The 57,671-nt window shown below is 37.8% G+C and carries 53 protein-coding genes and 1 riboswitch; of the genes, 7 read left to right on the forward strand and 46 right to left on the reverse strand.

The window, feature by feature from the left end; translation table 11 throughout:
* Window positions 1–129: 129 nt before the first annotated feature.
* The 26 genes from ACIQ7N_RS12440 to citZ all read right to left on the reverse strand — a co-directional run bounded on the left by ACIQ7N_RS12440 (window position 130) and on the right by citZ (window position 27,448).
* Window positions 130–393, reverse strand: a complete 264-nt coding sequence (locus tag ACIQ7N_RS12440; RefSeq protein ID WP_132357175.1) for a DUF1294 domain-containing protein — start codon at window positions 391–393, stop codon at window positions 130–132.
* A 139-nt stretch (window positions 394–532) separates the two neighbouring features.
* Window positions 533–892: a 50S ribosomal protein L20 gene (gene rplT / locus ACIQ7N_RS12445; RefSeq protein ID WP_004226314.1), complete on the reverse strand. Its 360-nt coding sequence runs from the start codon at window positions 890–892 to the stop codon at window positions 533–535.
* Window positions 893–953: 61 nt separating this feature from the next.
* On the reverse strand, window positions 954–1,154 hold the full coding sequence (gene rpmI / locus ACIQ7N_RS12450; protein ID WP_004226312.1) for a 50S ribosomal protein L35: 201 nt from the start codon (window positions 1,152–1,154) through the stop codon (window positions 954–956).
* Window positions 1,155–1,185: 31 nt separating this feature from the next.
* Window positions 1,186–1,689 (reverse strand): translation initiation factor IF-3, encoded by a 504-nt coding sequence (infC, locus tag ACIQ7N_RS12455; RefSeq protein ID WP_024363824.1) that lies wholly within the window; start codon window positions 1,687–1,689, stop codon window positions 1,186–1,188.
* Window positions 1,690–2,251: 562 nt separating this feature from the next.
* Window positions 2,252–4,183 (reverse strand): threonine--tRNA ligase, encoded by a 1,932-nt coding sequence (thrS, locus tag ACIQ7N_RS12460; protein ID WP_402932453.1) that lies wholly within the window; start codon window positions 4,181–4,183, stop codon window positions 2,252–2,254.
* A gap of 486 nt (window positions 4,184–4,669) precedes the next feature.
* Window positions 4,670–5,608 carry a primosomal protein DnaI gene (dnaI, locus tag ACIQ7N_RS12465; protein ID WP_248719229.1) on the reverse strand — a complete coding sequence of 313 codons (939 nt, stop codon included), beginning with the start codon at window positions 5,606–5,608 and terminating at the stop codon, window positions 4,670–4,672.
* A gap of 2 nt (window positions 5,609–5,610) precedes the next feature.
* Complete coding sequence (locus ACIQ7N_RS12470) at window positions 5,611–6,987, reverse strand: replication initiation and membrane attachment family protein (protein ID WP_402932456.1); 1,377 nt, start codon at window positions 6,985–6,987, stop codon at window positions 5,611–5,613.
* 18 nt (window positions 6,988–7,005) lie between these two features.
* Window positions 7,006–7,476: a transcriptional regulator NrdR gene (nrdR, locus tag ACIQ7N_RS12475; RefSeq protein ID WP_049667519.1), complete on the reverse strand. Its 471-nt coding sequence runs from the start codon at window positions 7,474–7,476 to the stop codon at window positions 7,006–7,008.
* 225 nt (window positions 7,477–7,701) lie between these two features.
* Complete coding sequence (locus ACIQ7N_RS12480; protein ID WP_248716862.1) at window positions 7,702–8,724, reverse strand: glyceraldehyde-3-phosphate dehydrogenase; 1,023 nt, start codon at window positions 8,722–8,724, stop codon at window positions 7,702–7,704.
* A gap of 527 nt (window positions 8,725–9,251) precedes the next feature.
* Window positions 9,252–9,860, reverse strand: a complete 609-nt coding sequence (gene coaE, locus ACIQ7N_RS12485; protein ID WP_402932461.1) for a dephospho-CoA kinase — start codon at window positions 9,858–9,860, stop codon at window positions 9,252–9,254.
* A gap of 13 nt (window positions 9,861–9,873) precedes the next feature.
* Window positions 9,874–10,746 (reverse strand): bifunctional DNA-formamidopyrimidine glycosylase/DNA-(apurinic or apyrimidinic site) lyase, encoded by an 873-nt coding sequence (gene mutM, locus ACIQ7N_RS12490; RefSeq protein WP_402932464.1) that lies wholly within the window; start codon window positions 10,744–10,746, stop codon window positions 9,874–9,876.
* Window positions 10,747–10,758: 12 nt separating this feature from the next.
* Window positions 10,759–13,386, reverse strand: a complete 2,628-nt coding sequence (gene polA, locus ACIQ7N_RS12495; RefSeq protein WP_402932467.1) for a DNA polymerase I — start codon at window positions 13,384–13,386, stop codon at window positions 10,759–10,761.
* Window positions 13,387–13,586: 200 nt separating this feature from the next.
* Entirely contained in the window at window positions 13,587–14,018 is a 432-nt protein-coding gene (locus ACIQ7N_RS12500) for a DNA polymerase I (RefSeq protein WP_132357183.1), read from the reverse strand.
* Window positions 14,019–14,626: 608 nt separating this feature from the next.
* Window positions 14,627–15,637, reverse strand: coding sequence for a protease modulator HflC (gene hflC / locus ACIQ7N_RS12505; protein ID WP_402932470.1), 1,011 nt, complete (start codon window positions 15,635–15,637; stop codon window positions 14,627–14,629).
* A complete protein-coding gene (gene hflK, locus ACIQ7N_RS12510) occupies window positions 15,637–16,641 on the reverse strand; it encodes an FtsH protease activity modulator HflK (protein ID WP_402932473.1) in 1,005 nt (334 codons plus the stop codon). The genes hflC and hflK overlap by 1 nt, the downstream gene beginning before the upstream one ends.
* Before the next feature lie 159 nt (window positions 16,642–16,800).
* Window positions 16,801–17,514, reverse strand: a complete 714-nt coding sequence (locus tag ACIQ7N_RS12515) for an LrgB family protein (protein WP_132357186.1) — start codon at window positions 17,512–17,514, stop codon at window positions 16,801–16,803.
* Window positions 17,511–17,879 (reverse strand): CidA/LrgA family holin-like protein, encoded by a 369-nt coding sequence (locus ACIQ7N_RS12520; RefSeq protein ID WP_079561583.1) that lies wholly within the window; start codon window positions 17,877–17,879, stop codon window positions 17,511–17,513. The genes ACIQ7N_RS12515 and ACIQ7N_RS12520 overlap by 4 nt, the downstream gene beginning before the upstream one ends.
* A gap of 309 nt (window positions 17,880–18,188) precedes the next feature.
* Entirely contained in the window at window positions 18,189–19,742 is a 1,554-nt protein-coding gene (gene pnpS, locus ACIQ7N_RS12525; RefSeq protein WP_402932476.1) for a two-component system histidine kinase PnpS, read from the reverse strand.
* The gene (locus ACIQ7N_RS12530; protein WP_274068551.1) at window positions 19,739–20,455 is read right to left on the reverse strand and encodes a response regulator transcription factor; all 717 of its coding nucleotides are present in this window, start codon (window positions 20,453–20,455) and stop codon (window positions 19,739–19,741) included. Before ACIQ7N_RS12530 ends, pnpS begins: the two co-directional genes overlap by 4 nt.
* Before the next feature lie 52 nt (window positions 20,456–20,507).
* On the reverse strand, window positions 20,508–20,948 hold the full coding sequence (locus ACIQ7N_RS12535; RefSeq protein WP_132357189.1) for a MaoC/PaaZ C-terminal domain-containing protein: 441 nt from the start codon (window positions 20,946–20,948) through the stop codon (window positions 20,508–20,510).
* A gap of 633 nt (window positions 20,949–21,581) precedes the next feature.
* Complete coding sequence (locus ACIQ7N_RS12540) at window positions 21,582–21,833, reverse strand: DUF5071 domain-containing protein (RefSeq protein WP_402932481.1); 252 nt, start codon at window positions 21,831–21,833, stop codon at window positions 21,582–21,584.
* A 241-nt stretch (window positions 21,834–22,074) separates the two neighbouring features.
* Entirely contained in the window at window positions 22,075–22,566 is a 492-nt protein-coding gene (locus tag ACIQ7N_RS12545) for an SMI1/KNR4 family protein (RefSeq protein WP_402932484.1), read from the reverse strand.
* Window positions 22,567–22,875: 309 nt separating this feature from the next.
* Window positions 22,876–23,445, reverse strand: coding sequence for a hypothetical protein (locus ACIQ7N_RS12550; RefSeq protein ID WP_402932487.1), 570 nt, complete (start codon window positions 23,443–23,445; stop codon window positions 22,876–22,878).
* A 288-nt stretch (window positions 23,446–23,733) separates the two neighbouring features.
* Window positions 23,734–24,672, reverse strand: a complete 939-nt coding sequence (gene mdh / locus ACIQ7N_RS12555) for a malate dehydrogenase (protein WP_402932490.1) — start codon at window positions 24,670–24,672, stop codon at window positions 23,734–23,736.
* Window positions 24,673–24,989: 317 nt separating this feature from the next.
* Window positions 24,990–26,252, reverse strand: coding sequence for an NADP-dependent isocitrate dehydrogenase (icd, locus tag ACIQ7N_RS12560; protein ID WP_132357191.1), 1,263 nt, complete (start codon window positions 26,250–26,252; stop codon window positions 24,990–24,992).
* Between the two features lie 80 nt (window positions 26,253–26,332).
* On the reverse strand, window positions 26,333–27,448 hold the full coding sequence (citZ, locus tag ACIQ7N_RS12565) for a citrate synthase (RefSeq protein WP_132357192.1): 1,116 nt from the start codon (window positions 27,446–27,448) through the stop codon (window positions 26,333–26,335).
* A 252-nt stretch (window positions 27,449–27,700) separates the two neighbouring features.
* Here citZ and ACIQ7N_RS12570 point away from each other — a divergent pair, with 252 nt between their 5' ends.
* Window positions 27,701–28,666, forward strand: coding sequence for an AI-2E family transporter (locus ACIQ7N_RS12570; protein WP_402932494.1), 966 nt, complete (start codon window positions 27,701–27,703; stop codon window positions 28,664–28,666).
* On the opposite strand, the gene ACIQ7N_RS12575 is transcribed toward ACIQ7N_RS12570, so the two are convergent.
* The 8 genes from ACIQ7N_RS12575 to ACIQ7N_RS12610 all read right to left on the reverse strand — a co-directional run bounded on the left by ACIQ7N_RS12575 (window position 28,650) and on the right by ACIQ7N_RS12610 (window position 39,676).
* Window positions 28,650–29,039 carry an FxsA family protein gene (locus ACIQ7N_RS12575; RefSeq protein ID WP_402932497.1) on the reverse strand — a complete coding sequence of 130 codons (390 nt, stop codon included), beginning with the start codon at window positions 29,037–29,039 and terminating at the stop codon, window positions 28,650–28,652. The two genes, ACIQ7N_RS12570 and ACIQ7N_RS12575, sit on opposite strands and share 17 nt — an antisense overlap.
* A gap of 569 nt (window positions 29,040–29,608) precedes the next feature.
* Window positions 29,609–31,369: a pyruvate kinase gene (pyk, locus tag ACIQ7N_RS12580; protein ID WP_402932500.1), complete on the reverse strand. Its 1,761-nt coding sequence runs from the start codon at window positions 31,367–31,369 to the stop codon at window positions 29,609–29,611.
* Window positions 31,370–31,397: 28 nt separating this feature from the next.
* A complete protein-coding gene (gene pfkA / locus ACIQ7N_RS12585; protein ID WP_132357196.1) occupies window positions 31,398–32,357 on the reverse strand; it encodes a 6-phosphofructokinase in 960 nt (319 codons plus the stop codon).
* Window positions 32,358–32,634: 277 nt separating this feature from the next.
* The gene (locus ACIQ7N_RS12590; protein WP_402932503.1) at window positions 32,635–33,591 is read right to left on the reverse strand and encodes an acetyl-CoA carboxylase carboxyltransferase subunit alpha; all 957 of its coding nucleotides are present in this window, start codon (window positions 33,589–33,591) and stop codon (window positions 32,635–32,637) included.
* Entirely contained in the window at window positions 33,584–34,432 is an 849-nt protein-coding gene (gene accD, locus ACIQ7N_RS12595; protein WP_132357198.1) for an acetyl-CoA carboxylase, carboxyltransferase subunit beta, read from the reverse strand. Before accD ends, ACIQ7N_RS12590 begins: the two co-directional genes overlap by 8 nt.
* A gap of 21 nt (window positions 34,433–34,453) precedes the next feature.
* The gene (locus ACIQ7N_RS12600; protein WP_402932506.1) at window positions 34,454–35,095 is read right to left on the reverse strand and encodes a FadR/GntR family transcriptional regulator; all 642 of its coding nucleotides are present in this window, start codon (window positions 35,093–35,095) and stop codon (window positions 34,454–34,456) included.
* 277 nt (window positions 35,096–35,372) lie between these two features.
* Window positions 35,373–38,456, reverse strand: coding sequence for a DNA polymerase III subunit alpha (gene dnaE, locus ACIQ7N_RS12605; protein WP_402932509.1), 3,084 nt, complete (start codon window positions 38,454–38,456; stop codon window positions 35,373–35,375).
* 275 nt (window positions 38,457–38,731) lie between these two features.
* Window positions 38,732–39,676, reverse strand: coding sequence for a DHH family phosphoesterase (locus ACIQ7N_RS12610; protein WP_402932512.1), 945 nt, complete (start codon window positions 39,674–39,676; stop codon window positions 38,732–38,734).
* A gap of 90 nt (window positions 39,677–39,766) precedes the next feature.
* Here ACIQ7N_RS12610 and ACIQ7N_RS12615 point away from each other — a divergent pair, with 90 nt between their 5' ends.
* On the forward strand, window positions 39,767–40,072 hold the full coding sequence (locus ACIQ7N_RS12615; RefSeq protein WP_132357202.1) for a YtpI family protein: 306 nt from the start codon (window positions 39,767–39,769) through the stop codon (window positions 40,070–40,072).
* A gap of 214 nt (window positions 40,073–40,286) precedes the next feature.
* Here ACIQ7N_RS12615 and ACIQ7N_RS12620 read toward each other — a convergent pair whose 3' ends face one another.
* Complete coding sequence (locus ACIQ7N_RS12620) at window positions 40,287–41,594, reverse strand: DRTGG domain-containing protein (RefSeq protein ID WP_132357203.1); 1,308 nt, start codon at window positions 41,592–41,594, stop codon at window positions 40,287–40,289.
* A gap of 152 nt (window positions 41,595–41,746) precedes the next feature.
* Window positions 41,747–42,430, reverse strand: a complete 684-nt coding sequence (locus ACIQ7N_RS12625; protein WP_402932516.1) for a metal-dependent hydrolase — start codon at window positions 42,428–42,430, stop codon at window positions 41,747–41,749.
* A gap of 228 nt (window positions 42,431–42,658) precedes the next feature.
* Here ACIQ7N_RS12625 and ACIQ7N_RS12630 point away from each other — a divergent pair, with 228 nt between their 5' ends.
* Entirely contained in the window at window positions 42,659–43,747 is a 1,089-nt protein-coding gene (locus tag ACIQ7N_RS12630; RefSeq protein ID WP_402932519.1) for a M24 family metallopeptidase, read from the forward strand.
* 528 nt (window positions 43,748–44,275) lie between these two features.
* Here ACIQ7N_RS12630 and ald read toward each other — a convergent pair.
* Window positions 44,276–45,391, reverse strand: coding sequence for an alanine dehydrogenase (gene ald / locus ACIQ7N_RS12635; RefSeq protein WP_402932522.1), 1,116 nt, complete (start codon window positions 45,389–45,391; stop codon window positions 44,276–44,278).
* A gap of 379 nt (window positions 45,392–45,770) precedes the next feature.
* On the opposite strand from ald, the gene ACIQ7N_RS12640 reads away from it, so the two are divergent.
* Window positions 45,771–46,220 carry a universal stress protein gene (locus ACIQ7N_RS12640; protein WP_049667487.1) on the forward strand — a complete coding sequence of 150 codons (450 nt, stop codon included), beginning with the start codon at window positions 45,771–45,773 and terminating at the stop codon, window positions 46,218–46,220.
* A gap of 240 nt (window positions 46,221–46,460) precedes the next feature.
* On the opposite strand, the gene ACIQ7N_RS12645 is transcribed toward ACIQ7N_RS12640, so the two are convergent.
* The 6 genes from ACIQ7N_RS12645 to mbcS form a co-directional block, all read right to left on the reverse strand.
* Entirely contained in the window at window positions 46,461–47,390 is a 930-nt protein-coding gene (locus ACIQ7N_RS12645) for a class I SAM-dependent methyltransferase (protein WP_248716883.1), read from the reverse strand.
* A gap of 89 nt (window positions 47,391–47,479) precedes the next feature.
* A complete protein-coding gene (gene tpx / locus ACIQ7N_RS12650; RefSeq protein WP_132357208.1) occupies window positions 47,480–47,983 on the reverse strand; it encodes a thiol peroxidase in 504 nt (167 codons plus the stop codon).
* A 123-nt stretch (window positions 47,984–48,106) separates the two neighbouring features.
* Window positions 48,107–48,328 carry a hypothetical protein gene (locus ACIQ7N_RS12655; RefSeq protein WP_402932526.1) on the reverse strand — a complete coding sequence of 74 codons (222 nt, stop codon included), beginning with the start codon at window positions 48,326–48,328 and terminating at the stop codon, window positions 48,107–48,109.
* A 140-nt stretch (window positions 48,329–48,468) separates the two neighbouring features.
* Window positions 48,469–49,086, reverse strand: a complete 618-nt coding sequence (locus tag ACIQ7N_RS12660; RefSeq protein ID WP_402932529.1) for an RDD family protein — start codon at window positions 49,084–49,086, stop codon at window positions 48,469–48,471.
* A gap of 12 nt (window positions 49,087–49,098) precedes the next feature.
* The gene (gene sppA, locus ACIQ7N_RS12665) at window positions 49,099–50,112 is read right to left on the reverse strand and encodes a signal peptide peptidase SppA (protein WP_132357210.1); all 1,014 of its coding nucleotides are present in this window, start codon (window positions 50,110–50,112) and stop codon (window positions 49,099–49,101) included.
* A 290-nt stretch (window positions 50,113–50,402) separates the two neighbouring features.
* The gene (mbcS, locus tag ACIQ7N_RS12670) at window positions 50,403–51,992 is read right to left on the reverse strand and encodes an acyl-CoA synthetase MbcS (protein ID WP_402932532.1); all 1,590 of its coding nucleotides are present in this window, start codon (window positions 51,990–51,992) and stop codon (window positions 50,403–50,405) included.
* A 225-nt stretch (window positions 51,993–52,217) separates the two neighbouring features.
* A riboswitch (TPP riboswitch) is annotated at window positions 52,218–52,316 on the forward strand.
* Window positions 52,317–52,405: 89 nt separating this feature from the next.
* On the opposite strand from mbcS, the gene thiM reads away from it, so the two are divergent.
* Genes thiM through thiE form a run of 3 tightly spaced genes read left to right on the forward strand, consistent with a single transcriptional unit; the run spans window position 52,406 to window position 54,607 of the window.
* Complete coding sequence (gene thiM / locus ACIQ7N_RS12675; RefSeq protein ID WP_402932535.1) at window positions 52,406–53,161, forward strand: hydroxyethylthiazole kinase; 756 nt, start codon at window positions 52,406–52,408, stop codon at window positions 53,159–53,161.
* The gene (gene thiD / locus ACIQ7N_RS12680; protein WP_402932664.1) at window positions 53,161–53,985 is read left to right on the forward strand and encodes a bifunctional hydroxymethylpyrimidine kinase/phosphomethylpyrimidine kinase; all 825 of its coding nucleotides are present in this window, start codon (window positions 53,161–53,163) and stop codon (window positions 53,983–53,985) included. Before thiM ends, thiD begins: the two co-directional genes overlap by 1 nt.
* Window positions 53,975–54,607, forward strand: a complete 633-nt coding sequence (gene thiE, locus ACIQ7N_RS12685) for a thiamine phosphate synthase (protein WP_402932538.1) — start codon at window positions 53,975–53,977, stop codon at window positions 54,605–54,607. The genes thiD and thiE overlap by 11 nt, the downstream gene beginning before the upstream one ends.
* A 180-nt stretch (window positions 54,608–54,787) precedes the next feature.
* Here the strand turns inward: thiE and ACIQ7N_RS12690 are convergent, their stop codons facing one another.
* From ACIQ7N_RS12690 to ACIQ7N_RS12700, 3 genes are all read right to left on the reverse strand, one after another.
* Window positions 54,788–55,000: an alpha/beta-type small acid-soluble spore protein gene (locus ACIQ7N_RS12690; RefSeq protein WP_132357214.1), complete on the reverse strand. Its 213-nt coding sequence runs from the start codon at window positions 54,998–55,000 to the stop codon at window positions 54,788–54,790.
* Window positions 55,001–55,150: 150 nt separating this feature from the next.
* Window positions 55,151–56,359 (reverse strand): tRNA uracil 4-sulfurtransferase ThiI, encoded by a 1,209-nt coding sequence (gene thiI, locus ACIQ7N_RS12695; protein WP_132357215.1) that lies wholly within the window; start codon window positions 56,357–56,359, stop codon window positions 55,151–55,153.
* 2 nt (window positions 56,360–56,361) lie between these two features.
* Window positions 56,362–57,516 carry a cysteine desulfurase family protein gene (locus ACIQ7N_RS12700; protein WP_402932542.1) on the reverse strand — a complete coding sequence of 385 codons (1,155 nt, stop codon included), beginning with the start codon at window positions 57,514–57,516 and terminating at the stop codon, window positions 56,362–56,364.
* Between the last annotated feature and the right edge of the window lie 155 nt (window positions 57,517–57,671).

A 57,671-nucleotide genomic window follows, 5' to 3' on the forward strand; every position in this document is an offset into this window, starting at 1 on the left:
ACTATATCAACAGCCGACCAAGAAAATGTCTTGGTTGGAAAACTGCAAACGAGGCTTTTAATGAGCAATTGTTGCACTTAATTTGACAAATCGTCTTATCGAAACATTCCCGTGTTTTATCTTCGAGATTTATCCCCATAATTGTACTAGGATAAAAATTTGAATAGCTGCTAGCAGCGGGAAGCCAAATGCAAAGCTGTTATGGCGTGTTTTATGGCGGAATAAATACATTCCCAACACGCCCCCTATTGCGCCTCCACCAATTGCTAATGTAAATAATGTGCGTTCTGCAATACGCCATTCATGTTTTTTTGCTTTTGATTTATCCATGCCCATCATCACGAGCAGGACTATAGAAACAATTGCCATATACGCTAATAATGCTTGCCCCATTGAATACTCCTTTTTATTTTCTATTTTCTACTACTCTAACACAAAAAAGACTGACGGATAAATCCATCAGCCTTTTGAAAAATTTTGCACCTATCGCTTCGCTTTCGGTGCAGAAATAATTTTTTAACTTCGTCAAAAATTATTTAGCTACAGCTTTTTTAGCAGCGTCTGCTAATTGAGTGAATGCAGCAGCATCAGTTACAGCTAGGTCAGCTAACATTTTACGGTTAACTTCGATACCAGCAACTTTTAAACCGTGCATTAAACGGCTGTATGAAAGACCGTTCATGCGAGCAGCTGCGTTGATACGAGTGATCCATAATTTACGGAAATCACGTTTTTTCTGACGACGGTCACGGTATGCATATTGACCTGACTTCATTACTGCTTGGTTTGCAACTTTGTATAATGTATGTTTTGAACCATAGTAACCTTTAGCTAATTTTAAAACCTTTTTACGACGTTTGCGCGTCACTGTTCCGCCTTTTACGCGTGGCATATGAATTACCTCCTGCTTTTCATTTAAAAATGAATGTTAGTATTTTGTTTGTGTAGTCAAATTATTTCATGTAAACAAGTAATGATTTGATGCGTTTGAAGTCACCAGATGAAACGATGTTTGCTTTACGTAGGTGACGTTTTTGTTTTGTAGATTTGTTTGCGAATAAGTGGCTTCCATAAGCACGGTCATATTTTAATTTACCTGAACCCGTTTTTTTGAAACGTTTCGCAGCTCCACGGTGAGTTTTCATTTTTGGCATGTCGAATTCCTCCTAAACTGTTCGTCTAATATTATTTCTCGTTCTTTGGTTGAAGAACTAAGAACATGCTTCGGCCTTCCATCTTCGGTTTTTGTTCAACCGTCGATACTTCAGCACAAGCTTCAGCAAAACGATCTAACACACGTTGACCAATGTCTTTGTGTGTAATCGCACGACCTTTGAAACGTAGGCTACATTTTACTTTATCGCCCTTTTCAAGGAATTTAATCGCATTACGTAGCTTCGTTTGGAAATCATGCTCATCGATTGTTGGGCTCAGACGAACCTCTTTCATTACGATGACCTTTTGATTTTTACGAATTTCACGGTCTTTCTTTTGCTGTTCAAACTTAAATTTACCATAGTCCATGATACGAGCGACTGGCGGCTTGGCTTGAGGGGCCACAAGGACAAGATCCAAGTTTACACGAGTGGCGATTTCTAGCGCTTCATTACGTGTCTTTACACCAAGCTGGTCACCATTGTGATCGATTAATCGAAGTTCACGTGCGCGAATGCCTTCGTTTACATACATGTCTTTGCTAATAGTAATCCACCTCCAAGTAGTTGTCGCGAATACATGGTTTGGGCAAAGCCTTGCCCGGTTGAACGGTACATCCTCTTGTCATGTCCATAAAAAAAGGACGGACACTTTGAAGATGTCCGCCCGCTATATGTGCATGCGCAAGTCTGCGCAAAACAATTCAACGTGTCATACCTGTTCACAGCTTAAGAGCGTTGTATCAGGTGAGAAGCGGGCAGCCTCTACTTCAACCACAAACTTTGTATTCATTAACCTTAACTATAATAGCATGTACTTTATAAGCTGTCAAATGTTTTTTAACTTATTATTAATAAACCTATTATAATGGCTTTCATCATAACGTATGGTTGATTTCCGTTCCGGCTGGGCGCTTTCCTAGGGGCGTCCGATGAGCCGCTTCACTCGCTTTGCTCGCTCCAGGGTCTCATCTGTGACGCTGATCCCTAAGGAGTCGCCCAGCCTCCACTCCAATCAACTTATATTAATAGTAGTATACGTTTTAATAAATGTCATCCCAAACTTTTGGTGATCTTGCTCGGTGAAATTATGAAAATTATTTTGTAATTTCTGCTTTAATGTTGGCTAAGAAGTCTTGGAAGCTAATTGTTTCTGAGTCTTTTGAGCCGTAACGACGTACATTTACGCCACCAGCCTCTACTTCTTTGTCTCCGATAACAAGCATATACGGGATTTTTTTCATTTGTGCTTCACGGATTTTGTAGCCTAGTTTTTCTTCACGGTCATCCATTTCAACACGTAATCCCGCTGCAATTAATTGCTCTTCAATTTGTTTTGCATAATCAAAGTGTGCTTCGTTTGAAACTGGAATGACTTCAACTTGTACTGGTGCTAACCATGTTGGGAATGCCCCTTTATACTCTTCGATTAAGAAGGCAACGAAACGTTCCATTGTTGATACGACACCACGGTGAATAACAACTGGGCGATGTGGTTTACCATCTTCTCCAACGTATGTTAGGTCAAAGCGCTCTGGTTGTAAAAAGTCAAGCTGAACAGTCGATAATGTTTCATCTTTACCAATAGCTGTTTTTACTTGTACGTCTAATTTTGGACCATAGAACGCTGCTTCGCCTTCAGCTTCGTAATAATCTAAGCCAAGATCATCCATTGCTTCTTTTAACATACCTTGTGCTTTTTCCCACATTTGATCATCATCGTAATATTTTTCAGTGTCTGCAGGGTCACGATAAGATAAACGGAATTTGTAATCATTTAAATTAAAATCTTTATACACATCAAGAATCAAATTCACAACACGCTTAAATTCATCTTTAATTTGGTCAGGACGTACAAAAATATGAGCATCATTTAAAGTCATACCGCGTACGCGTTGTAAACCAGATAATCCACCTGAACTTTCATATCGATGTTGTGTTCCTAACTCAGCAATACGAATAGGAAGCTGACGATAAGAATGCATTGATGATTTATAAACCATCATATGATGTGGACAGTTCATTGGTCGCAATACTAATGTTTCGTTGTCCATTTCCATTGGTGGGAACATGTCATCTTGGTAATGTCCCCAGTGGCCTGATGTTTCATATAATTTTTTCGAACCTAAAACTGGTGTATAAACATGTTTGTAGCCAAGACGAACTTCTTTATCTACAATATAACGCTCAATAATGCGACGGATTGTTGCACCATTTGGTAACCATAGTGGTAAACCTTGACCAACTGTTTGAGATAAAGTGAATAATTCTAATTCCTTACCAATTTTACGATGATCACGTTCTTTTGCTTCTTCAAGCATTTGAAGATGATGTTTTAAATCCTCTTTTTTAAAGAAAGCTGTTCCATAAACACGTTGTAGCATTTTGTTATCTGAGTTACCTCTCCAGTAAGCACCTGCTAATGAAAGAAGTTTGAACTCACGAAGCTTACCAGTTGATGGTGCGTGGATACCTCGGCAAAGGTCGAAGAATTCACCTTGATGGTAAATAGAAACTTGCTCATCTGCTGGAATCGCTTCAAGTAATTCTAATTTGTATTCATCGCCAATTTTTTCATAGATTGCTTGCGCTTCTGCACGACTAACATTTTTGCGCTCGATTTCTAAGTTTTCAGCGATAATTTTTTTCATTTCTTTTTCGATTGCAGGTAGGTCTTCAGCAGTGATTGGAGTTGGTGCATCAACATCGTAGTAGAAGCCACCTTCAATAACTGGACCAATACCAAGTTTAACATCAGGGAATAAACGTTTAATCGCTTGTGCAGTTAAGTGTGCAGTAGAATGACGTAAGATTTCTAGTGCTTCCTCATCATCCTGTGTAATAATCGAGATTGTAGCATCCTCTTCAATCGGTGTTTTTAAATCGACTAAGGCACCATTTACTTTACCCGCATAGGCTTTTTTACGAAGTCCTGGGCTAATTGATAATGCTACGTCATCAGTAGATGTACCTTTTGCAAATTCCTTTACAGCGCCATCTGGGAAAGTTAATTTAATCATATCTGACATTTTGTTTGCACTCCTTATAGTTTTGTTGTGATGCATGATTGAAGTCAAAGAATCCCCGGATTTGATCCTCATTCAATAGTTGCGGCATTCGTTCACCACTATTTTCCATTGAACGAAAATAAAAAAGCTCCGTCCCTACGAAAGGGACGAAGCGTATGCTCGTGGTTCCACCCTTCTTCCTTCCGACTTTTTATAGTCAGACGAAGCTCAAGGCTAGCTAACGGGCTAGGGACCGGCGAAAGATTATCCCTTTCGCTGCTCAGCAGGTAGTAAATAGTGTGCTCGAACTAGGAAGCTTACAGCCAATGACTTCCCTCTCTAAAAGCCTTACACAAAATTCATGTCCTCATCAATGCATTTAATCCATTATGCCTCGGCATAATCCGGAGGCTTTAACTTTTTCAGTAGGTAGGACACCTGTTGAAAGAAGTTAATTATTATATGTGACAGTATACGCTCGATTGTTATAAAATGCAACTGCCAATCTTACAGACGTCTATTTTGCCCGCCCATTTTTATCGGCTCTGTCAAAGCTTTAATACGTTCCATAACACGTCCAGCCTTCACAACTTCTATGTCACCTTTTTGTGACTGTGCTAAATGGTGCTCCAATTCATCGTAATTAAAATTAGACGTAATGAATGTTGGCAATTGCTCTGCCATGCGGTAATGGAAAATAGTCCCCAAAATTTCATCTCGCGTCCAAGCAGTCATTGTTTCGGCTCCTAAATCATCGAGCATTAGCACGGGTGCCTTTTTCACATAATCTATTTTTTCATTCAACGTGTTGTCGCCAATTGCATTTTTCATTTCTCGTAAAAATTCAGGCACAAAAACTACAACTGACTTCACTTTAGCCTTTGCAAGTTCATTAGCTAATGCGCCTAGCACAAAAGATTTCCCCACTCCAAATTGACCGTATAAATAAAAGCCTTTAGCAGGTAAATTCCCTGTATCTAGTACATTTTGAACAAAATCAGTCGCACGGTTTGCAATGTCAACACGTGTATGATCATCAATAAATAAATCACTTATAGTAGCTTGTAGCACATCCTTTGGCATATGCATACTTGCAATCATATTAGCAACATCTCGACGCTCATCTTCACGTATCTTTTGCTCGCATCGTACATAATCAATTTCAACAGTACTCCTTACTACACGTAAGGTAGGTAAAAAACCTTTTAAGTAATTTGTACAATTTTCTGTACTGTCACAGCCACAGCAAACTGTAGATTGACTAATAAATTCATGGAGCTTCGGTAAATTACGTTCAACCGCATCATAGCTTAACTCATCCTTATGCTCAGCTAAAAACTGTTGCACACGGGGGTTTTCTAATATTTCTTTACGCATCGCTTCATATCGTTCTTGAAATGATGGTACCTTAATTGCTCTTTTTAATGGTCCATTAATCGGTTCGATTGTCATTCACCTACCTTATTTTGAATATTACCTAATTTTTCTAGTATCTTTTGTCTTTCCTTTTCAAAATCAGTAGTGCCAGCATTTGTTGTATCTTTCTCTGATTTTTCATTACGCTTATAAAACCAATCTGGTACTTTTTCCTCTCGGCGATTTTTTGTGTAAGAGTTCTTTTTTGCCGAAGACTGGGGTTTATTTTTCCACGTAGTGTACTTATCATGCTCTTGGCGTGCTAATTCCATTGCTTCTTTTGCAGTTTGAATATTTTTACGTACCCAATGATCCGCAATCGTTTCCACATATTTTTTAGGTAGCTTCATATCAGTTGTTAGCATGACATATTCCAAAAGTGCATTAACAACACCTACCGGCATTCCATGCTGGACAATTAAACTCTCAGCAAGCTGCACGGAAGTCTGTAAAGGTTCTTTGCCATTATTAATATCTCGCAGTACTTGCACCGGAGGAGTCGTTTCTAAATATTGCTGAAGCTCCTGATCCTTTGTTTTTTGGCTCGTTTCCTCTATGGATGACGGCTGCATATTCACTCTAGCAAGCTTTGGTGGCTCTTTTGATACTGTTAGCTTATAAAAATCCGCAGCGGCCTTACGCAAACGTTCCAATGAAATCCCTAAGTCATCATCTAGTGCAAGAATCACTACTTTTTGCATATCAAGTGCCGTTAAATGATATAAAAAGGCTAATTTTGCTATTGATTCACGTACCTCAAATGTTAGAAGGCTTGCCGGCACTAGTTGCTCCGATAAGCCCCCTTGCAGTAGTTCAAAATCAAATTGATCAAAATAAAACGGATATATCTTTTGCTGTTTATCCTTATGACTAGTATCAGCTTGTAAATCATCTGGAATTTTTGTACTTACAGGCTTAAACACATCTATGAAGGCACGCGATACATCTTTATACTCTTCATCTCTTGTAGATGGCATAAAACGCTGACGTAACTTCCGATAAGCTTGCTCCCCAATTTTACTAAATAAAAACATCGAGAGCAGTGGGTCTTTCATAAAGCTATCTGCATCAAGTGGACGTATTAGCTCATATAAAAAGCTTCGCTGGCCAGCATCTTCTTTTTTCCATGTGCGTAACAGACCAATTGCTTCAAGCGCAATACGCGCCTCAAATACTTTACCAATAGGAAGCCCTAGTACATTCATTAGATAATAATGTGTCATTTGCTGCTTAGACATTTGTTCAGCTTCTGCCCATAGTGTTAAATAAAGGCTGATTGGCTCCGCTCCAATTAAAGGCTGATAAAAAAGCGTTATTAATTGACGTTCCTGCGTAGAAAGTGCATGAGGTAGACGAATGTCAAAAGAATCAGCAGGCTGCAATTCCTTATACAAATGGTTCAACGTCATTCACCCTCTCTGTTTACCTTATAATTTCTGTTCTGTCTGACGTTGGATAATTTCTTTAATTTCTTCAATAAAGACATTAATATCCTTAAATTGACGATAAACCGATGCAAAGCGCACATAAGCAACCTCATCGATTTTCGCTAAGCGATCCATTACCATTTCTCCTACATCCTCAGATCGGACTTCGGAATTCCCAATGCGGCGAAGATCTTTTTCAATAGACATTACTAGTCCCTCAAGTACTTCAAGGGAAACAGGACGTTTTTCGCAAGCACGAATAAGTCCACGAAGTACCTTTTCACGGCTAAATTCTTCTCGCGAACCTTCTTTTTTCACGACGACTAAAGGTGTCTCTTCAATTTTTTCAAACGTTGTAAAACGGAAGCCACATGACTCACATTCACGACGTCTACGAATTTCTTTATTATCATCAACTGGCCTCGAATCCACAACACGCGTTCCGTTAAATTGGCAAGATGGACATCTCATATAATTACTCTCCTGATTTCACAACAATTTAATATTTCTATTATAACAAATTTCCTATGTGTAAGAAAAGTGCATTAACGCTAGTGTGCTCATGATAAACCTTGACAGGCTAAAGTACAAGCATAGATGCCACATTTAAACCAACTGTCTAAATAAAAAACACATTGAAATCACTTGGATTTCAATGTGCTCAGTTTAACTTCTTTTAGCGGATGCCACTAAAATTTATGCATTAACTGTTTCTAAAGCTTTTGCCACTTTTTTCACAAGATCTACAACGCGTGCAGAATAACCCCACTCATTGTCGTACCAAGCCAGTACTTTCACTTTGCGGTTACCCATTACCATTGTAGAAAGTCCATCTACTGTAGAGGAGTAAGTTGTTGTATTGTAATCAGAAGATACTAGAGGCTCAACTGAGAAGTTTAAGATACCTTTCATCGGACCTTCAGTAGCAGCCTTCACAAATGCAGCATTGATAGAATCTACTGTTACGTCTGTATTTAAATCAACTACTAGGTCAACTAATGATACGTTTGGTGTTGGAACACGAAGTGCCATACCATGAATTTTGCCTTCTAACTCTGGTAACACTAATTTTAATGCTTTTGCAGCACCTGTAGATGTTGGAATAATTGATTGTGCGCAACCACGTGCACGACGTAAATCTTTATGTGGATTATCTAAATTCTTTTGGTCATTTGTATAAGCGTGAACTGTTGTCATTAATCCGCTTTCAATTCCAAATGTGTCATTTAATATTTTGGCAACTGGTGCTAAGCAGTTCGTTGTACAAGAAGCATTAGAAATAACATCATGTTTGGCAATATCAAGCTTCTCATCATTTACACCTAAAACAATTGTTACGTCCTCGTTTTTACCAGGTGCTGTTAAGATAACTTTCTTTGCTCCTGCTTCTAAGTGCATTGCTGCTTTTTCACGATCATTAAATTTACCAGTTGCTTCAATAACGATATCTACCCCCATTGTTGCCCATGGTAATTTTAATGGGTCACGTTCGCTAATAATTTGCACACGTTTACCGTTTACAACTAAAGCATCGCCTGCTGGCTCAACTGAACCCTCGAATGTTCCATGATTTGTGTCATACTTAATCAAATGTGCTAACGTTTCAGCTGGGTAGCTAGCATTAATTGCAACGATATTTAAATCTTCTTGCACGATCGCTTGGCGGAAAACCATACGTCCGATACGTCCGAAACCATTAATAGCAACTGATACTGTCATTTATAAAATCCTCCTGTGAGTGCATACTCAGATTAATTATATACTTTATGGTGATTAGTATAACACAATTTTAAAAAAGATGAACATTATATACTCATAATATTAAAGTTCTTATTTTCTGAAAAATAAAATCGCCTAAATTAGTCCTTATTATGGTATAAACTCACAAAAAAATGCATAGTAAAGTGTTTTTGCTACGCATTCAAGTTGTTAACTATTGCGTCAATGAAATTAAGGTGTCACATTAAATAAAGTATGGCTCTTCGGCAAAACAAGGGGTTGATTTGTTCCGGCTGGGCACTTTGTTGCTGACGCTTCGCTTTCGCACAGAAAACATTTGTTGCTGACGCTTCGCTTTCGCACAGAAAACATCCGCTGCGCTGCGGGATCCCGGCAGGAAAGCGAGTAGCCTGGAACGGAAATCACCCTTTACTGAGCCACACCATTAAGAGATTTCCCTGCAACACAATAGTTTTTCAAAAATATGAAATGCGTAGCAATATGTCATTGCTACGCATCGAATGATTTTACAGATTTTTAGTTAAAATTACATCCCAATAAGTCAGGATTTTTTTTAATTGTTGCTCGGTTTGTTCTAGATTTTCATTATTATAAATAACCGCATGCGCACCTTTCTCTTTAACTGACAAAGGTAACTGAGAACGTATTCGGGCTAAGGCATCCTCCTTCGATAAGTTGTTACGTTCCATTAATCTACGGAGCTGCACCTCTTCACTAACCGATACCACAATAATACGCTCGACAAAATGCTGTAGCTTACTTTCAAATAAAAGCGGAATATCCATCACAACATGCTTTTCTCCAGCCTCTAAATAAGCATCACGCTGACGTAACATTTCCTGACGAATAGCAGGATGCATAATATCATTTAACATTTTACGTTTAGCAGGCTCGTGAAAAATAATATCGCCAAGCTTAGTACGATTTAAACTACCGTCTTCAAGCAATATATGTTGTCCAAAATTTTCAGCTATTAACTTTAAAGTTTCCGTTCCTGGTTCTACAACATCACGCGCAACAATATCTGCATCGACAATAGGTAAACCAAGTGCTGTCATCATTTTCGCTACTGTACTTTTTCCGCTTGCAATACTTCCCGTTAGTCCGATAATCATAGTTAAATCCCCTTTAATGTTGACAATTTGGGCAAAAGACTGATGTGCGCCCACCTATCGTCATTTGGCTCGTTGCAGTACCACACGTTGGACACATCTTCTTTCCATACATTTGCAGTCGTTTCTGCATAGTTCCAGCCTCACCATTAATATTACGATAATCTGAAATTGTTGAACCCCCCGCTTCAATGCTTTGGCGTAAAATGGCGACAATTGCTTCGAATAATGCACACTTACTCTTTTCACTGATGCGGTTCATTGTGCGGGCCGGATGAATTTTTTGAGCAAATAATGCTTCGGTAGCATAAATATTGCCACAACCCGAAATAACCTGCCCATCCATAATGACATCCTTAACGGCCTTTTTCTCATATTTCGGTAACTTTGATTTCGCAATAAAATAATCACATGCTATTTCATCGAACGGCTCTGGCGCCATTTTTGTTAATGGTACATGATCTTCAATTTTTGTTAAAAACCGTAGTTCACCAAAGCGGCGTATATCCGAATAAATTAAATAGCCACCATCCGCCATTTGAAATGTAGCATGAATATGCTTTTTAAATTTCGCCTCATGGATTTCCTCAGGCGAATTCACTACAAACCATGCACCGGTCATCCCTAAATGACTAACAAGCACATATGGGACATCCGCTTTCAGCAAATGAAAAAAGATGTATTTCGCACGTCGTTCGACTTTTGTAATCATCATTTGAGACAAAGATATTTCAAATGCATCCGGCTCAGCTTGCTTCACGATACATTGTTTTCCCTCCCCAAAGGAAAAACGAATAATTTCAGATAGTTGAACCTGTTGAATTGTACGCCCTTCAATTTTAGGTTTTAATGCCTGGACGACACCTTCAACCTCTGGTAATTCAGGCATTTTGACCCCTCCTTATTTTGCTTCGTACCAAGTCGCACCGTAATTAAAATCTACTTTTAATGGTACTGAAAGTGCGATTGCGTTCTCCATAACCTCTGGTACTATTTTTTCAAGTAATGCAATCTCCTCTTTAGGTGCTTCAAAAATTAATTCATCATGCACTTGTAATAAAAGTTTGGCCTGCATATTTTCTTTTTTCAAGCGAGCATCCATATCAATCATTGCTTTTTTAATAATATCAGCTGCACTTCCCTGAATTGGTGTATTCATCGCAGTACGCTCTGCAAAGCTTCGTATATTGAAATTTGAGCTCGTAATATCCGGTAAATATCGACGTCTATTTAAAATGGTTGTCACATAACCATTAAACTTCGCATCTTGGACGATATCATCCATATATTGTTTTACACCTGGGAAACTCGCAAAATATTTCTCGATAAATGTAGCAGCTTCCTTACGGGTAATATCCAAGTTTTGCGATAAGCCGTAATCACTAATACCATAAACAATACCAAAGTTTACTGCTTTTGCAGCACGGCGCATATTACTGTCGACCTCATCTTCTGAAACATGGAAGACATCCATAGCAGTACGTGTATGAACATCCATACCTTCACGGAAAGCGTCAACTAAGTTTTCATCCTTTGACATATGGGCCAATACACGCAATTCGATTTGCGAATAATCGGCAGAAAATAGTATCCAATCTTCGTTCGATGGCACAAATGCTTGACGAATTTTTCGCCCTTCTTCTAAACGAATCGGGATGTTTTGCAAATTCGGATCCGTTGAGCTTAAACGCCCTGTAGCTGTTAATGCTTGTTGGAATCGAGTATGCACCTTGCCATCCTCTTCATGGATTTCCTTTAGCAGGCCTTCGATATAAGTTGACTGTAATTTCCCAAGCTGACGATATAAAAGAATATGCTCAATAATGGCATGCTCCGGTTTTAATTTTTCCAAAACATCCGCTGCAGTGGAATAGCCTGTCTTTGTCTTTTTAATAACAGGCAGACCAAGTTTATCAAAGAGGATAACACCTAATTGCTTTGGTGAATTAATATTGAAGGCTTCTCCTGCCTCCGTATAAATCTCCTGTTCAATTACAATTAGTTTGTCATTTAATTCCTGCCCCATTTTCTCTAATGTGGCACGATTGACCGTGATTCCTTCACTTTCCATTGCCCCTAAAATAGCAGCAAGCGGTAGCTCTAAATTTTTATACAGTTCAAACTGTTCGTTTTCCTTTAGCAATTCTTCAAGCTTAGGCTGTAAAGACCATACAGCAAAGGCTTTGCGACTGGCATGCTCAGCAAGTGCATCAATGGCAGGTATAGCTCGTTTCGCCCCTTTACCATAAACAGTCTCATTTGCCTGCACATTACGATAGCCTAGTTCTTTTGCAAGTGTTGCCACATCATCTCCACTTAGCGCAGGATTATTAATATAAGAAGCAAGTAATAAGTCAAATTCAACACCAGCTAAACGAATTCCCGCACGACTTAACGCAGCTTGAGATGCTTTTGAATCAGACATATACTTTATTTTAGTAGCATCTTCTAACCAAAGACGAAGGACATCTGATTTAGCCGCAATATCAAACGGCACATATATTGTTTTCGCTCCATCTGTTAGTGCAATCCCTAGTTGCTGGCATGTATGATAATGCTCGTTCTCTAGCTCCAAATGCACTGCCATTACATCTTTTAAATGCTCTTGTTTTACTTCTTGCACAATTTCATAGTCAAAAGGAGCTTGTTCCTCTTCTTGGACAGTAAAATCACTTTTCTCTAGCAATGATTTAAAGCCAAGCTCTTGCCACACGCTAATTAATTCCTCTTCATTCGGACCATTATAGATAAGATCCGCGAGCGTTATTTCAATCGGTGCCTCAGTATAGATGGTAGCGAGCTTTTTACTCATTAGTGCCTGTTCTTCATTGGCAACTAATTTTTCTTTCATTTTAGAAGCCTTCACCGTATCCATTGCCGCATAAAGCGACTCTACTGAACCATGCTCTTTTAGCAATTTAACTGCTGTTTTTTCACCGACACCTGGTACACCAGGGATATTATCTGAAGAATCCCCCATTAAACCTTTCATATCAATAATTTGCTCGGGCGTTAAGCCGTATTTTTCTGCAATAAAGGCTGGTGTATTTTTTTCAATTTCAGTAATGCCTTTTTTAGTAATATATACTGTTACTTGCTCAGTCGCGAGCTGTGTTAAGTCACGATCTCCTGATACGACAATGACGTCCATATTTTGTGATGAAGCTTCTTTAGCAAGTGTCCCTATAATATCGTCCGCTTCGTACATTTCAAGCTCATATCGCTTAATACCATAAGCATCAATAAGCTTCCGTATATAAGGAAACTGCTCCGATAATTCTGGTGGAGTCTTTTGTCGCCCCCCTTTATATTCCGTAAATGTCTCATGACGGAAGGTTGTCTTACCCGCATCAAAGGCAACCAAAATTTTCGTTGGTTGCTCTTCCTCTAATATTCTTTGTAGCATTGTTGTAAAGCCGTATACTGCATTCGTATGAATCCCACTATCATTCGTCAATAATGGCAACGCAAAAAACGCGCGATATGCTAAACTATTGCCGTCCAATAATAGCAATTTTTCCTTTGTCATGATTTTATCCTCCTGCGTTGTCGTCTTCTTAATTGTAAAACGAAAACGTATGTTTGAAAATGCCTCTTCCTTTTACTTTATCGAGAAAACGGGTATTTTACCAATCATAACGTTGAAAATCGCCAAATTTTCTACAGCAATAGCTTAGGATTGACTGCACAAAAAAAGCCAATCACTCATTGTAATTGACCTCATCCATGTTATTCACTAGCTTTATTCGTTTTTTCTTTACGATAAAAAATCTCTTCATATATGACTGTCAACATAAAGGCGTTCATAAAGGCAAATACTAAAAATAATGGCATACCACCAAGCTGTGGATGTGTAAGCTCTGTATTAAACACCATGACAGTGCCGATTTGCGCTAAGAAGAAAATAAAGCCAATCCCTACTTGCCATATAGGACGTTTAACCTTGCGTTTTTCGTATAAAAATATTGTTTTAAATATTTTGCGTACATCCGCAGCAATAACTAAACCTAATAAAAACAAAATGACAAAAAATACTGGTATATGATAAACACTTTTTGTGATCCATGCAAAATCTGATAGACGGAAGAAAAGTGTAAATAACGATGCAATACTATAGGCAATCCCTAAATTTTGGAGCCACTTGCTAATTTGCAACTTCACAACTATTACCCCCATTTTTTATTTCTCGAACAATATCATTCTATCAGATAATAGTCATAAACGGAACATAAAATTATAAATTTCTATCATTTTCGTAACACACCATCAACATATGATAAATATTTATGGAGTCATTGATTAAAAATACCTAACCAGACTTTGAAGGGCTCCTTTTCACCATAACGTGGTGTTGACTTCCGTTGGGCGTCCGATGAGCCACTTTTGCTGCAAGATCGCGGGTCAACACGATGTTTGTCACAAAGGCGTTATCACAGGATGTGATGTTTTTAGCCTTCGTTTCTCTATTGCTAAATCCCCAAGGGTGTAAAGTCCTTCCAACGCTAAAAAACTTACTAAAATGTAAAAAAGCCGTCTCAAAAAGTTTGAGACGACTTCATATGCTTATCCCTGCAAGAATAATCGTGTTATTTTATCCCGCATTAACGGGCAGTAATTTATCTATATCAAAAATGAAACGTCAGATACAAGACTTTCACCTCAAAATTCACGAAAGCAAAGAAGTTAAGTGGGAGATTAACTGCCCGTAAATGCCCAATTGGTGAAGACTAATAATCAGTGGAGTTGGAGAACCCCCACTGATTAAAGTTTCACTTTATATAGCCAGATAATATTTTGGCATATGGTGAAGTGGCTGGTAAAATAATGACCGTATCTTCACCTATAGTTTTCTTATATGATTCTAATGTTCGGTACAATGAATAGAATTCAGGATCTTGAGAGAATGATTTATTGTAAATCTTAGCTGCTTCTGCTTCACCTTCCGCTTGAATCAATGCTGCATCCTTTTTCGCTGTTGCGAGCATTTCTTGAACTTTCTTATCTGTTTGAGCTTCAATACGGCGTTTCTCAGCGTCACCCTCTGATAGGTATATTTGCGCCTTTGATTCACGATCCGAAATCATACTAGTAAACACAGCTTGCTCATTATCAGTAGGCAAGTCGATGCGACGGATACGAACATCTATTACTTCTATTCCATACTTATCATTCGAGAGTAGCTCATTGACACGTGCAGTTACCTTATCATTGATACTCCCACGTGAAGAATTTTCATCATTAATAACTTCCGTATATTCTATTCGACCAAGCTCTGAGCGTATAACTGAATAGATAAACTCTTCCATACGTGATTCAACTTTTTCTATTGTCCCTGCATTGGAAATTAATTGCTTTGGATCCGTTATATGCCAAACTGCATAATTATCAATGATAATTCGTTTTTTATCCTTTGTATTAATTTCTTCTTCAGAAACTTCATATGTCATTTGGTTTTTTGGTAGCTTCGTGACGCTTTGAATAAACGGAACCTTTATTTTCAAGCCTGGCTCACTCTGAAATTTCACTACTTCTCCAAACTGTCTTACAACTGCGTATTCGGATTCTTTAACGATATAAACATTAGCAAATAATATTATAGCAATAGCAAAAGCGGCTGTTAATGTTACGGCAAGAGAAATATATTTTTTCGGATTCAACGGGCCTTTTTTCGACATTTTGACCACATTATCCCCTGTATCCCCTTCTTTCGAAGCAGTATTTTTGGATTTACCCGATAAAAAATTGAGGAATTTTTCAAGATCCTTATTTTTTTGATCCATTAATTACCGCTCCCTTCTTTTTTCTCTTTTGGTGTTTCCTGTTTTGCAGGTGCTTCCTGTGTTGTAGGTGTCTCCTGTTTAGCAGGTTGCAATGCTTGAAGAGGCAAGTATTTCATTGTACTGCCATCATCATTCATAATATAAATTTGTGCTTTAGGTAATACATTTTCAAGTGTTTCCAAAATTAAACGTTCGCGTGTAATCTGTTGATTGCCCTTATATTGCTCATACATTTTATTAAAGACAGCTACATCCCCTTGAGCCTGCTCAATACGCGCTGTTTTTTCACCTTGAGCCTTTGAGATAATTGCATCCTTTTCACCTTTAGCCTCACTAAGTCGCTGATTCTCATATTTTTCTGCTTGATTTATTTTTGTATTTTTCATTTCACGTGCGTCTGTAACAGCTGTAAAGGCTGCTCGCACATCTGCATTCGGTAACTCAACATCCTGAAGTTTTACACCTAAAACACTTATACCAATATCGTATTTTTCAACAAGAGAAACGAGTAAATCTCGTGATTTTGCTTCTATGTCCGCTTTTCCCTCTGTTAACGCGGCGTCGATGTTGGAACTTCCGATAATTGATCGAATTGCACTCGACGTAGCGCTATGTAATATTTTTTCTGGATCTTGTGAGCTGAATAAATACTTTTTCGGTTCTGTAATTTTCCATTGAACGACAAGGTCTGTTAAAACAATATGCTCATCCCCTGTAATCATTTTCGTTTCGGCATCATAAGTTTCCAATTCCCCATTTTCATTTTGCTTATAGCCAAACTTTAAACTAAATGTTTCCTTCGATAACACCTCAACCGATTGTACAGGCCATGGTAATTTAAAATGTAAACCTGGTTCTGTTACTGTATTATCGGCACGACCGAACGTAATGACGACTGCTTGTTCTGATTCATCTACCGTGTACCATGATGTAAATACCGTAATAAGTGCAACAATGCCGAAAATGCCAAGTCCCACCATCATTAGTGACCTTTTCACACTCATGTCTAATCCTCCCTTAAGTCTTAGTACTAATGTATACGGGGCACTTCTTAAAAAGTTTCAAAATATTTTAATAAACCCATTTTTTATTTTAGGCAGTTTGACATAAGGAAGATTGTGAAGCTCATTAAATAAAACAGAACAAAAAAATCCTGCTACCATTTAAGGCAACAGGATATTGACTACTAGATGTTCAAATGCTGGGAAAAATGTTGTTGACAATACAATGCTAATTAATGCAGCTACAATCATAGCAAGACTTGCAAACGTACCTTCTAGCTCACCAAATTCAAATGCTTTTGATGTACCCGTACCATGTGCTCCCATTCCTAACAATAGACCCCTAGAAGATGGTCGATGGAAACGACATGCTTTAATAACTAACGGTGCTATTAGACTCCCTAAAATACCAGTTACCATAACAAAAACTGCAGTAAGCGTAGGAGAGCCACCAATCATATTGGAAATGTCCATCGCTATTGGTGTAGTAACGGAGCGTGGAACTATGCTATGCACAAGCTCATTATTTAGTCCAACTAATACAGCAAAGATAAATGATGATGTAATCGCGACGGCTGAGCCAACTGCAATACTTAGAAAAATTTCAAAAGCATGTTTCTTTAATAGGTTAAAATTTTTATAAATAGGTACCGCGAATGCAACTGTTGCTGGGCCTAGTAAATTTGATAAAATACCGGCCCCTGCAGTATAAGATTTATAAGATGTACCCGTTAGCAGCAGGATAATAATTGCCACTAATGGTGTGATCAGTATAGGTGTTAACCATTCCTTCTGATACTTTTTATAAAACATTTTACTAGTATAAAAAACTGCAATCGTACCTAGTAAACTTAGTATAGCTATTAAAAAGCTCATGCAGTATCACCTTTCTTTCGTTGCCCTAGCAATTGTGCTGTGAAACCTGTTGCAAACATTACAACTATGGCACTCAATACAATAACAAGCACAGCTTTCACACCTTGCACACCGAATAATGCAGTATAATCGATTACTCCGATAGCAGATGGAATGAAAAATAGTAATAATTCACTAAGTAATAAACCTGCACCTAGCTCAATCCATTCAAGCTTAATAATATGAAACTGCAAAAGTAAAAACAATAAGACTAGTCCAATTATGCTCCCTGGAATCGGCAAGTGAAGTAGACGTGCAATACTATTCCCAACAAATAAAATTACATATAGATAGCCGATTTGCACGATACTTTTGACGATTTTCATGGTCATCCTTCTCTCAATTTTTTATCCCGCTAAACGGTCAAGTGCAGACCGTAAGCCCGATTGACTTAACTAATAAGTTAGTTGAATATTATGCTACTATACTTTACACCTATTTGCGATACGTGTAAAACAGAAAAAGAATCTATCACCAAAAAATTTGGCAATAGATTCTTCCTATCGGCGATAACTAAGCAACACAAACAGAAAATCTTCATATATAAAGATTTTTTTGGCTATTAAAAAGTCTTAATAATTATATAGGGGTTTCTACTAACAAGTATAAGGCCCCATTGTGAATCTAAAATTGTGCTAATGTAAAGAATTCGTTAATTTTTTCGGAATCATGACAATCATTTTTGTCCCAATTCCAACTTCACTTTCTACCTGAATGCGGCCATGATGCGCCTCTACTAAGTGCTTCACAATAGCAAGCCCTAAACCTGTACCCCCAGAATTCCGACTTCTTGCACGATCCACACGGTAAAACCGTTCAAAGACACGGGCAATTTCATGCTTTTCAATACCTATACCTTGGTCTTCTATTTCAAGAATACCGTACGTTTCATTTTCCTTTAATCGAATTGTAACGATTGTATTTTCTGGAGAGTACGTAATAGCATTAGTAATTAAATTCGTGACAATTTGAATGATACGATTCGCATCACCCATAACTTGAACATCACGTTCTATATCAACACGAAAGCTCATATTTTTCTCATCCAGACGAGGTCCTGTCAGCTCTGCTCCACGTATAAGTACATCTTGCAAGCCCATCGGCATAATATTAACGGTAAAACCATGCTGCTCAATTTTCGATAATTCTAGTAAATCCTGGATAAGCATTTGCAGACGGTTACTTTCCTTATAAATGATCTCTAAAAAAGATAGCAGCATTTTTTCATCCTTATATGCTCCATCCAGTAAAGTTTCAGAAAAGCCTTTAATCGATGTAATGGGTGTACGCAATTCATGGGATACATTTGCTACAAAATCCTTACGAATCTGCTCTAAACGAACAAGCTCTGTAATATCGTGCATGACGATCACAACACCAAGCCATCTACCATGATCCCCTATAACAGGTGCTCCATAGACTTCTTTATTGTATAGCTCCTGTTGGACCTCCATTTTAATTTGTTGTCGATAAGGCATTTCAGTTAGAAACACATGGTCGATAAATTGCTCCAGAGTTTTAGGTAAGCCAATTGTACGAAAAACTTTTCCTTGTACATCGTCAATTTGCATACCGAAACGCTCTAAAAATACACGGTTCACGATAGATATATTGCCCTCACGTCCAATCATCATGAGGGAGCTTCCCATATTTTCAATTAACGTTTTAAGCCTTTCCTCTTCTACCTCGCGAATCGCCGTAATATCCTGTAAGTTACGCGCTAAAATATTGATAGAGTGACTAAGTGGCATCATGCGTTCATGCTCATTTTCATGGGCACGAGCACGGTAATTTCCCTTCGCCAGTTCAAGTGCTGTATCTGTCACGTTATCAATAGGAGCAGTGAAATTTCGAATCATATAGCGGCTTACAATAGCCATTAAAATAAGCGCTATTAAAAAAAGAATCGCTAACACAATATAAAGTCGCGCATGAACATTCGATATTATAGAATCTGTTGCCTCAATGTTTTGAGCAGTATACAGTGCCTCTCTATCTTCTTTTGTTAGTTCGATCTTTCGTTCATCTAATACTTGGTTAATGGATTCTTGCACCTGTAAACTAGCTTGCTCATTGTACTGTTCTATATAAACAGGAAAAAGCTGACCTATAACAATCATTAGGACAGCTAATATCGATCCAAGCAATAGTATGAATGTCAAGAATAAGCGGTTGCTCATTGATTTCATGTCGTCTTCGGCTCCTCGAATTTATAGCCAAGGCCACGAATTGTTTTGATGAATATCGGCTTACGGCTATTTTCTTCGATTTTATCCCGAAGGTGGCTAATGTGCACATCTACAATTCGAGTATCCCCAGCAAAGTCATACTTCCATACAGCACTTAATAGCTGATCACGTGTTAAAACACGGTTTTTATTTTCAAGTAAATAAATGAGTAACTCAAATTCCTTTGGTGTAAATTCCAGTGCCTCTTCCTGTAAAAATACTTCAAATCGCTCTGGAAAGACACGCAATTGCCCAAATTCAAACATTTTCTCTTGTGGCGCATTCTTCTCTTCAGGCACTACATTTTGTGTAAAACGTCTTAAAACCGCCTTTACCCGTGCTAACACTTCGCGCGGACTAAAGGGCTTCGTCATATAATCGTCTGCTCCTAGCTCTAGACCAAGTACTTTATCGAACTCATCATCCTTTGCTGTTAGCATAATAATAGGTGTATTCATACGTTGCTGACGGATCTGTTTACAAACTTCCATACCATCAAGCCTTGGAAGCATCAAATCTAATAAAATTAAATCTGGTTGTAAATCGATTGCCTTATCTAGACCCTCTTGACCGTCCGCAGCTGTTTCTACAACATATCCAGCCTGTTCTAAATTATATTTCAATAATGTCGCAATCGAAAATTCATCTTCTACCACTAAAATCGTTTTTGTCATGTATAAAGCCTCCGTTAGTGATTTGAAACCCCCATTTCAAATCTCAAGACGTCTATAAAGCAAGTGGTGGTGTCACCAGCAAAGTACCCTCAATCATAAGCTGCTTCTGCTCATTATAAGAGTGTACCGATACAGTAATTGTATTTTGTAATTTATTTACTTCCGTTACCTCTAATAGAGTATCAAATAATTCATAATGATAGAGCGGCTCTAAATATTTTATATGTTGCTCAATAATTCGTGCACCTGGTCCAGGAATATACTTTGACACTGCTGAAGTAATAATGCCATTTAACATAATTGTTGGTACGATTGGCTTTTGAAAAGGCGTCATCGCTGCATAATCATGTTGAATATAAAGCGGATTATTATCATTCGTAAGTCCTAAATAAAGCAGTAAATCCTTATCTTCTATTTTCTCGGTAATATGAATCTTCTCGCCAACTGTAACTTCATCAATAGTGAGACCAAGCTTACTGTTTTTTTGAAGCAAAAATACGCCAACCCCTTTTCTATCATATACCTTCATAGTATCAATTTTATTCCAAAAGTACAACGAAAAGCAGAATAACCATTTTATCTTTATTCAGCAATATATTTTCTGTAATGAAAGCGAAGCAGCAGTATTGTATATCTACATGAAAGTAAAGCGTTAGCATAACGTGGGGTTGATTTCCGTTCCGACTGGGTGCTTTGTTGCTGTCGCTTCGCTTTCGCACAGAAAACATTTGTTGCTGTCGCTTCACTTTCGCACAGAGCAAAGCTTCCTGAGGGCGTCCGATGAGCCGCTTCACTCGCGTTGCTCGCTCCAGGGTCTCGGGCCAACAGATGTTTTTTGCGCGAAAGCGTGAGTGCAACGTAGCGACAGCAGCACGATGTTGGTCACGAAGGCGTTATCACAGGATGTGATGCTTTTAGCCTTCGTTCCTCTATTGCTGATCCCCAAGGAGTCGCCCAGTCTCCATTCCAATCAACTTATTAACATAGCATACGTTTTTAACAAATTGTCTCCTCAACTCTTAAGTTGTGGCATCACCCAAATTAAATGAAACCTCCACATATGAGATGGTTACCTCTTGCTAGTTATTCAACTAAAGCATCTCCTAAGTTGAATAAGGGATATTTTTTAGATTGTTTCCAAAATCTCTTTTGCGATTTCATCAAATTCCTCTGCAAGTTCATTATGTGTAGGTGTTTCCGCCACTCTTGTTAAATACTCTCTAAATTGAATTCTTGACTCTACTGGTAATTTGATTACCAAAAAGTGTAAAGCAAACCACTTCCAGCTTTCATCAGCTGAAGATAAAACATCTTGCACATGTGGGACAATTTCTTCTGGTAAAGATAAAAGTACGCTTGGTGCAACTAGCCAATTCATAAGTTGAATCTATTCGAGGAGGTTAGGAAGTAAAGGCAATTTGGCAAAAGATCTCCAAAGTCTTCCATATACATTCCTCCCTTAGATTTTTATACATAACAATCTATTTATTATCAGTCTTTATTAAACTAGTCTGCAGTTAGCACAATAAGAAAAGCTTTCTTTAATTTCGGTACTAGATCTTAAACTCTTGCCTCCGATAGTTTAAGTGTAATTTTTCACAAATCAACGTTTAAAAGGGCTAATCAACAATTTTACTTTTTATGGTCGCAACGAGGAAAAGGTCAGATAATTTCTTTACAACAGTTAGTTTATTTTCAATTATCATCTCAGTCTCTTCACCATATTCATGGTTTAATAAATAGACAGGTGGATTATTGCCTTCGTGTATATTTATTGCGTATGCATCTCCAATAGCTATTTCTTCTCCGATACAAATATAACCGCTTTCATATACTGCACAGCCAGGAACAGCATCGAAACTTCCTTCAATAATAAACTTTGGATTCAAGAATTCAATTCGTAATTCAGCTTCTTCATCTTCTTCATCTAGAGGAACAACCAATTCACTATCACACACTTCTACTGTAGTCATTAATTCTAGCAACCATTCTGGAAGTTTAATATCCAGTTTTTCATTTAGATCATTGATTTCACCAACTGTCGCTATCCTAGTGGAAGTTCCAGACTTTTGAATCATTTCTTTAGCATTTCTAATTACTTCATTAACCAACGTGACTCCTCCATACAATTTGGAATATTAATTGTTCTTTAATGAACGCTGTGATTTTGCGTTCATAATAAATACTTATCGATTGGTAAAAAATCCCTCCGCTTGTTGGAGAAATGCTCTTACCATAGAATATTTGACCTATCAAATCTTAACAATATTTTGCCTTATTATATATATTTAATATTTCCCTCATTCAACTAAATTGCTCCGTTAGTGAAATAAAAAAGCTACCATTGACTTTGGTAGCTTATCTTAAACTCTTGCACTCTTTATCGAAACAAGAAATCGGTATTTCGATTACTGTTTATCCTATTGTCGTATAAATAAGCCATTTTCTTCAATAATCTCCTTACACTTATTAAAACCTATTATCGACTTAGAATAAATAGGAAAAGACAAATCCCAATTCCCTATTATCACTGTATCCAAAGAAGGAAGGAAAAAATTTGAAAAATATAGTTCAGTTACTGAGAGTTTCGTAAAAAAGACAAGAGCTTCCACATCCCCTATTTTATAAATACCCTTATTGTTGGAAAACAATTTTCGAAAAATATTCGCCTCCGACCGATTTAAGCAACTTAATTTATATTTAAATTCTTCTTTACTCAAACCTTTTTTATAAATGTGTACATACATTCCATTCTCTTCTTTATGAAAAAGTTGCGTAAAAGTATCCAAGAAATTTGCACTATACTTTAAATTATGGTTTTCTCCCAATAACTCAAATGCCTCTTCTTCAGTAAGAACACGATTGAATACGTCCATAATTCCTATATGATTGTATAACTCATTTGGCTTTTCGAGAAGGTGAGTGTTAAATTTTTTATATTTTGATTGTAGGATATTGATTTCTTTGGTTGTTGCCAATGTTAATTTCATAATTTTACCTCGATGTTTTACTTGTACTAACAAACTTTTTTATCTTGTTTAAAAAAGCTACCCCGTTAATTGAAGGAAAATCCGTTGGGCCTTTATCAATAGTATTTTGTAGCTCTTTTCAAACATTGATTATAATAATCTTCATTACAGTATGCGGACCCTACATGTTTCCGTGAATTACCTATATCTACTTTCTACCCCTTTTTGACGCACTATCTTATTTTTTCGATGTCCCATTACTTAAAAAAATCGAGTAGGAATGAATCCCACTCGATTTCATAAACTTTATTAAGCTAAAACTTTCATAACGTCGCGGACAGCCTCTGCCGATTTATCTAAAGCTGCTTTTTCTTTGTCTGTTAAATCAAGCTCAAAGATTTTTTCTATACCATTTGCACCTAATAATGTCGGAACACCTAGATATAAATCATTGTAGCCATATTCGCCTTCTAAGTATGCAATTGATGGAAGTATACGTTTTTGGTCTTTAATGATCGCTTCCGCCATTTCAATAAGCGCCGCTGAAGGAGCATAATATGCCGAACCATTACCAAGGAGGTTAACAATTTCAGCGCCACCTTTACGTGTACGGTCTACTATCTCTTCAAGACGATCTGCTGGAATTAATGATTCTAATGGAATACCACCAGCGAATGAGTAGCGAGTAAGTGGCACCATTGTATCGCCATGACCACCTAACACAAAACCTGTGATGTCTTTTACTGAGATATTCAGTTCTTCAGCTACAAACGCACAGAAACGAGCTGTATCAAGTACACCCGATTGACCTATTACACGATTTTTAGGGAAACCAGTTTCTTTGAATACTGTGTAAGTCATTGCATCAACTGGGTTTGTAAGAACGAGGATTGTTGCACTTGGTGAGTATTTAGCAATTTCCTTAGAAACAGCTTTCATTACATCTTGGTTAATTTGAACAAGATCGTCACGGCTCATACCTGGTTTACGTGCAACGCCAGCAGTGATGATTACTACATCAGAATCTGCAGTATCTGCATAATTAGAAGTACCTTTAACATAAGAATCATAGCCTTGCACCGGTGCAGCTTCCCACATATCTAAAGCTTTACCCTTTGTTGGATTTTCAGCTTGAGGAATATCCACTAACACTACATCACCAAGTTCTTTTTGAGCTGCTAAAAATGCTGCAGTAGCGCCAGTAAAACCGCTACCGATTACTGAGATTTTTTTTCGTTTCAGAGACATTCGAATACGCTCCTTTAAAATTAGGTTATATAATCAATTATGCCTCGGCATAAATTGTGTCAGGAACCGGTTTTGTGCAAGCACAAAGAACTCCTTTCCGATTCCGTGACATCCGCCGGAGGCTTCTTTCAGCGGATGTTTAAACACCGACTGAAAGAATTTAAAAAAGGGAGGAGAATAAATTCTCCTCCCTCGATTAAACAAGTTCATTGTAAATATTTTATTAAGCTAAGGTCAATAGAAATTTACATTTCACCCTAATTATATCGGCAGAACATACTTCCGCTTTAACTATAATTTCTATTTAAAATAGAAAATTATAGGTTTTTGATTAATTCATTAGCGAATTCTGAACATTTTACTTCTGTAGCGCCGTCCATTAAACGAGCGAAGTCGTAAGTTACAACTTTAGAAGAAATTGTTTTCTCTACAGATTTAGTAACCATGTCAGCTGCTTCTTGCCATCCTAAGTGCTCAAGCATTAATACGCCTGAAAGTAATACTGAAGATGGGTTTACTTTATCTTGACCAGCATATTTTGGAGCTGTACCGTGAGTAGCTTCGAAGATCGCGTGTCCAGTTACATAGTTAATGTTTGCGCCTGGAGCGATACCGATACCACCAACTTGAGCAGCTAATGCGTCAGAGATATAGTCACCGTTTAAGTTCATTGTAGCAACTACGTCGAACTCATTTGGACGAGTTAAAATTTGTTGTAAGAAGATATCAGCGATAGAATCTTTAACTAAGATTTTACCAGCTGCTAAAGCGTCAGCTTGTGCTTTGTTTGCTGCTTCTTCACCTTGTTCAGCTTTAATAGCATCATATTGGTTCCAAGTGAATGTTTGATCAGCAAATTCTTTTTCAGCTAATTCATAACCCCATTTTTTGAATCCACCTTCAGTGAATTTCATGATGTTACCTTTGTGTACTAAAGTAACAGATGGGCGTTTATGATTAATAGCGTATTCGATAGCTGAACGTACTAAACGCTCAGTACCTTCTTTAGATACAGGTTTTACACCGATACCAGAAGTTTCTGGGAAGCGGATTTTGTTAACACCAAATTCAGTTTGTAGGAAGTTGATGATTTTTTGTGCTTGTTCAGAACCAGATTCGAATTCAATACCAGCGTAGATGTCTTCTGTGTTTTCGCGGAAGATAACCATATCAACATCTTCTGGACGTTTAACTGGAGAAGGTACTCCATCAAAGTGACGTACTGGACGTAAGCATACATATAGGTCAAGCTGTTGACGTAATGCTACGTTTAGAGAGCGGATACCACCACCGATTGGCGTAGTAAGAGGACCTTTGATTGCGATTAGGTATTCGTTAATTTTGTCTAAAGTTTCTTGTGGTAACCATTCACCAGTTTGGTTGAATGCTTTTTCACCAGCTAAAACTTCTAACCATTCGATTTTCTTTTCACCGTTGTAAGCTTTTTCTACAGCTGCGTCGATTACGCGTGATGCTGCAGCCCAAATATCTGGACCAATTCCGTCACCTTCGATGAAAGGAATTACTGGATTGTTTGGTACATTAAGTACGCCATTTTCAACTACAATTTTGTTTGACATTGATGTTGCCTCCTAAATTCATAATCATAGGACTGTGTTTTTAGTAACACAGTCCCAAATATTCTAGCATATTTTCCGAATTAGCGCTCGCTGACTGGAACATATTTTTGCATGCCTGGTCCAACATACTCTGCACGTGGACGGATTAGGCGGTTGTTAGCATATTGCTCTAAAATATGAGCTACCCAACCAGAAGTACGTGACACTGCGAAAATTGGTGTGAATAGGTCATGATCAATACCTAAAGAATCATACACTGACGCAGAGAAGAAGTCTACGTTTGCAGGTAATTTCTTTTGTTCTACGATCATGTCATGGATTTTAACTGACATTTCATAAAGCTCTGGTTTACCAGTTAGCTCAGTTAATTTTTGTGACATTACACGTAAGTGTGGTGCACGTGGGTCGCCTTTGCGGTATACACGGTGACCGAAGCCCATGATTTTTTCTTTGTTATCTAATTTATTTTGAATATAAGATTCAACGTTTTCTAGTGAGCCAATTTCAGTTAACATTTTCATAACTTGCTCATTTGCACCACCATGAAGTGGTCCTTTTAATGCACCGATAGCTGCAGTTACACCAGAATAAACATCTGATAATGTAGCTACACATACACGTGCTGTGAATGTAGATGCATTTAATTCGTGATCAGCATGTAATACTAATGCTTTGTCGAATGCTTCCACTTCGATTGCTGCTGGCTCTTCACCTTTAAGCATGTATAAGAAGTTTGCTGCATATCCTAATTCTGGTTTTGGCGCAACTGGCTCTAAACCTTTACGAACACGCGCAAATGCAGTAACTACTGTAGCAATTTTAGCTTGTAAACGGATTGCTTTACGGTAGTTAGCTTCTGTATCCATAACATCCGCTTCTTCATCGAATACACCAAGTAAAGATACTGCAGTACGTAGTGCAGCCATTGGATGTACAGTTGAAAGTGGGTATGTTTTGAATTGCTCTACAATTGCTTGTGGAATAGACATGTTGTCTGCCAATTGTTGTTTTAATTCAGCTAGCTCGTCCGCTTTTGGTAAACGAGTATGCCATAATAAATAAATTACCTCTTCGAATGACGCATTCTCTGCTAAATCATCAATGTTGTAACCAACATATGTAAGTGTGTCATCGATAATTGAACTGATTTTAGATTCCGCTGCTACGATACCTTCTAAACCTTTAGTTGCTGACATAAATTATCGCTCCCTCATAATATATTTTTTAGTGGTAAATGCAGTTATTAGCTCGCATTTACGTTTTTTGCTCATATGAACCATTAAGTTAATCGCTTACATTGCTATTATAATCATTTTTGACAGCTTTGTGAATGAAAAACCTCCGAATAAAGAAAAAGGTGCGCGAGCGATTATAAATGAGTTTTAAAAGAGATTCTTTTGCGCATTTCAATTTTAAATTATCATTTGAAACGGGGTGAATTTGTAAAAATGAGGAATATTAAATATTTTTCATTCGAAAGAACTACAAGTATTTTATTTTTCATATTCTATTTGGTAATATTGTGGTTCGTATTGCCTGTATCACTTGCGATATTTTTATCTTTTTCCACTTATCCTATCATAAAATTCCTTCATTCTTATTGTAGAATTACCTATTGGCTTGCAGCAATTATTGTGGAAGCACTTATACTAGCTTGCGTTTTTCTTCTCGTTATCATAACGATAAACAGTATTATTCTTGTCTTCCCGGAAATCAGAAATACATTACAAAATTTCCCGCTTTTTACTGAATATGAATCAATGTTCATCCAAGTTTTAAAGGAAAAATCCCTCTCTATTTTCGATTCAATCTTTTTATACACAGCTAATATTTTCCAGCTATTCATGAAGCATGTAATTGAAGTATTTATATTCCTTGTTGCTTACTATTTCGCCCTATTGGAAACGCGCAAATCCCGCTATTGGTTTTTTCAATATGTGCCAAAAAAATTCCGCAATGAATGGCAGAAGCATTTTTCTAAAATAATGCAGCTATTTCATTACTTTTTGTACGTAGAGTTTCAGCTATTCACAATTACACTACTCATTCTTTGTGCGGGATTTATGATTCTCCAATTTGAACAAGCCATCATTAAAGCTTTTATAGTTGCATTTGCAGATGTACTTCCGTTCTTTGGGATTGGCGTATTCCTTGTACCCATGAGCGTTTATTTTTACTTAAAAGGCAATACCTTTTTATGTGCAGCTATTTTACTTTTGTATCTCTTCGTTCAATTAACAAGGCAGCTAGCTGAATCCATGCTTTGGTCAAATACATTACAATTACGTACATTCCATACTTTTTTCATCAGTGCTGCCTCTATTTTATTATTTGGTTTTTACGGCATTTTACTGAGCCCTATATTTTTATTTTTAGCGGTTAAACTAAAAGATAATGCTATTTTTGAACGATGATAAATTGACCCTTTTTCATTTTTTTCCGCATCCAATAATAAAAGATTGGCTGGAACATTTTACGAGAAAAAGGCATAAGTAATAATAAACCAACAAGATCAGTTATAAAACCTGGTAATGCTAGAAGTACACCACCACTGAAATTTAATACTGTGTTAACTAATGCTGGCCCCGGAGCTTCTCCGCGTGCTATCGTATTTTTTACCTTTTGTACCGAATTCATACCTTTATTTTTCACTATATAAATACCTATAATACTCGTAGCGACTATAAGCAATAATGTATTTAGAACACCAAAATTTTGACCAATTACTATTAATAACGCCAACTCGGCTAATCCATAGACAATGAAACCAAGAAGTACTTTTCTCATATTTTCTCCTTTCTAGTTGAAAAGGCTATACCTTTTATACGTTATTATAGCCCATTAAGTTTCATTTAAAAAATAATGGGTCCAATTTAAGGAGACGATGACGTTATTCTTTTTATAGTAAATCTCATTCCATGAGAGAAATTTTTATTTAGTAAAGTAAGTTTAAACTAGGCAAAATTAGCCCATCACCATAACGTGGGGTTGATTTCCGTTCCGGCTGGGCGCTTTCCTGGGGGCGTCCGATGAGCCGCTTCACTCGCGTTGCTCGCTCCAGAGTCTCGGGCCAACAGATGTTTTTTGCGCGAAAGCGTGAGTGTAACGTAGCGACAGCAGCACGATGTTGGTCACGAAGGCGTTATCACAGGATGTGATGCTTTTAGCCTTCGTTCCTCTATTGCTAATCCCCAAGGAGTCGCCCAGCCTCCACTCCAATCAACTTATACACACGACATATGTTTTAACAAAATGTCATTCCTAGATTTCGGTAAAAAAACGCAAAATGCTATTTACTTCTTTACTATAAGAAAAGCTCTAGTGCAAATAGTTGCACTAGAGCTTTATTTTATAGATTAAAGAACACTTGCATGCCCTTTGTAAATAACGCCTGTTTCAGCATCCATTGTAATTTCTTGACCGTGGCGAATCAATGTAGTCGCTTCTTTTACTCCGACGATAACAGGGATACCAAGGCTAAGTCCTACAACCGCTGCATGACTTGTTAGCCCGCCCTCCTCTGTAATCAAACCAATACAATTTTCAAGTGCTGGCATCATATCACGATCTGAGCCAACTGTTACTAAAATGCATCCGTCTGTATCATATGCTAGTGCCTCTGCAGCATTTTTGGCAACAACTGTTTTGCCTACTACTGAAGCTTTACCAATTCCTTGACCACGAGCTAATAAATCTCCGATGATGTGTACCTTCATTAAGTTAGTAGTACCTGCTTCACCAACTGGTACACCTGCCGTAATGACAACAGCATCACCATGCGTTACGAAACCATGCTTCAAGCTTTCATCAACAGCTAGTTCTAAAATTTCATCTGTTGTCGTAACTCGTTGACATACAACTGGGTTCACACCCCAAACTAATGTTAATGCGTGAGCTGTATTAGCAGAACCTGTCACAGCGACAATCGGTACACCAGGACGATATTTTGCAATCATTCTAGCTGTGTTACCACTTTCTGTTGGTGCTAGTACTGCCTTCACACCTAAGTTAATCGAAGTGTATGCTACTGCCTGAGAAATCGCCTCAGTCATGTTTGCCTCTTTTTCACGACTACGTGTAGAGACGATTGCCTTATAATCTAATGAATTTTCTGTACGCTGTGCGATTTTATTCATTGTTTGTACGGACTCTACTGGATAAAGCCCTGCTGCCGTTTCACCAGACAACATAATTGCATCTGTACCATCGATAATTGCATTTGCTACGTCACTAGCCTCTGCTCGAGTTGGGCGTGGATTACGCTGCATCGAATCTAACATTTGTGTAGCTGTAATAACTGGTTTACCTACTTGATTACATTTTAAAATTAATTTCTTTTGTACAAGTGGTACTTCTTCTGCTGGAATTTCTACACCTAGGTCACCACGCGCTACCATTAATCCATCTGAAACTAAGATGATTTCATCGATATTATCGACACCCTCTTGGTTTTCGATTTTCGGAATTATTTGAATGTGGTTACCACCATTTTGTTCAAGTAATTCTCGAATTTCTAGTACATCCTTTGCTCGACGAACGAACGAAGCTGCAATAAAATCAACACCTTGTTTAATACCGAATAAAATGTCCTGTGCATCTTTTTCTGTAATTCCAGGAAGCTGTACAGAAACGCCCGGTACGTTAACACCCTTTTTATTTTTTAAGATACCTGCATTTTCAACAATCGTATGAATAAGTCCTTTTTCCATATCTTTTGCTAAAACACGTAATTGAATAAGTCCATCATCTAATAAAATAATTGAGTTTTGCTCAACGTCCTCGATTAAACGATCGTACGTTACAGAGAAGCTTGACTCAGTTCCTTCAATTTCGGTCATTGAAATATCAATTACTTGCCCTGCTGCTAAATGCAATTCTCCGTTTTTCATATTATGCGTACGAATTTCTGGACCTTTTGTGTCGAGTAAAATCCCAACTGGTTTCCCAAGTTTTTGTGCTACTTCGCGAATTAAATTAATACGTACTTCGTGCTCCTCATGAGAACCATGTGAAAAGTTTAAGCGGGCTACATTCATACCTGCTTCAATTAGTTTCTCTAAAACTTCTGGTGACTCACTTGCCGGACCAATTGTACATACGATTTTTGTTTTTCTCATTTTCTGCCCACTCCGTTTTTATGACAAATTATATTGATAGTTCTTTCATTAAAGTATATAAACTTACATCTGCCTCATGATTTTTTTCGAAAGCCTCAGGCATATCGTAGTCAATAACTTGATGATTGCGGATACCTACCGCCCTGCCAGATTTTCCTTCCATCAGCAATTCAACTGCATGTGCACCAAATTGACTCGCTAAAACACGATCACGCGCAGTAGGTGAACCGCCACGTTGGATATGTCCAAGAACAGAAACACGCGTTTCTTTTCCTGTTTTTTCATATAAAAGCTTCGCCAATTCGTTACCAGACATGACACCTTCAGCGACGATAATAATGCTATGCTTTTTCCCGCGAGCTGCACCACGATCTAAGCGTGCCACAATGTCATCCAAATTATAATCTTCTTCTGGAATTAGAACTGTTTCAGCACCAGCTGCAAGACCTGCCCATAAAGCAATGTCCCCTGCATCTCGTCCCATTACCTCAACTATAAAGGAATTTTCATGGGAAGTTGCTGTATCTCGGATTTTATCAATCGATTCCACGACTGTATTTAGTGCAGTATCAAATCCTATAGTATACTCGGTTCCAGGTACGTCGTTATCAATTGTTCCTGGTACGCCTACAACAGGAAAGCCTTTTTTCACTAAATCCATAGCTCCACGGTAAGAACCATCTCCACCAATAACGACTAGTCCTTCAATGCCAGCTTCACGCATATTATCAATGCCTCGCTGCTGAACAGCATCTTCTTTAAATTCAGGACATCTTGCTGAATTTAAATGGGTACCACCACGTTGAATAATGCCACCTACTGAACCTAAATCGAGATTTTCCATATTACCTTTTATTAAGCCATCATAGCCATGCTTAATTCCGACAACATCAATTCCATGATATGCTGCTTTACGAACGACTGCACGAATGGCTGCATTCATTCCTGGCGCATCTCCACCACTTGTTAATACGGCAATTTTTTTCATTGTCGAACCTCCTGCAGATACTATTATTATTCACATTAACATGAAAAAACAAACTATGTAAGGGTTCTGAGGCTAGAAAAACATAACTTTTACATAAAAAATAAAAAGAATGCGCTTTCACACACTCTTTCTATTCAAAAATATCCGAAATTTAACATTCATTCAATATATTTCACATATTTTTTCGTGCTATTCACTCTTATTTTTTATGAATATGAATTATAATTTCTAACTATTTTCGAGCAAATTTACATATCCAAAAACTTAAAACTGTAATTTAAGCTTCTGTATATTGTCCAATCTTTTTAAATTTCTCATAACGGTCTTCAATTAATTGTTGGCCATTTAAACAATTCAATGCTTTAAGTGTATCACTTATACATTCTTTTATATTAAGTGCTTGTTTCGCTACATTGCGATGTGCTCCACCTGTAATCTCAGGGATAATTCCATCAATAACACCAAGCTCTTTTAAGTCAGGTGCTGTTATACGCATTGCTTCTGCTGCTTGCTTCGCTAGGCTACCATCACGCCATAAAATCGACGCAGCCCCTTCTGGCGAGATAACCGAATAAGTTGAGTTCTCTAACATAAAGACACGATTTGCTACACCTAATGCAAGTGCACCGCCGCTTCCGCCTTCCCCAATTACGATAGAAATAATCGGCACTGTTAAGCCCGCCATTTCGACGAGATTTCTAGCAATCGCTTCACTTTGACCGCGTTCTTCAGCTGCCTTACCCGGATAAGCACCTTTCGTATCAATAAAACAAATAATTGGACGCTTAAACTTCTCAGCCTGTTTCATTAAGCGTAATGCCTTACGATATCCTTCAGGGTGTGGCATACCAAAATTTCGACGGATGTTTTCCTTAGTAGATTTTCCGCGTTGGTGTCCAATAATTGTTATCGGCTGTCCCTCAAAAAAAGCAATTCCTCCAAGAATAGCTGCATCATCACCAAATGTACGATCACCATGTAACTCAATAAAGTTTTCACACATAGCCTCTATATATTGTAAAGTTGTTGGTCGTTCTGGATGTCTAGCAACCTGTACGCGATCCCATGGCTTCATATTGGCGTAAATAGATTGTTCAAGCTGTGTTAGACGTGTTTCAAGCTTTTCGATTTCGCCTGTCATATCTACATCTGCTTCGGTAGCAATCGTTTTTAATTCATCAATTTTTTCACGTAATTGTACTACTGGTTCTTCAAAAGCTAAATTTTTAGACATGTTGCACGCCGCCTTTCGTATGCATTTTTACAAGCACTGCTACTTGGTTTCGTAAATCTTTTCGATGGAAAATGGCATCAAGCTGACCATGTGCTAATAAAAATTCTGCCGTTTGGAAATCACTTGGTAGTTTTTCTCTTACTGTTTCTTCAATTACACGACGACCAGCAAAGCCAATTAATGCTTGTGGCTCCGCAATATTAATATCTCCAACAGAGGCAAAGCTCGCAGAAACGCCACCTGTTGTAGGATGCGTGAGTATTGAAATAAACAATAGACCCTCATCACTATGACGTTTTAATGCAACACTCGTTTTTGCCATTTGCATTAATGATAGTACGCCTTCTTGCATGCGCGCTCCGCCACTTGCAGTAAAGATAATAAACGGTACACGTAATTCAGTAGCTTTTTCAATGGCACGTGTAATTTTTTCTCCGACAACTGAGCCCATTGAACCCATACGGAAATGAGAATCCATAATTGCTACTACAATTTCTTCTCCATCAAGGGTGCCTATTCCTGTCAGTACAGCTTCATTTAATCCCGTTTTTTGTTGATCCGCTGAAATTTTTTCAACATAAGCAGGGAAATTAAGCGGATTACTTGTTTGTAAATGATCGTCCATTGAAACAAATGAACCTTCATCTAAAAAGCATGCAACGCGCTCCTGTGCTGTCATTTTGAAATGATGGTCACATTTCGAGCATACTTTATTATTTTTTTCTAATTCCTTCGTTAATTGAATGTGACGGCATTCTGGACATTTTGTCATAAGTCCTTCTGGAAATCCCTTTTCTTGTCCATCCTCTTTCTTTTTCGTAAATAAGCTGCGAATTGCCATGTTTGACTCCCCCTTTGTTGTCTAATTACTTCGTACAATCTTCATCCATTGCTCGTAAGCTTTTAATGCTTCTTTTTCATATCCTAGCTGCATCGATTTCAACATTGTTTGAATGATTAATTTTTCTTCTTCTGTTGAATTTCGATTTAATCGGTCACCGTCATAAACTGCTAACTGAAACCATACTTTTAGTGAAAGACGATTTCCTGACGTGATTATTATTTCCCGTAAAACGTCCCGACAATTAATCGCACTTTCTATCTCTAGCTTTACAAAAAAACTGTCCCACACAGGTAGTGTTCGCAGAGTCTCTGTACAACTTATTACGCGAATAGCTTCCTTTTCATGAATTTCTCGCGTTAATTCGACATCCTTTTTTGATTTTTCATCTTCTAATATAAACATCGACAGTATTTCCACTAGCTGATGTTTATGTGTGGAAGCTAGGAAAGTACCTCCCCCATGTTTCGTTTCAATAAGACCTAACAACTCTAAGCTTCGCAATGCCTCTCTCACGGAGGATCGCCCGACACCTAGACGTTCTGAAAGGACTCGTTCGGAAGGTAGCTTTTCACCAGCCTGTATTTTTTCTAATTTAATAAGTTGTCGTAATTGTTGGACGATATCTAAAAAAACTTTCTTTTGTTCGGTTTTTTTATCCATACGATCAACTCCTCGTTCTATCAATTTTGCCTTAGATTATTTATAGCTGAGATAAACGATGCATCCAAAGGCTTTATCTTCATTCAGCAGATGTTTGGATACCTATTGAAAAGTAAAGAAACGAAACCCACCACTTCAAAAGATAGAATCTATACTGAATGAAGACAAAAGTGGTCTGACCACTTTTCAACATTGACTCTAGCTTACAAAATAATTATTAAAAAGTAAAGAAAAAACTGCATAAAAGATTATGCAGTTTCTAAATTTTTCTTCAATTTCATATTCTTTTCGTCGTTTGCGCATGTTTTACTTTCACTTGAGGTTTACCAAAGCGCCTTTCAAGAGTTCCCTCAATGTAAAGCATTTCGTCTACTAGTAACAGCTCTTGAACAAGATGGAAAACTTGCGGGAATAAGGTTACAGATACCGTTCCAAACTCATCCTGAAGCTGAACAAAAGCCATTTGCTCACCTTTTTTTGTGCGTATTTTTTTTACTTCTTCTATTATGCCAATTATTTTTATATACGTTCCCTCACGAGCATGCTTCAACTCTCGGCACGTACTATTTACTTCATTCCAAAAAGCTCTTTCCTCTGAGACCGGATGTGCAGAAATATAAAAACCAAGACTTTCCTTTTCATGAAGTAATTTTTCCTTTTGTGGCATCGCTTCCGCTTCCATATACTTCGGCTTACCGAAACTAAAGGCAGTAGCAGATTCTATATCAATATCTTCAGTTGGTCTTAGCAGTTCAGCATGCTTTAAGGCTGCCTCCAATGTAGCTATTAGTACAGCACGATCTTTACCTATATAATCAAGAGCTCCAGCAAAAATTAAAGATTCCATTACTTTTGGTTTAAAATGCTGCGCACTTAAAGCAACTGCTAAGTCAAATAAATTATCAAATGCTTCTGCATTCGTTTGGCGTAAGACATTTACCTTCTCTATAAATGTATGAGGCACTCCCTTTATTCCTGATAAACTATAGCGAATTCCATCCTTTTCAACAGTAAAAAACTTTGTACTCTGTTTTAATGACGGTGGATAAAATGTAATCCCTTTCTCCTTCGCCTCACTCACAACCTGTAGAATTTTCTCCACATTTCCTGTTGCATTTGATAAAAGTGCTGTATAAAAGCTTTGTGGGAAATGTGCTTTTAAATAAGCCATTTGGTAGGAAATAACGCTGTATGCGACAGCATGGCTTTTAGGGAAACCATAGTCTGCAAAGCGCACAATTAATGCATACACTTCTTCTGCCACATGAACGTCAAAGCCTTGCTTCATTGCTCCCTCTACAAATGCGGCACGTTGCTCCTCTAATACTTGACGATTTTTCTTACTTACTGCCCGACGCAGTAAGTCTGCTTGTCCCATCGTAAAACCAGCCAGCACCGAAGCAATTTGCATAATCTGCTCTTGGTAAATTATGACACCAAACGTCTCACGTAATATAGGTTCTAACGCTGGATGGAGCATAGTAACCGATTCCCTTCCTGCTTTTCGTTTTGCATATACAGGTATAAAATCCATTGGACCAGGGCGATATAACGCGTTGACTGCCACTATATCTAAAAAATGATTTGGATGAATATCACGTAAAGCTTGCTTCATACCTTCCGATTCTAATTGAAAAATTCCTAATGTATCGCCCATTTGAAGAAGTTGAAATGTCTTTTCATCCTGCATGGGAATAAGCTCAAACTCGATCCAAGGTCCGCCAGATTTATAAATCGACCAACGAATCTGCTCTAAAATTGTCAGGTTGCGCAATCCTAGAAAATCCATTTTGACAAGCCCACTAGCTTCTACATCTCCCATCGGCCATTGCGTACAATATACGCCATCATGGCCTTCTTCAATCGGTATCGTATTAACTAATGGTGAAGGCGACAGCACAACCCCTGCTGCATGAGTAGAAGAATTTCTTGGCAACCCTTCTAGTTTTAACGCCACTTCAAACCAGCGCCGATGTTTTTCATCCTCGGCTAGCCAGCCTTGTAAACCTTGTGATTCGGTCAGTGCTTTTTGCAATGTTATCCCAGATTTATTCGGAATCATTTTTGAAATTTTCTCCAATGTTTCAGCGTCAAAACCAAAAACACGAGCAACATCTCTAGCAACTGCCTTAGCGGATAAAGTACCAAACGTAATAATTTGCGCTACATTTGCCTTGCCATATTTCTGAGTGACATATTGAATAACTTTTTGTCTTTTACTGTCGACAAAATCGATATCTATATCTGGCAGTGTAACACGTTCAGGGTTTAAAAATCGTTCAAATAATAAGCCATAAACTAACGGATCTACTTGCGTAATAGATAAGCTATAAGCAACAAGAGAACTCGCCGATGAACCACGACCAGGACCAGTTAAAATACGATTTTCTTTAGCAAACTGCATGAAATCTGCAACAATTAAAAAATAATCTGCAAAGCCCATTGTACAAATAATTTCAAGCTCATATTGAAGTCGCTCCCGATAAACTTGAGGAATTTCAGTTTGCTTTAAACGTTCTGCCAACCCTGCAAAAACCTTTTTGACAAGTAGGCTTTCGGCTGTTTCACCTGTTGGGACAGGAAATTTAGGCATTTGTACGTGCATTTCAGGAATTTCCGCCGTACAGCTAGCAAGCATCATTGCACTAGACTCAAGCCATTCTGGATAATCAGCAAACCAACTTTGCCATTCCTCTTTCGTTGGAGCGAAATAACCTTGTAATTGAGCTGATAACATTGTATCGGTAATCTTGTCACCTGAATCTATTGCTCTTGCAACCTCAAAGGCAAAATGATCTTCTGGACGTAAAAAATAGCAGCTCTGAGAGGCAACTACAGTTATGTTCATAGTTTCACACCATGCTACATACGCTTCTTCTTTTTCTGCTATCATCCCTGCAGGTCTTGCTATACCCATAAATAAACGGTTACCAAATACCTTGTTTAGAGCACTTGCTACTTCAGTCCAATCCTCAATTTCTATTAAGTTATCCGAAGAAAGTAATGCCACACAGCCTGCCGCATATCCTTCAAGCCATTTCCAAGGAAGTGCATCATCCTCTCGAATTGAAACTGCACTACTAATCTTTAAAAGATGCTGGTAGCCTTCTTGCGTCTGAGCATAGAGCACAAGTGGAACCTTTCTTTCTTGCCACTGTACATTTATCGTGAGCCCTATTACAGCATGAATATTCGCTTGCTGCAATGCTTTACAAAAAGGCAAAAGCCCGTACAATTTTGAATTGACGATTGCACAGGCCTGAGTATTTTGCTCTTGTAAAAAAGGGATCAATTGTTCAAGACGAATCGTACTTTTCAATAAATCCGCACTCGTATGCATTTTCGTGTATACATGTGTCAAATGAATCCCTTCCTTTCTAGGTATTTAAAAATGTTAATTTCAAAACTTTATTATTATGGTAGAAGTACGTTCTTATTCTCTTAAGTTTACAAATAATCACCAAATATCGGAAAATTACCATGATGAGTCGTTGATCTCCGTTCCGGCTGGGCGCTTTCCTGGGGGCGTCCGATGAGCCCCTAGGAGTCGCCCAGCCTCCACTCCAATCAACTTATATATGGCATACGTTTAACAATGTCATCCACTAATTTTAGCGAAGAGCCCAATATTTATGTTTATTGATATGATTTACAAATTTCCTGTAATCGCGTTATAACACGCTCTGCTTCTTCCCATGTATAAGCTGTAGCCCCAGATGCAAGCGGATGTCCTCCACCGTTAAATTCCTTCGCCAAAGTGTTAATGATAGGGCCTTTTGAACGTAAACGCACTCGAATTTGATCGGCCTCTTCAATAAAGACCACCCATGCACAAATACCTTTCACACTTCCAAGACAGCCAACTAACAATGACGCCTCTGACGGTACAACATTAAATTCTGCCAGCAATTCCTTTGTCAGCTTGATATGTGCTGCTCCATACGCATCCATTTTGAAATTTTGATAAATATAGCCCTGTAAATTTAATAGCTTTTGCTCCATTTCATACATTCCATCGAAAATTTGATTTCGATCAAAATTATATGTAATAAGCTCTCCTGCAATTTTAAACGTTTTTACGGTCGTGCTAGGGAATTGGAAACGTCCTGTATCCCCTACAATACCGGCAAATAATAATCTAGCGGAGGCATCGGGTAAAATCCAGTTTGCTACTTGTTTCCCTTCCTCAAAAAGCTCATAAATCATTTCACTACAAGAGCTCGCATTCGTATCCACCCATAGTAAATCACCATACGGATCATCATTTGGATGGTGATCTATTTTTATCATCATTTTTCCTTTTGTATAGCGTTGATCGTCAACTCGTTCAGTATTAGCCGTATCTGTCACTATAACTAAAGCATCGTCGTATATATCATCCGTAATGGAATCTGGATATGCTAAAAATGATAAAGATTCATCATGCTCACCTACAGCAAAAACCTTCTTTTCCGGATAATTTGCTAAAATAAGCTCTTTTAACCCTTGCTGAGATCCATATGCGTCTGGATCTGGACGCACATGGCGATGGATAATGATTGTTTCATATGAAGCAATTGTGTCGATGATTTGTCTTTTCAAATTAATTTCCCCCAAATTGATAGTAATAACCGTTAGCATTTTTCTCTAATTATCGTTACAATAATGACTAGTTATGCTAGGAGGTTTACTATGCTCAATTTAATATTTGTATTTGCAATAATCATATCATTTGTTTTTTATTTTTATTTTAAAACAAAACAGTTTCGTTCTTCATTACCAATCGCTAAAAATTGGTACAAAAGTAAAGCCAATGTAAGTTTCGGTGCATTTATCCTTTTATTTGGTTTAAACCAAGCCTATTTATTCCCTGGGTTATATACATTTATTATTGTAGCAATTCTTATCGTTTTAGGCATCTTTGTTGTTATAGAAAATATAAAAAGGGTTCGCCACTACGGTCAATTTGTTGACGAGGAGTACCGAATTAACCAATAAATAATCAATTATGCACCGGCATAATTACGTTTGGAATCGGCATTGTACTTAGGCCATCAGGTGTTTTTTGTACGAAAGCGTAGGGGGAGCGGCACCGATGTAGGTCAGTTAGTTGTTATAGACTAATAACTCCCCTCCGATTCCGTGACACCCGCTGAAAGAAGTGAAAGGGATGGTCTAGCATTTACCCTAGACCATCCCTTTTTGCGTTTTCTTAACGTTCCAGTAGTTGGAACATCATCATAGCCTTCCCAACAAGCATTTGTTGATTAAACACTTCGAAGTCCATTTTCACAAACTTACGACTCATATCTAATATTCGAGGCTTTACAGTAAGTGTACTTTCCATTTGCACAGGCTTGATGAAATAAATCGTCATGTTTTCGGCAACTGCATCCCCACGTTTACGGCGCTTTAATGCGAATGAGCCAACTTCCGCTAACAAAGTTGTGAATGCTCCATAAGAAATTGCACCATATTGGTTTGTCATTTGTGGTGTTACTTTAAATTCTACGATCAATTCTTCATCGCCAAGTACCTTCATCTCGTTTTTCACTAAATCATCAATCGTTTCACCATGCTGTGGTTGTCTTTGAGCAAGCTGAAGCGCTTTTAGTACATCTTGTCGACTAATCACACCTTGCAAAATATTGTCATCATCCACAATTGGTAATAGGTCAATCCCTTCCCAAATCATACGATGTCCTGCAGAAGCAACGCTCATTTTCATCGATCCAGCAATCGGATTTTTTGTCATAACCTTATCAATTAGCTCGGTTTCTTCTCGACCGATAACGTCTTTTACGGTAATCATCCCAACAAGCTTATTGTTTGCTGTAACAACAGGAAATGCACCATGAGTTGTTCGTTCATTTAGCTTTTGGAAATGATGAATAGTTTCATCATTTCGAAGAACAGAAGTATCCGTCATCGGCACATAAATATCTTCAATAAATAAAATATCTTTTTTGATTAACTGGTCATAAATTGCACGGTTAATCATTGTTGCTACGGTAAAGGTATCATAGCTTGTTGAAATAATCGGTAAGTCCAAGGAATCTGCAAGTAACTTGTTTTCCTCAGTTGTATCAAAGCCCCCTGTAATTAAAACAGCAGCACCAGCTCGCAGTGCATTTTCATGTGCTTTTATACGGTTACCAACGATGAGCAAGCTTCCAGCATCTGTATAACGCATCATATCTTCTAATTGCATGGCACCAATAACAAATTTCGTTAACGTTTTATGTAGACCTGTTTTTCCACCTAAAACTTGGCCGTCTATAATGTTAACTATTTCAGCGAAGGTTAATCGCTCAATATTTTCTTTCTTTTTCTTCTCAATACGAATTGTTCCAACACGTTCAATAGAGCTAACTAAACGGCGATTTTCCGCTTCTTTAATGGCACGGTATGCCGTTCCTTCACTCACCTGCATTTCCTTTGCAATTTGACGTACTGAAATTTTATCACCTACGGGTAATGATTCGATGTATTGTAAAATTCTCTCATGTTTTGTAGACAAAATATCACCTATTTCTCAAGCATCAAATTCTGCTCTTAGTGTACCATATTTTTTATTAAAATATTTAATATAAAATGATAATTTGTTTTACTTTTCCCATCGTTTCAACTACGCACGTGGTGCCAACTCATATAGTACAGCAGTGTCACAAATTAGGAACAGTTAACTTTTTCACCTACTTTTAAAATTTGAACCTCTGCATTTTGCACTAAATCTGCAAAATTTTGTGGATCCTGCTCGATTGGAGGGAATGTATTATAATGAATTGGTACAACAATTTTCGGCTTCAAAAATGAAACTGCACAAGCCGCATCCTCTGGGCCCATCGTAAAATTATCACCAATCGGTAAAAATGCAATATCAATAGGATGGCGTTCTCCAATTAATTTCATATCACTAAACAAAGCGGTATCCCCTGCATGATAAATCGTTAAGTTTTCGATAAATAATAAAATTCCAGCAGGCATCCCCATATATATAATTTCATTATTTTCTGTTACAAATGACGAACCGTGGAACGCTTGCGTGAACTTCACTTTACCAAAATCAAATTCCTTAGCTCCCCCTATATGCATTGGATGCGTTTTCACTCCTTGCCAAGAAATCCAATTAGCTAGCTCATTCGGTGCAATGACAAGCGCATCTTTTTTCTTCGCAAGCTCGACTGTATCACCGACATGATCATTATGGCCATGTGTAAGTAAAATAATATCCGGAGCCTCATCAGCAACCTTTAAATCTGTTAGCCCATTCCCGTTAATGAATGGATCTATTAATATTGTTTTCCCATTTGATTGAATTTTAACAACTGAATGTCCATGATAACTAATTTCCATATAAGTTTCCTCCCAGCAGTACATATTGTGCTACATCATTTTTATTCGCTATCCATGCGATTTTTCCCTTTTTTTGATATGCTAGTACAGAGAATAATAGATTCTTTCCTAACAGAGGTAACCTTGTAGGAAACAATTATTCATTTCGTTGAAGCCCCATGCCGGTGAGGCTATTATTTAGCCAAGCACTTGAAATTTTTTTCAATGCACTAAGAGGAGGAACTGTGTATGTTAAAGGTTGAAGAAATTCAAAACTATTTACAACAAAACCAAATTGATGCCGCTTTCGTAACGACACCTGATAATGTTTTTTACGTTTCAGGCTTTAAAAGTAATCCGCATGAGAGATTACTTGGCGTGATGATTTTTAAAGAGGCAGAACCTTTTTTAATTTGCCCCAAAATGGAAATCCCAGATGCGAAGGATGCAGGTTGGCCTTATGAGGTCATCGGTCATCAAGATACTGAAAATTCAATGGAAGTTCTTGCCCAAGCTATTAAAGCTCGTAATGTTAACCCACAAACATTTGCTATTGAAAAATCTCAGCTCATCGTAGAGCGTTTAGAGGCCCTACAACAATCATTCCCGCAGGCTAGTTTTGTTCGTCTTGACGAAAAAATCAATGCAATGCGAGTAATTAAAGATGAAACAGAATTAGAAAAATTACGTAAAGCTGCAGAACTAGCAGACTATGCTATTGAAATCGGCTGTAAAGAAATTGCTGAAGGCAAAACAGAAATGGAAATCTTAACTGCGATCGAAAGCGCTATTCAGGATAAAGGCTGCAAGATGTCCTTTGAAACAATGGTATTGAGCGGTCTAAAAACAGCCTCTCCACACGGTAAACCAGGTGCTCGAAAAATAGAAAAAGGCGATATGATATTATTCGACCTTGGCGTAATTTACGACGGTTATTGTTCTGACATTACACGTACGGTTGCCTTTGGTGAACCTAGTGAGGCACAAAAGGAAATCTACAACACAGTATTAGCCGCTAACACAAATGCAATCGCAACTGTAAAACCAGGTGTTCGCGCAATGGATTTAGATAAAATCGCTCGCGATACTATCACTGACGCAGGCTATGGCGAATATTTCACACATCGACTTGGTCATGGACTAGGCATTTCTGTACATGAATTCCCATCTGTTACAGGCACTAATGAAATGACTATGGAAGAAGGCATGGTCTTCACAATTGAACCAGGTATCTATAAATCCGATGTGACTGGTGTCCGCATTGAAGATGATGTGGTAGTAACAAAAGATGGCGTAGAAATACTTACAAAATTCCCGAAAGACTTGATTGTACTGTAAGTTTATTTAAGGAAAAGGAAGCACCATGTCGGTTGCTTCCTTTTTTAGTGTAAAGTATAGCTCTTCCGCAAAGGGTTGATTTCCGTTCCAGCTGGGCGCTTTCCTGGGGGCGTCCGATGAGCCGCTTCGCTTCGCTGCAAGGTCTCGGGCCAACACGAGGTTGGTCACGAAGGCGTTATCACAGGATGTGATGGTTTTAGCCTTCGTTCTTCTATCGCTGATCCCCAAGGAGTCGCCCAGCCTCCACTCCAATCAACTATCTCATATAGTGTGTATCTTCTTGCATAGCACTCTAATTTATTCCCGTGGGAAAGCGAGACCCTGCCGGAGCGGATGTTTCTGTGCGATAGCGTAGCGGCAGCAACAAATGTTTTATCTGTGCGATAGCGTAGCGGCAGCAACAATCTTTCCTGTAGCGAAAGCGAAGCGACAGCTACAAAGGCCTAAGTCGGCACGGAGCCATAGTTCTTCAACAATACAAAAGGAAGCACTCATCATTAAACATAGTGCTTCCTTTTGTTATGTTACTTATTGAATTAATTCATCAACATTTACATAGGGCAGACCTTGAGAATCTGCAACAGCCTTGTAAACAAGATGTCCATCTATAGTATTAACACCTAGTTTTAGTGCAGCATTTTCAACACATGCTTGTCTATAACCTTTATTCGCAATTTGTAGCGCATAAGGAATTGTATTATTTGTTAAAGCAATTGTTGATGTACGTGGTACAGCTCCTGGCATATTTGCTACCGCATAATGTACAACTCCGTGTTTTACATAAGTTGGATCATCATGTGTCGTCACTCGATCAGATGTCTCAAAAATTCCGCCTTGGTCAATAGCGATATCGACTACTACTGAACCCGGTTGCATTGACTGAATCATTTCCTCAGAAACAAGCTTTGGTGCTTTAGCTCCAGGAATTAAAACTGCCCCAACTACTAAATCTGAGTTTTTCACTGATTCTGCAATATTATAAGGATTCGACATTAATGTTTGAACATCACGGCCAAACAAATCCTCTAATTGACGTAAACGCTCTGGGCTTAAATCAATAACCGTTACATCAGCACCCATACCTACAGCAATTTTTGCCGCATTTGTTCCAGCTATACCGCCACCAATTACTGTTACTTTACCGCGTGGTACACCCGATACACCGCCTAGTAAAATACCTTTACCTTCATGATTCTTCTCTAAGAATTGTGCACCAATTTGCGTTGCCATTTTACCAGCAACTTCACTCATTGGTGTTAAAAGTGGTAAGGATCCATTTGCTAATTGCACTGTTTCATAAGCAATGCCTACAACTTTTTTATTTAAAAGTGCCTGCGTTAATTCAAGCTCTGGCGCTAAATGTAAATAAGTAAATAAGATTTGACCTTCATAGAAGTAATCGTATTCTGATGCTACGGGCTCCTTTACTTTCATAATCATTTCTTGTGCCCATGCTTCTTTTGCTGTCTCAACAATATGAGCACCTGCAGCAACGTAGTCTGCATCTGTAAAGCTTGAGCCTAAACCTGCTCCAGATTCAATGTACACTTCATGACCTGCATTCGTTAATGTAACAACCCCTGCTGGTGTCATAGCTACACGGTTTTCATTGTTTTTAATTTCTTTTGGAATACCAATCTTCATCTTCCCTATCCCCTTCCATTACCTAAAAAATAAGCACATTTTGTTACATACTCTTCGATGTATTGATGCACCCCTTGCACTTCCATATTACCAAACATAAACAAAAAATGCTTTAATTAAAATAATAATAGATAAAATTTCTAATATTCTAATAACGACAAACATTCCAATTAATATATTGATAATTAGTTATTCTTGTCGATATGAGATTTCCTGTAGAATGCCTCGAAAGTAACAAAAAAATTGCTTTTTGATAGTACTATTTATTTTTTTGTGCATGTAAATGCCTTCACTTCTTCACATTTTTTATGACGGAAAGTATTTCCTTTAGAAAATCATTTGGTATAATCAACATATACAAATCAGGGAGGTAATTCAAATGGCTAATAAATATAAAAGCATTGTAGTTGCAGTAGACGGTTCTAAGGAAGCCGAATACGCTTTCCGTAAATCGATTGATGTAGCAAAACGTAATGAAGGTGCTGTATTAAATTTAGTAAATGTTATTGACACACGTTCTTTCGCTGCAATCGAAGCATATGATCGTTCAATTGCTGAGCGTGCACAAGCATTCTCTGAAGAGCTATTAAATGGTTACAAAAAACAAGCTGAAGAAGAAGGCTTAACAAATGTTAACCTTGTAATTGAATACGGCTCACCAAAAAATATCATTACAAAAGAGCTTTCTAAAATTGTAGACGCAGACTTAATCATCTGTGGTGCAACTGGTCTAAATGCAGTAGAACGCTTCCTAATTGGTTCAGTATCTGAAGCAATTGTACGCTCAGCTAAATGTGACGTACTTGTAATCCGTACACCTGAAAATTAATTTTGTCTTACATAAAAGGTATCCTATTTTGGGTACCTTTTTCTTATTGTAGAAAAACCTTTATGACTTTAAGAAGTGCAGCGGGTGATTGGCGTGAAGACTGGGCGACTCCTTGGGGATTAGCAATAGAGGAACGAAAATTAACCCTTTCGTTTTTGCAGCGACTCGAAGTAAAAGTTATTTTATTTTATTCTTTTAGCGACAAACTAAAAGGTATCCTATTTTGGATACCTTTTATACTTATTTCCCTTCTTGCCACATCTTCACTTTTTCGAAGAACATAGCAAGAGCTTGTTTATTTTGCATGTTTGGTACTTTTGCTAATAATACTTCTTTTGGAGCATTGAATTCCTTACCTTGCTTTTGCAAAATGACAATGCTCTTTTCAAGTGCTTTATTGGCGAACATTGTATCTGGCAATTGAATAATCGCTTGAATCCAAGCATGCTTTTGAATGTATTTATGCAGTTGTTTCGACTGCTCAGACTCGAAGAGATGGGTTGGTGCTAAGAAAAATAAGTAGCCCCCATCCTTTGTGTAATTAATGGACTGCTCAATAAATAAATGATGTGCATAGCTCATTCCTTCTGAAGCGCATAGTTCATAATCTAATGCGACATCTTCATTCGGATAATACCCGACCGGTAAATCACAAACAACAGCATCTGCAGGATTTACTAATAAATCTTGTAAAGCATCTTGACGGAATAGGGAAACGGGCTGCTCTGTCAAATCAGCTGTAGCAGCAGCTATACGAATAAGTAGCTCATCAACTTCTACACCTGTAGCTTCTGTTTTTCCGTCTAATAAATTCATAACTGTTAATAGTAAATTTCCTGTACCTACTGCTGGATCTAAAATAGATATTTTTTCTGTTTTTAGTCGTTCTGCAAATAGTTGCTCCACAAAATAACCAACTAATAATCCAAGAGTATCAGGTGTCATTTGGTGATTCGGCTGAGAACCTTTTCGCATCCCCTTTAAAACAGCAATTTGAATTGCTTTGCGCACATCTTCCTTTGTAGCACCGTCTTGTGAAAAGTCAACCTCCCCATCTAACCATGCCTCTAAACCATCTAAAATCCCCTCTAGTAATGTAACATTATGTTCTTTTTCTATTTTTTCAGCATGTTCATTTAGCTTACCAAATAACTTTTCGATATTTTCCATACATAACTTCCTTTCAAGCAGAAAAGAGCCGTGACAAAAACTTGTCACAGCCCCTTTGTCTAGTAATATCTTAGCCTAATATCAATAAATTATGCTAGTGCTTTGACAGCTGCTATTGCCGCTTCATAGTCTGGATGGTTTGTTGCTTCAGGAACATATTCCACATATGTCACTTTGTCATTTGCATCCACAACAAACACCGCACGCGTTAGAAGGCGTAATTCTTGGATGTAGACACCGTATGCTTCACCAAATGAAAGATCACGGTGATCCGAAACTGTTTGAACAGCATCAATGCCTGCTGCACCACACCAACGTTTTTGAGCAAATGGAAGGTCAACAGATACCGTATAAATAACTACATTATCCCCTAACTTTGCTGCTTCTTCATTAAAACGACGTGTTTGTGCGTCACAAACACCAGTATCTAATGATGGTACAACGCTAAATAAACGAATTTTCCCCTCTGAATCTTTTAATGTAACAGGTGATAGATCATTCGCTAATACAGTAAAGTCTGGTGCTTTGTCTCCAACTTTTACTTCGTTACCTACAAGTGTTACTGGGCCATTTTTAAATGTTACTTGTGCCATATAAACGCCTCCTAATCTTCATATGTACATAATATTACTAAATGGAGGGAATTAATTGCAACTGAGACAGCTCATCAAAATAGTTTTGAAAGAATTTTCTCGAACCTGTTCTACGATAATTGCTTATGGTTGCACCATTTCTGCAAGCTCATCACCATAATATAGGGTTGATTTTCGTTCCGACAAGGCGATGAGCAGCTTGGGGCAGGAAATGTTTTTTGCGCGAAAGCGAAGCGGCAGCGGCAGGGTGTTTTTTGCGCGACAGCGAAGCGACAGCGGCAGGGTGTTGGTAATGAAGACGTTATCACAGAACGTGATACATTTTCCTCTATTGCTAATTCCCAAGGAGTCACCCAGCAGGTACGAAGTCGTTATAATTAAATGTCATCCCAACTTTCGGGACTTTTCTCCAATGAACAAATCATTAATCACCTCTACCATCACAAAAAAAAAGCTGTCTCACCGTAATGAGACAGCTCAAGCCATTATTCTTCGTTATGTTTTTCCAGCTTTTCAGGTTCTGGTTTTTCCTCTAGAGGTGCAGATTTAGTCTTTTCCTCTTTGATTGGCAAATATGATTGCACAATATCTTTTTCAACATATACTTTTTCATGAACGACTGTTGTATCCGCGAAAAAATCATGTAGACCCTGATTGTTTGGTAAAATGCCTACAAGAATATAAAGTGGCATGAAAATGCTATTGATGATACGCCCTATCCAATCACGGAATAACACATCTGACCAAGTCAGTTTATCATGCTTTAATGAAATAACACGCAATCCAAATATCATTTTCCCTAATGTTTGGCCAAAAAACTTCGTCATTAATACGAAATAACTGTAATAAAGAATAGCAGATATAATCGAAATCGGTGCATACCATACAGTCTCAGATAATGACCAATCCATTAAATAAAAAATTGGGTTAACGAGAATTCCACCTATAGCTGTAATAACGAATCCATCTAATAAAAATGCCCAGAAACGTATCCAAAAGCCTGCCGTTTTTAACGCATAATTTTTATTCGTAATTGGCTGATTTATTAGGAACGTATTCTCCATAGAGGGTGAACCTTGCATAACAATATCATTGTTTGTCATTGTACTCCCTCCTTAGTTTTCGCCATATAAGTACATCATTTTTGGTGCTTTATAATCTGCCATAATTTTCATCAACATTTTTTCCTCTGCTGAAGGGCCAAACATTGATCCAATCTTCATCCCAACATATGATGGCCAACCACCCGTCTCATATGAATACTCAAATAATTCTGCGTCCTCTAAACTAAAGTCTTTACGCATTGCAGTAATTGCTGCTTCCTCATCGCCAATCTCATCTACTAAGCCCGCTTCCAGAGCCTTCTTACCACTAAGAATTCGACCATCGGCAACTTTTTTCACATTAGCTTCAGACATATTACGACCTTTTGCCACAATATGAACGAATTCCTGATATGTTTCATTAATCATGTCTTGCATCATAGCACGCTCTTCTGGTGTTACTTCACGCATTGGGCTAAGCATATCTTTATGTTCACCAGATTTAAACGTCTCATATTTAATCCCAACTTTTTCTGCTAATGCCTGATAATTAATAGATTGCATAATGACACCAATTGAACCTGTAATTGTATCACGTTGCGCAAATATTTTATCTGCAGGCGCTGAAATATAATAACCACCTGAAGCTGCCATCGAATCCATAGTTACATAGATTGGAATTTGTCTCTCTTCTTTAATTTCCATGAGTTTTTTATAGATTTCAGCTGATTCCTTTACTCCGCCACCTGGTGTATTAACACTTAAGACGATACCTTCCACAGTCTTATCATTTAAAATATTTTCTAATTGATCTAAGAAAAATTGATGATCATAAGAAACTGGTTCCCAAAACGTACTTGAGCCAACATCTTGAATCGTACCGTCAACCTTTAAGTATGCAATACGTTTATCCATTTCGCCGCTTTCTTTAACTTCTTCCATCAAAGTTAAATCGTTTCCCGCCACCAAGCTATCAAAATTACTAAAGAAATTCGATTTAAAAATTGCAAAAATTGTGTTGATCCCTAATGAAAACAATAATAATACACCTGCAATTATTAAAGCGGTCCACCTTTTACCATTCATATCTTTCCGCCTCCTCATAACGTTATACGATTGATATCCAAATTTGTTTCATTCTTATTGCAATAATATGTTTAGCACCATAACATGGGGTATACTTTTAACCATTCCAATCCACTTATAAACTAATTACACGTTTTACAAATACCATTTTTTAGTAACCAACCAATACTATGCAATAAATTTAACCAATCCAGCTTATTCAACCTATACTACATTATCTTCTATTAAAAAAAAATCAAAGTTCATAAAAAAAGCAGGAACTTTGATTTTCGACATTATTTCCTAGGAAATTAACGATGATTACTATATTGGATTTTTTCTTGCTCACGTAATTCGACACGGCGAATTTTGCCTGATGTAGTCTTTGGTAGCTCAGTAACAAACTCAATAGCACGAGGATATTTATAAGGAGCTGTTAAAGTTTTTACATGGCTTTGTAGTTTTTTTATAAGCGTTTCATCACCCACTACTCCATCAGTCAGCACTACAAATGCCTTCACGAGATTTCCACGAATTTCATCCGGACTCGCAACTACGGCTGTTTCTTTTACTGCTGGATGCTTCAATAACGCATCTTCTACCTCAAATGGACCTATCGTATACCCAGACGAAATAATGACATCATCTCCACGTCCTTCAAACCAAAAATAGCCATCTTCATCTTTATATGCACGATCTCCTGTAATATACCATTCGCCCCTAAATTGTAAATTTGTACGTTCTGGATCGTTTAAATATTTCTTAAATAACGCGGGTGATTCACAATGCACAGCAATATCTCCTACTTCTCCAATTACAGTAGGATTTCCAAAATCATTAATAATTTCAACCGTATTACCTGGAGTAGGTCTGCCCATCGAGCCCATTCTAGCCTCCATCCCTACCATTGTTCCAACAAGTAATGTATTCTCTGTTTGTCCATAACCATCACGTACTTGTACATTAAAGACGTCGGAAAATACTTTTATCACTTCACTATTTAAAGGTTCACCGGCTGACACAGCCTGACGTATCGTACTTAAATTGAAGTCTTGCAAATTTTCAAGTCCTGCCATAAATCTGTATTCGGTCGGTGTGCAACACAGAATATTAATATTGAATTTCTCAAGCAATGAAAGGTAGGTTGCCGCATCGAAGTGACCTTTGTAAACAAATGCTGTCGCACCACTTCCTAAAGTAGCAAGGAACGGACTCCATATCCATTTTTGCCAACCTGGTGCTGCGGTAGCCCAAACAATGTCACCTTCTTGTACACCTAACCAATTTGGTGCAGTAGTTCGTAAATGCGCATAACCCCAGCTATGTGTATGAACCGCTGCCTTTGGATTGCCGGTTGTACCACTCGTATAAGCTAAAAATGCAATGTCTGTACTCTTAGTCGGTGTAGAACTTATGTAAGTCGTCGGTTGATTTTGCATTTTTTCAAGCAATGGCTGCCAAGGTTCCTGTGCACGACCAATGACAAACTGCTGTATTTCTTGTAAATTTCCAACATTATCGAATTGTTCAATATAAGGTTCAAATGCAACAACGCCTTTTGCATTGGCATGATTGATTCGGTATTCAATATCCTTAGTTCTTAGCATTTCTGAGCTAGGTATAATCGTTAAACCTGCCTTTAAGGCTGCAATATAAACGATATACGCTTCAACTGATCTTGGCACCATGACCAAAATAACGTCACCTTTTTTTAAACCTTGAGATGTAAATACATGTGCTGCCTGGTTTGCCTTTTCAAGTAAAGCTCGATATGTTAAGTATTGAATTTCCTCATTTTCGTTATAAACTAATAATGCATTTTTAGTAGAATCCTGTGCATATTTTTCAATTTCATCTGAAATGTTATACCATTCTGGTGCGATTAAATCTTCTCTTTTCATGGCAAATGCCCCCTTTTGTACGCTCATTATAAAACTCAATTTTTATCATTTTCAATGGAATTCACTCCAATTCATTAAAGTCGTGACAACTATCATGCTCTGCTATATGGCATCAGTCACGTATTGGTACTATCAATTTCGACATAGCATTAGTGCTGTTTTCGCGAAGAAAAAATAACCTATTGAACACGAATGAATAATATGGTACATTTTGGTCAACTAAAAGCATGATTGCAGGGGGACTCAATTAGAGTTGAGAAGGTAAAACCTGACCCTTTGAACCTGTTAGTTAATACTGACGTAGGGAGCAATTCACATCTATTTACTGATGAAAGGCTCTTTTGCGTGTTTTTTTCTACACGAAAAAGAGCCTTTTTTGCACGCTTACGTCCATCCAACAAGGAGGACTAAAAATGTTATTTCATACTATCCGTAAACAAAATCCATTAATTCATTGCATTACTAATTATGTTGTAGCTAATTTCCAAGCAAATGGCTTATTAGCTATAGGCGCTTCACCAGTTATGGCAGATGACAGTCGTGAAGTTGAAGAAATGGTCGCAATTGCCTCAGGCTTATTAATAAATATCGGTACCCTTAATGAGCGAATGAAAGAATCAATGTTACTTGCAGGAAAAAAAGCAAATGCTCTTGGCATTCCCGTTGTTTTAGATCCTGTTGCTGCAGGTGCAACAACTTACCGGAAACAAACGGTACAACAATTACTCAAGGAAATAAATTTTGCTGCTATTCGTTGTAATGTCGGAGAGCTTGCAGCAATAGCCGATATAGAATGGCAACAAAAAGGCGTAGATAGTGGTAGTGGTTCAATTTCTTTAGAAGTTGAGGCACAAAAAGTAGCTCAGCTTTACAATTGTATTGTTATTGTGACCGGTGAAAAGGATTTTATTACTGATGGCGAACATCAGCAATGGATTACAGGTGGAAATTCACAAATGACAGAAGTCACTGGAACAGGTTGCTTATTGAGTGCCATTTGTTGTGCTTCCTACCTTGTAGGAAATAAGCCATTTGACCAATTAATAGAAACATTATCGCTTTATAAAAAAGTAGCAGAGCAAGCTGCTTCTTCCACTTCATCTATTGGCGATTTTCAAATTGCAGTATTGAACGAACTACACCGCCTCTCCAAGGGTGGTGAACAATGATGCATATTGTCACGACAATTGCTGGTTCTGATAGTGGTGGCGGCGCAGGGATACAGGCTGATTTAAAAACTTTCCAGGAATTAAAGGTGTTTGGAACGTCTGTTATTACAGCTTTAACCGCCCAGAATACACTCGGGGTATCGGATGTCTTACCAATTGAAGTTAGTTTTGTCGAAAAACAACTTCAAGCGCTTATCGAGGATTTTTCAATAAGTGCTATTAAAACTGGAATGCTGTTTTCCTCGGAAATTATTCAATCAATTGCACGGATTTTAACTGCAATAAATTGTCCGCTTATAGTAGATCCTGTCATGATTGCTAAAGGTGGCGAAAGCTTATTACAGCAAGAAGCAATTGAGGCATTACGCAGTTATTTGCTTCCTATAGCAACAGTGGTCACACCGAACATTCCAGAGGCAGAAACCCTTTCTGGAAGGAAAATCACTTCTTTAACAGATATTAAAGAAGCAGCTAACGTCTTATTACAGATGGGCATTCAATGCGTCATTATTAAAGGCGGTCATTTAGAGGATAAACGTTATGCTACTGATTATGTATTTTTCCAAGATGGCCGGTCATTTTCCATGCAGTCCACTCGTATTGCAACGAAAAACACGCATGGTACAGGCTGTACGTTTTCCGCTGCATTAACTGCTTTTCTTGGTCACGGACTATCTTTAGAAGATGCGATTGAGGAGGCTAAAAAATTTATTCAATTAGCAATAACTCATGATTTATCTATTGGTAATGGACATGGTCCTACAAATCATTTTGCTTATCAAAACTTGAAGAATTCCTGCGAGGTGATCATTCATGAAACGTGACGATCTACAGCTATATTTTATAATGGGTACAAGTAATGTTTTCAAACACAAGCCATTAAACGTTTTAGAGAAAGCTCTGCAATCAGGAATAACGATGTTCCAATTTCGTGAAAAAGGACCAAAAACACTAACTGGGCAAGCTTATGAAGATTTTGCTCGTGAATGTCAAAAGCTCTGTCAACAATATCATGTTCCGTTTATCGTCAACGATGATGTCGAGCTGGCTATAAAGCTTAGAGCAGACGGTGTTCATATTGGGCAAGAGGACTTTCCTGTGTCGATGGTGCGTAATAAAATTGGCAACATGATTTTAGGCGTTTCTGTTCATTCACAAGCTGAATTACAAACTGCTCTACAATATGGTGCTGATTATGTAGGAATTGGTCCGATTTTTTCAACCACTTCTAAAAGTGACGCCAATCCACCTAGTGGAACGAATTTTTTACAACAAGCTCGGATGCAATATCCGGATCTCCCTATCGTTGCAATTGGAGGCATAAACTGTTCGAATGCTCCTATAGTATTTAAAGCAGGTGCTGATGGAATCGCAGTTATTTCTGCAATTTGCCAAAGTGAGGATATTGCAAATACAGTCTCTACATTGAAATCATTTGTAGGATAAAGGTAGTGGGGATCTTTAGCTTTTCCAAGCGGATTTTTACAATGGGAGGGCCTGACGCTTCTCTTTAGATATAGATAAATTACGCCCATTCATACGGGATAAAAATTAATAAATTTAAACAAACTAAAACCAGTGCCTTTTACGGTCACTGGTTTTAATTTTATAATTGCGATTATGCAATTATAGGTTGTTGTTTGGCATACCTTTTAATTGTGATTCTGCCATTTGTACAAGACGTTTAGTGATTTCACCGCCAACGGAACCGTTAGCACGAGCTGAAGCGTCAGCTCCTAATTGAACACCAAATTCTTGTGCAATTTCGTATTTCATTTGATCAAGTGCGTGCTCTACACCAGGTACAGCAAGCTTGTTTGAACTGCGATTTGAAGTCATGTCTCTCACCTCCTTGTGAATATAGAATGTGCGATATTAGATTTTTAATACAAAAATTTTTTAGGTAAATTGTGCCACGAAGGAAATAAACAAAAAGCCGACTCAAGATTTTTGAGTCGGCTCGTTCGCTTAGGAAATTGCAAGTTTCTTCTATAGAAGATCTGCAAATTTATCGGCTTCTTGCTCTTTTTTCGGGAAAATATAGACTTCACGATTTTTCACTGCTCGTTCGATTAGCTCATCAAAATCCGAGAAGCTTTCGTAATGCTCAACCTTTTCAAGCTTCGGCTTTGTTTTTGGACTTGCTGGAGTAAAAATTGTACAGCAGTCTTCAAATGGCTGAATTGACGTTTCGTATGTGCCTATTTTCTCTGCAATATCGATAATTTCTAATTTATCTGATGAGATTAATGGACGTAAAATCGGTGTGTTAGTTACGGCATTAATAGCTGTTAGACTTTCAAGAGTTTGACTCGCTACCTGTCCAAGACTTTCACCTGTAACAATTGCTAATGCACCAATTTCTTCTCGTACTTTGTCAGCAACTTTTAGCATCATACGACGAGTGGTTGTCATCGATACATTAGAAGGTACTTTTTCTTTAATAAGAACTTGGATTTCAGTGAAAGGAATCACATGTAAACGTATACTAGCGCCAAATTTCGTTAATTCATTAGCCAGCACCTTTACTTTTTCTAATGAATTTTGGCTTGTATAAGGTGGACTAAAGAAGTGTATCGCTTCTAAGCGCACTCCACGTTTCATCATTAAATAACCTGCAACAGGACTATCTATTCCACCAGAAAGCATTAATAAAGATTTACCATTCGAACCTACAGGCATTCCACCTGCACCCGGAATAACTTGTGCCATCATATATGTTGCATCATGGCGCACCTCTACACGAAGCTCGATATCAGGCTGTTTCACCTTTACTGATAAATTTTGATATCGTGGTAATACATAACTACCAATTTCACGTTGAATAGCATGGGATTCTAACGGAAATGTTTTATCTGTACGCTTTACTTCTACTTTAAAAGTAAGCTGCTCATTTTTAAATGTATCCATAATTGTTATGGCAAGTTTTTTCATGGCCTCCATGTCTTTTTCACATGCTGCCACTGGACTAAAAGATTGGATACCAAAAATTTTAGGTAATCCTTTTAATAGAACGTCCATTTGTGTTTCATTTTCAATGGCGATAAACATACGGTCGCGCTCTGTGCGAATGTGTAAATGTCCTAAATCTGCAAACGCATGACGAATGTTCTCGCGTAAACGACGAATAAAATCCATCTTGTTGCGACCTTTTGTAGAAAGCTCACCATATCGAATTAAAATTTCTTTCCAAATCATTTTTAATATTCTCCTTTAAGTTCCATCAATACTTCATCTAATACTTGTTTAAACTTTACTATATCTTCATTTGTTACATGCGCTCCAAAACTTATACGAATAACACCCTTTTTATAGTGCTCATCAATATTTAAAGCTTCAACAACATGGCTTGTTTTTGTCTGTTTCGATGAGCAAGCACTCGATGTCGACACAATTACATTGCGTTTTTGCAATGCATTGATAATGACTTCACCTTTTAAGTCGCGAATACTAAAAGATAAAATATGTGCCGCACCTTGTGGGGTTGATAAAATATGCACTACATCTCCATAACCACGTAATTGCGCACATATTTCATCATTCCATTGTCGATATTTTTTTGCACGATTATTCATCGTCTCGACTGCCATTCGGGCTGCTTTGGATAAAGCTACTGCTTGCGGTACAGCTACTGTTCCACTACGTAAACCAAACTCCTGCCCTCCGCCAAGTGCATACGGTTGCCATTTCATTTTTTTACGGAACGCTAGTACACCTGAACCTTTAAAGCCATGAATTTTATGGCCAGAAATTGAAATACAGTCTGGTCCATCTTCATCGTTAAATGATATTGGTAACTTTCCAAAGCTTTGTACAGCATCCACGTGAAAAGCTGCCCGACTTGATTCATGAATAATTTTTGCAGCTTCAAAAATTGGTTGGATAGCACCCATTTCATTATTTACATGCATCACACTTACTAAAACGGTATCCTTGCGCACTTTTGTGCGAAGCTCCTCTAAAGAAATAACGCCATTTTTATCGACTTGTAAGTATTCAACATCAAAACCTTCTTGCTCAAGTTGCTTAACAGATTCAAGAACAGATGGATGTTCAACTTCGGTTGTTAAAATATGATTTCCTTTATGTGTATTGCTACGTGCTAAACCAAATATAGCCGTGTTATTGGATTCAGTACCACCTGATGTAAATAGCACATTTTTTGCTTCTGTCTGCAAAATATCTGCTACTTGCTCACGTGCACGCATTAACAATTCGTTTGATTCAACACCCATTGCATGAATGGAAGCAGGATTAGCATAATACTGCTCATTCACTGCCATAAATGCTTGCATAACCTCTTTTAAAGGTTTTGTTGTTGCACTGTTGTCTAAATAGATTGTATTAACTTCCATTAATATTCACACACTTTCAAAACGTTGATTTAACGGTATTTATCATAACGCAATCTTCAGCGATTGACTACTAACTTTAACAATTATCCTAATTTAATCGCTTATTGTTTGCTTTTAATGTGCAAAACCACCCATTATAGAGTGGCATATTAAAA

Origin of the sequence: Lysinibacillus sp. NPDC095746 (assembly GCF_044763535.1) — a bacterium.
In the GTDB taxonomy this organism is placed as follows: domain Bacteria; phylum Bacillota; class Bacilli; order Bacillales_A; family Planococcaceae; genus Lysinibacillus.

Excerpts from the sequence above, each read along its gene's own strand:
- nrdR (WP_049667519.1), bottom strand. The coding sequence starts at position 7,476 with ATGAGATGTCCATCTTGCCAATTTAACGGAACGCGTGTTGTGGATTCG.
- coaE (WP_402932461.1), bottom strand. The coding sequence starts at position 9,860 with ATGATTATCGGACTAACGGGAAGTATTGCAAGCGGAAAAAGTACAGTA.
- thiM (WP_402932535.1), top strand. The coding sequence starts at position 52,406 with ATGTTATTTCATACTATCCGTAAACAAAATCCATTAATTCATTGCATT.
- ACIQ7N_RS12645 (WP_248716883.1), bottom strand. The coding sequence starts at position 47,390 with ATGGAAAATATCGAAAAGTTATTTGGTAAGCTAAATGAACATGCTGAA.
- ACIQ7N_RS12600 (WP_402932506.1), bottom strand. The coding sequence starts at position 35,095 with ATGGATAAAAAAACCGAACAAAAGAAAGTTTTTTTAGATATCGTCCAA.
- rpmI (WP_004226312.1), bottom strand. The coding sequence starts at position 1,154 with ATGCCAAAAATGAAAACTCACCGTGGAGCTGCGAAACGTTTCAAAAAA.
- pfkA (WP_132357196.1), bottom strand. The coding sequence starts at position 32,357 with ATGAAAAAAATTGCCGTATTAACAAGTGGTGGAGATGCGCCAGGAATG.
- pyk (WP_402932500.1), bottom strand. The coding sequence starts at position 31,369 with ATGAGAAAAACAAAAATCGTATGTACAATTGGTCCGGCAAGTGAGTCA.
- ACIQ7N_RS12640 (WP_049667487.1), top strand. The coding sequence starts at position 45,771 with ATGGCTAATAAATATAAAAGCATTGTAGTTGCAGTAGACGGTTCTAAG.
- ald (WP_402932522.1), bottom strand. The coding sequence starts at position 45,391 with ATGAAGATTGGTATTCCAAAAGAAATTAAAAACAATGAAAACCGTGTA.
- ACIQ7N_RS12480 (WP_248716862.1), bottom strand. The coding sequence starts at position 8,724 with ATGACAGTATCAGTTGCTATTAATGGTTTCGGACGTATCGGACGTATG.
- citZ (WP_132357192.1), bottom strand. The coding sequence starts at position 27,448 with ATGTCAGCAACTAAAGGTTTAGAAGGTATCGTAGCAGCGGAATCTAAA.
- thiD (WP_402932664.1), top strand. The coding sequence starts at position 53,161 with ATGCATATTGTCACGACAATTGCTGGTTCTGATAGTGGTGGCGGCGCA.
- ACIQ7N_RS12540 (WP_402932481.1), bottom strand. The coding sequence starts at position 21,833 with ATGAATTGGCTAGTTGCACCAAGCGTACTTTTATCTTTACCAGAAGAA.
- hflC (WP_402932470.1), bottom strand. The coding sequence starts at position 15,637 with ATGGATCAAAAAAATAAGGATCTTGAAAAATTCCTCAATTTTTTATCG.
- ACIQ7N_RS12440 (WP_132357175.1), bottom strand. The coding sequence starts at position 393 with ATGGGGCAAGCATTATTAGCGTATATGGCAATTGTTTCTATAGTCCTG.
- polA (WP_402932467.1), bottom strand. The coding sequence starts at position 13,386 with ATGACAAAGGAAAAATTGCTATTATTGGACGGCAATAGTTTAGCATAT.
- thrS (WP_402932453.1), bottom strand. The coding sequence starts at position 4,183 with ATGTCAGATATGATTAAATTAACTTTCCCAGATGGCGCTGTAAAGGAA.
- thiE (WP_402932538.1), top strand. The coding sequence starts at position 53,975 with ATGAAACGTGACGATCTACAGCTATATTTTATAATGGGTACAAGTAAT.
- ACIQ7N_RS12520 (WP_079561583.1), bottom strand. The coding sequence starts at position 17,879 with ATGAAAATCGTCAAAAGTATCGTGCAAATCGGCTATCTATATGTAATT.
- mdh (WP_402932490.1), bottom strand. The coding sequence starts at position 24,672 with ATGTCTCTGAAACGAAAAAAAATCTCAGTAATCGGTAGCGGTTTTACT.
- tpx (WP_132357208.1), bottom strand. The coding sequence starts at position 47,983 with ATGGCACAAGTAACATTTAAAAATGGCCCAGTAACACTTGTAGGTAAC.
- ACIQ7N_RS12470 (WP_402932456.1), bottom strand. The coding sequence starts at position 6,987 with ATGACGTTGAACCATTTGTATAAGGAATTGCAGCCTGCTGATTCTTTT.
- ACIQ7N_RS12615 (WP_132357202.1), top strand. The coding sequence starts at position 39,767 with ATGCTCAATTTAATATTTGTATTTGCAATAATCATATCATTTGTTTTT.
- ACIQ7N_RS12570 (WP_402932494.1), top strand. The coding sequence starts at position 27,701 with ATGAGGAATATTAAATATTTTTCATTCGAAAGAACTACAAGTATTTTA.
- infC (WP_024363824.1), bottom strand. The coding sequence starts at position 1,689 with ATGTATGTAAACGAAGGCATTCGCGCACGTGAACTTCGATTAATCGAT.
- ACIQ7N_RS12515 (WP_132357186.1), bottom strand. The coding sequence starts at position 17,514 with ATGAGCTTTTTAATAGCTATACTAAGTTTACTAGGTACGATTGCAGTT.
- ACIQ7N_RS12690 (WP_132357214.1), bottom strand. The coding sequence starts at position 55,000 with ATGACTTCAAATCGCAGTTCAAACAAGCTTGCTGTACCTGGTGTAGAG.
- mutM (WP_402932464.1), bottom strand. The coding sequence starts at position 10,746 with ATGCCTGAATTACCAGAGGTTGAAGGTGTCGTCCAGGCATTAAAACCT.
- ACIQ7N_RS12530 (WP_274068551.1), bottom strand. The coding sequence starts at position 20,455 with ATGACAAAAACGATTTTAGTGGTAGAAGATGAATTTTCGATTGCGACA.
- ACIQ7N_RS12625 (WP_402932516.1), bottom strand. The coding sequence starts at position 42,430 with ATGGAAATTAGTTATCATGGACATTCAGTTGTTAAAATTCAATCAAAT.
- sppA (WP_132357210.1), bottom strand. The coding sequence starts at position 50,112 with ATGAATGGTAAAAGGTGGACCGCTTTAATAATTGCAGGTGTATTATTA.
- mbcS (WP_402932532.1), bottom strand. The coding sequence starts at position 51,992 with ATGAAAAGAGAAGATTTAATCGCACCAGAATGGTATAACATTTCAGAT.
- ACIQ7N_RS12550 (WP_402932487.1), bottom strand. The coding sequence starts at position 23,445 with ATGAAATTAACATTGGCAACAACCAAAGAAATCAATATCCTACAATCA.
- thiI (WP_132357215.1), bottom strand. The coding sequence starts at position 56,359 with ATGATTTGGAAAGAAATTTTAATTCGATATGGTGAGCTTTCTACAAAA.
- icd (WP_132357191.1), bottom strand. The coding sequence starts at position 26,252 with ATGTCAAACAAAATTGTAGTTGAAAATGGCGTACTTAATGTACCAAAC.
- ACIQ7N_RS12660 (WP_402932529.1), bottom strand. The coding sequence starts at position 49,086 with ATGACAAACAATGATATTGTTATGCAAGGTTCACCCTCTATGGAGAAT.
- rplT (WP_004226314.1), bottom strand. The coding sequence starts at position 892 with ATGCCACGCGTAAAAGGCGGAACAGTGACGCGCAAACGTCGTAAAAAG.
- accD (WP_132357198.1), bottom strand. The coding sequence starts at position 34,432 with ATGGCAATTCGCAGCTTATTTACGAAAAAGAAAGAGGATGGACAAGAA.
- pnpS (WP_402932476.1), bottom strand. The coding sequence starts at position 19,742 with ATGAAATCAATGAGCAACCGCTTATTCTTGACATTCATACTATTGCTT.
- ACIQ7N_RS12590 (WP_402932503.1), bottom strand. The coding sequence starts at position 33,591 with ATGTCTAAAAATTTAGCTTTTGAAGAACCAGTAGTACAATTACGTGAA.
- hflK (WP_402932473.1), bottom strand. The coding sequence starts at position 16,641 with ATGAGTGTGAAAAGGTCACTAATGATGGTGGGACTTGGCATTTTCGGC.
- ACIQ7N_RS12575 (WP_402932497.1), bottom strand. The coding sequence starts at position 29,039 with ATGAGAAAAGTACTTCTTGGTTTCATTGTCTATGGATTAGCCGAGTTG.
- ACIQ7N_RS12630 (WP_402932519.1), top strand. The coding sequence starts at position 42,659 with ATGTTAAAGGTTGAAGAAATTCAAAACTATTTACAACAAAACCAAATT.
- ACIQ7N_RS12700 (WP_402932542.1), bottom strand. The coding sequence starts at position 57,516 with ATGGAAGTTAATACAATCTATTTAGACAACAGTGCAACAACAAAACCT.